This is a genomic window from Janthinobacterium glycogeni (assembly GCF_051380725.1).
Lineage (GTDB): Bacteria > Pseudomonadota > Gammaproteobacteria > Burkholderiales > Burkholderiaceae_D > Janthinobacterium.
Genome location: NZ_JBNYXP010000008.1, coordinates 112455 through 168132 on the forward strand (window position 1 = coordinate 112455; position 55678 = coordinate 168132).

The 55678-nt window shown below is 62.1% G+C and carries 57 protein-coding genes and 1 tRNA gene (2 of these 58 only partly in view); 46 read left to right on the plus strand and 12 right to left on the minus strand.

The genetic code is table 11. The features are described from left to right. The 3 genes in view from mutY to mutM are tightly spaced (at most 33 nt apart) and all read right to left on the minus strand, a layout consistent with a single transcriptional unit that may run on beyond the window. Positions 1-458, minus strand: partial view of an A/G-specific adenine glycosylase gene (gene mutY, locus ACQ4W4_RS19335; RefSeq protein WP_436543326.1) — the 5' portion only. 718 nt of this gene lie to the left of the window's left edge; the window shows 458 of its 1176 coding nt (coding positions 1-458); it begins with the start codon at positions 456-458; the stop codon falls past the left edge of the window. A gap of 33 nt (positions 459-491) precedes the next feature. Beyond that, the gene (locus ACQ4W4_RS19340) at positions 492-2393 is read right to left on the minus strand and encodes a dynamin family protein (RefSeq protein WP_436543327.1); all 1902 of its coding nucleotides are present in this window, start codon (positions 2391-2393) and stop codon (positions 492-494) included. A 22-nt stretch (positions 2394-2415) separates the two neighbouring features. Next, positions 2416-3252, minus strand: a complete 837-nt coding sequence (gene mutM, locus ACQ4W4_RS19345) for a bifunctional DNA-formamidopyrimidine glycosylase/DNA-(apurinic or apyrimidinic site) lyase (RefSeq protein WP_436543328.1) — start codon at positions 3250-3252, stop codon at positions 2416-2418. Positions 3253-3419: 167 nt separating this feature from the next. Between mutM and ACQ4W4_RS19350 the strand changes: the two genes are divergently transcribed. From ACQ4W4_RS19350 to pth, 7 genes are all read left to right on the plus strand, one after another. Next, entirely contained in the window at positions 3420-5210 is a 1791-nt protein-coding gene (locus ACQ4W4_RS19350) for a tetratricopeptide repeat protein (RefSeq protein WP_436543329.1), read from the plus strand. A gap of 61 nt (positions 5211-5271) precedes the next feature. Continuing rightward, on the plus strand, positions 5272-5922 hold the full coding sequence (locus ACQ4W4_RS19355; protein WP_436543330.1) for an outer membrane lipoprotein LolB: 651 nt from the start codon (positions 5272-5274) through the stop codon (positions 5920-5922). Then, positions 5919-6803, plus strand: a complete 885-nt coding sequence (gene ispE, locus ACQ4W4_RS19360; RefSeq protein WP_436543331.1) for a 4-(cytidine 5'-diphospho)-2-C-methyl-D-erythritol kinase — start codon at positions 5919-5921, stop codon at positions 6801-6803. Before ACQ4W4_RS19355 ends, ispE begins: the two co-directional genes overlap by 4 nt. 78 nt (positions 6804-6881) lie before the next feature. Beyond that, a tRNA-Gln gene (locus ACQ4W4_RS19365) sits at positions 6882-6958 on the plus strand. A 150-nt stretch (positions 6959-7108) separates the two neighbouring features. Further along, on the plus strand, positions 7109-8059 hold the full coding sequence (locus tag ACQ4W4_RS19370; RefSeq protein ID WP_034753270.1) for a ribose-phosphate pyrophosphokinase: 951 nt from the start codon (positions 7109-7111) through the stop codon (positions 8057-8059). 166 nt (positions 8060-8225) lie between these two features. Then, positions 8226-8837, plus strand: a complete 612-nt coding sequence (locus tag ACQ4W4_RS19375) for a 50S ribosomal protein L25/general stress protein Ctc (protein WP_131688254.1) — start codon at positions 8226-8228, stop codon at positions 8835-8837. A gap of 115 nt (positions 8838-8952) precedes the next feature. After that, a complete protein-coding gene (gene pth / locus ACQ4W4_RS19380) occupies positions 8953-9537 on the plus strand; it encodes an aminoacyl-tRNA hydrolase (protein WP_166445893.1) in 585 nt (194 codons plus the stop codon). Here pth and ACQ4W4_RS19385 read toward each other — a convergent pair whose 3' ends face one another. After that, a complete protein-coding gene (locus ACQ4W4_RS19385) occupies positions 9538-10635 on the minus strand; it encodes a serine hydrolase domain-containing protein (RefSeq protein ID WP_436543332.1) in 1098 nt (365 codons plus the stop codon). It lies immediately after the preceding gene. A gap of 118 nt (positions 10636-10753) precedes the next feature. Here ACQ4W4_RS19385 and ACQ4W4_RS19390 point away from each other — a divergent pair, with 118 nt between their 5' ends. From ACQ4W4_RS19390 to ACQ4W4_RS19415, 6 genes are all read left to right on the plus strand, one after another. Then, positions 10754-11329 carry a hypothetical protein gene (locus tag ACQ4W4_RS19390; protein WP_436543333.1) on the plus strand — a complete coding sequence of 192 codons (576 nt, stop codon included), beginning with the start codon at positions 10754-10756 and terminating at the stop codon, positions 11327-11329. Beyond that, complete coding sequence (locus tag ACQ4W4_RS19395) at positions 11329-11562, plus strand: helix-turn-helix domain-containing protein (RefSeq protein ID WP_034778346.1); 234 nt, start codon at positions 11329-11331, stop codon at positions 11560-11562. The genes ACQ4W4_RS19390 and ACQ4W4_RS19395 overlap by 1 nt, the downstream gene beginning before the upstream one ends. A 151-nt stretch (positions 11563-11713) precedes the next feature. Further along, complete coding sequence (gene ychF, locus ACQ4W4_RS19400; protein ID WP_251349368.1) at positions 11714-12805, plus strand: redox-regulated ATPase YchF; 1092 nt, start codon at positions 11714-11716, stop codon at positions 12803-12805. A 110-nt stretch (positions 12806-12915) separates the two neighbouring features. Next, a complete protein-coding gene (locus ACQ4W4_RS19405; protein ID WP_436543334.1) occupies positions 12916-13839 on the plus strand; it encodes a glycosyltransferase family 2 protein in 924 nt (307 codons plus the stop codon). 58 nt (positions 13840-13897) lie between these two features. After that, a complete protein-coding gene (locus ACQ4W4_RS19410; protein ID WP_436543335.1) occupies positions 13898-14443 on the plus strand; it encodes a cupin domain-containing protein in 546 nt (181 codons plus the stop codon). Between the two features lie 21 nt (positions 14444-14464). Continuing rightward, positions 14465-15877, plus strand: coding sequence for a lipopolysaccharide biosynthesis protein (locus ACQ4W4_RS19415; RefSeq protein ID WP_436543336.1), 1413 nt, complete (start codon positions 14465-14467; stop codon positions 15875-15877). 37 nt (positions 15878-15914) lie between these two features. Here the strand turns inward: ACQ4W4_RS19415 and ACQ4W4_RS19420 are convergent, their stop codons facing one another. Continuing rightward, on the minus strand, positions 15915-16751 hold the full coding sequence (locus tag ACQ4W4_RS19420; RefSeq protein WP_436543337.1) for a MipA/OmpV family protein: 837 nt from the start codon (positions 16749-16751) through the stop codon (positions 15915-15917). Then, on the minus strand, positions 16748-17140 hold the full coding sequence (locus ACQ4W4_RS19425) for a tetratricopeptide repeat protein (RefSeq protein ID WP_436543338.1): 393 nt from the start codon (positions 17138-17140) through the stop codon (positions 16748-16750). Before ACQ4W4_RS19425 ends, ACQ4W4_RS19420 begins: the two co-directional genes overlap by 4 nt. Before the next feature lie 133 nt (positions 17141-17273). On the opposite strand from ACQ4W4_RS19425, the gene ACQ4W4_RS19430 reads away from it, so the two are divergent. The 3 genes from ACQ4W4_RS19430 (at position 17274) to ACQ4W4_RS19440 (ending at position 20542) form a co-directional block, all read left to right on the plus strand. Continuing rightward, a complete protein-coding gene (locus ACQ4W4_RS19430) occupies positions 17274-18368 on the plus strand; it encodes a type II asparaginase (protein ID WP_436543339.1) in 1095 nt (364 codons plus the stop codon). 130 nt (positions 18369-18498) lie between these two features. Continuing rightward, positions 18499-19350 carry an MOSC domain-containing protein gene (locus tag ACQ4W4_RS19435; RefSeq protein WP_436543340.1) on the plus strand — a complete coding sequence of 284 codons (852 nt, stop codon included), beginning with the start codon at positions 18499-18501 and terminating at the stop codon, positions 19348-19350. A gap of 34 nt (positions 19351-19384) precedes the next feature. After that, a complete protein-coding gene (locus ACQ4W4_RS19440) occupies positions 19385-20542 on the plus strand; it encodes a GGDEF domain-containing protein (protein WP_436543341.1) in 1158 nt (385 codons plus the stop codon). On the opposite strand, the gene ACQ4W4_RS19445 is transcribed toward ACQ4W4_RS19440, so the two are convergent. After that, complete coding sequence (locus ACQ4W4_RS19445) at positions 20543-22522, minus strand: cation:proton antiporter domain-containing protein (RefSeq protein ID WP_436543342.1); 1980 nt, start codon at positions 22520-22522, stop codon at positions 20543-20545. Positions 22523-22606: 84 nt separating this feature from the next. Between ACQ4W4_RS19445 and ACQ4W4_RS19450 the strand changes: the two genes are divergently transcribed. The 8 genes from ACQ4W4_RS19450 (at position 22607) to ACQ4W4_RS19485 (ending at position 29319) form a co-directional block, all read left to right on the plus strand. Beyond that, entirely contained in the window at positions 22607-23641 is a 1035-nt protein-coding gene (locus ACQ4W4_RS19450; protein WP_436543343.1) for a KpsF/GutQ family sugar-phosphate isomerase, read from the plus strand. Then, complete coding sequence (locus ACQ4W4_RS19455; protein ID WP_436524188.1) at positions 23641-24174, plus strand: KdsC family phosphatase; 534 nt, start codon at positions 23641-23643, stop codon at positions 24172-24174. The genes ACQ4W4_RS19450 and ACQ4W4_RS19455 overlap by 1 nt, the downstream gene beginning before the upstream one ends. Before the next feature lie 42 nt (positions 24175-24216). Next, positions 24217-24828, plus strand: coding sequence for an LPS export ABC transporter periplasmic protein LptC (lptC, locus tag ACQ4W4_RS19460; RefSeq protein ID WP_436543344.1), 612 nt, complete (start codon positions 24217-24219; stop codon positions 24826-24828). Positions 24829-24853: 25 nt separating this feature from the next. Continuing rightward, on the plus strand, positions 24854-25435 hold the full coding sequence (gene lptA / locus ACQ4W4_RS19465) for a lipopolysaccharide transport periplasmic protein LptA (RefSeq protein ID WP_436543345.1): 582 nt from the start codon (positions 24854-24856) through the stop codon (positions 25433-25435). Continuing rightward, positions 25435-26190, plus strand: a complete 756-nt coding sequence (lptB, locus tag ACQ4W4_RS19470; RefSeq protein ID WP_034753325.1) for an LPS export ABC transporter ATP-binding protein — start codon at positions 25435-25437, stop codon at positions 26188-26190. Before lptA ends, lptB begins: the two co-directional genes overlap by 1 nt. A gap of 4 nt (positions 26191-26194) precedes the next feature. Beyond that, on the plus strand, positions 26195-27673 hold the full coding sequence (locus tag ACQ4W4_RS19475; protein ID WP_436543346.1) for an RNA polymerase factor sigma-54: 1479 nt from the start codon (positions 26195-26197) through the stop codon (positions 27671-27673). A gap of 69 nt (positions 27674-27742) precedes the next feature. Then, positions 27743-28105 carry a ribosome hibernation-promoting factor, HPF/YfiA family gene (gene hpf / locus ACQ4W4_RS19480; RefSeq protein ID WP_035824124.1) on the plus strand — a complete coding sequence of 121 codons (363 nt, stop codon included), beginning with the start codon at positions 27743-27745 and terminating at the stop codon, positions 28103-28105. A gap of 128 nt (positions 28106-28233) precedes the next feature. Continuing rightward, positions 28234-29319 (plus strand): 3-hydroxyisobutyryl-CoA hydrolase, encoded by a 1086-nt coding sequence (locus tag ACQ4W4_RS19485; RefSeq protein WP_436543347.1) that lies wholly within the window; start codon positions 28234-28236, stop codon positions 29317-29319. Here the strand turns inward: ACQ4W4_RS19485 and rapZ are convergent, their stop codons facing one another. From rapZ to ilvA, 5 genes are all read right to left on the minus strand, one after another. Then, complete coding sequence (rapZ, locus tag ACQ4W4_RS19490; protein ID WP_070221648.1) at positions 29320-30183, minus strand: RNase adapter RapZ; 864 nt, start codon at positions 30181-30183, stop codon at positions 29320-29322. It lies immediately after the preceding gene. A 146-nt stretch (positions 30184-30329) separates the two neighbouring features. Continuing rightward, positions 30330-31265 (minus strand): HPr(Ser) kinase/phosphatase, encoded by a 936-nt coding sequence (gene hprK, locus ACQ4W4_RS19495; protein WP_034753337.1) that lies wholly within the window; start codon positions 31263-31265, stop codon positions 30330-30332. 36 nt (positions 31266-31301) lie between these two features. Beyond that, positions 31302-31784 carry a PTS sugar transporter subunit IIA gene (locus ACQ4W4_RS19500; RefSeq protein ID WP_034753339.1) on the minus strand — a complete coding sequence of 161 codons (483 nt, stop codon included), beginning with the start codon at positions 31782-31784 and terminating at the stop codon, positions 31302-31304. 333 nt (positions 31785-32117) lie between these two features. Then, positions 32118-32960, minus strand: coding sequence for an NADPH-dependent 7-cyano-7-deazaguanine reductase QueF (queF, locus tag ACQ4W4_RS19505; protein WP_436543348.1), 843 nt, complete (start codon positions 32958-32960; stop codon positions 32118-32120). 112 nt (positions 32961-33072) lie between these two features. Continuing rightward, positions 33073-34611: a threonine ammonia-lyase, biosynthetic gene (ilvA, locus tag ACQ4W4_RS19510; RefSeq protein WP_070221646.1), complete on the minus strand. Its 1539-nt coding sequence runs from the start codon at positions 34609-34611 to the stop codon at positions 33073-33075. 201 nt (positions 34612-34812) lie between these two features. On the opposite strand from ilvA, the gene ACQ4W4_RS19515 reads away from it, so the two are divergent. The 22 genes from ACQ4W4_RS19515 to ACQ4W4_RS19620 form a co-directional block, all read left to right on the plus strand. Continuing rightward, entirely contained in the window at positions 34813-35304 is a 492-nt protein-coding gene (locus ACQ4W4_RS19515) for a YqaA family protein (RefSeq protein WP_035824134.1), read from the plus strand. Between the two features lie 258 nt (positions 35305-35562). Beyond that, positions 35563-39603, plus strand: coding sequence for a DUF3683 domain-containing protein (locus ACQ4W4_RS19520; protein ID WP_436543349.1), 4041 nt, complete (start codon positions 35563-35565; stop codon positions 39601-39603). Next, a complete protein-coding gene (locus ACQ4W4_RS19525) occupies positions 39603-40052 on the plus strand; it encodes an HIT family protein (RefSeq protein WP_436543350.1) in 450 nt (149 codons plus the stop codon). The genes ACQ4W4_RS19520 and ACQ4W4_RS19525 overlap by 1 nt, the downstream gene beginning before the upstream one ends. 9 nt (positions 40053-40061) lie before the next feature. Beyond that, positions 40062-40514 (plus strand): gamma-butyrobetaine hydroxylase family protein, encoded by a 453-nt coding sequence (locus ACQ4W4_RS19530; protein ID WP_436543351.1) that lies wholly within the window; start codon positions 40062-40064, stop codon positions 40512-40514. 214 nt (positions 40515-40728) lie between these two features. After that, positions 40729-41073, plus strand: a complete 345-nt coding sequence (locus tag ACQ4W4_RS19535; protein ID WP_436543352.1) for a YciI family protein — start codon at positions 40729-40731, stop codon at positions 41071-41073. Positions 41074-41075: 2 nt separating this feature from the next. Continuing rightward, a complete protein-coding gene (locus ACQ4W4_RS19540) occupies positions 41076-42305 on the plus strand; it encodes an RNA polymerase sigma factor (RefSeq protein ID WP_436543353.1) in 1230 nt (409 codons plus the stop codon). Positions 42306-42334: 29 nt separating this feature from the next. Continuing rightward, positions 42335-43069 (plus strand): bifunctional demethylmenaquinone methyltransferase/2-methoxy-6-polyprenyl-1,4-benzoquinol methylase UbiE, encoded by a 735-nt coding sequence (gene ubiE, locus ACQ4W4_RS19545; protein ID WP_034753359.1) that lies wholly within the window; start codon positions 42335-42337, stop codon positions 43067-43069. A gap of 31 nt (positions 43070-43100) precedes the next feature. Then, complete coding sequence (locus ACQ4W4_RS19550; RefSeq protein WP_436543354.1) at positions 43101-44042, plus strand: Tim44 domain-containing protein; 942 nt, start codon at positions 43101-43103, stop codon at positions 44040-44042. A gap of 152 nt (positions 44043-44194) precedes the next feature. Further along, on the plus strand, positions 44195-44833 hold the full coding sequence (locus ACQ4W4_RS19555) for a ubiquinone biosynthesis accessory factor UbiJ (RefSeq protein WP_436543448.1): 639 nt from the start codon (positions 44195-44197) through the stop codon (positions 44831-44833). Continuing rightward, positions 44830-46401: a ubiquinone biosynthesis regulatory protein kinase UbiB gene (gene ubiB, locus ACQ4W4_RS19560; protein WP_436543355.1), complete on the plus strand. Its 1572-nt coding sequence runs from the start codon at positions 44830-44832 to the stop codon at positions 46399-46401. The genes ACQ4W4_RS19555 and ubiB overlap by 4 nt, the downstream gene beginning before the upstream one ends. 19 nt (positions 46402-46420) lie before the next feature. After that, a complete protein-coding gene (locus ACQ4W4_RS19565) occupies positions 46421-47023 on the plus strand; it encodes a methyltransferase (protein ID WP_436543356.1) in 603 nt (200 codons plus the stop codon). Between the two features lie 80 nt (positions 47024-47103). Continuing rightward, positions 47104-47412, plus strand: a complete 309-nt coding sequence (locus tag ACQ4W4_RS19570; protein ID WP_077398979.1) for an FmdB family zinc ribbon protein — start codon at positions 47104-47106, stop codon at positions 47410-47412. Between the two features lie 40 nt (positions 47413-47452). Next, a complete protein-coding gene (locus ACQ4W4_RS19575) occupies positions 47453-48094 on the plus strand; it encodes a DUF502 domain-containing protein (RefSeq protein WP_070292364.1) in 642 nt (213 codons plus the stop codon). Positions 48095-48163: 69 nt separating this feature from the next. Further along, positions 48164-49960, plus strand: a complete 1797-nt coding sequence (gene aspS, locus ACQ4W4_RS19580) for an aspartate--tRNA ligase (protein WP_070221635.1) — start codon at positions 48164-48166, stop codon at positions 49958-49960. Between the two features lie 84 nt (positions 49961-50044). Then, on the plus strand, positions 50045-50509 hold the full coding sequence (nudB, locus tag ACQ4W4_RS19585; RefSeq protein WP_436543357.1) for a dihydroneopterin triphosphate diphosphatase: 465 nt from the start codon (positions 50045-50047) through the stop codon (positions 50507-50509). Positions 50510-50528: 19 nt separating this feature from the next. After that, entirely contained in the window at positions 50529-50822 is a 294-nt protein-coding gene (locus ACQ4W4_RS19590; RefSeq protein WP_046682130.1) for a hypothetical protein, read from the plus strand. Positions 50823-50895: 73 nt separating this feature from the next. Beyond that, positions 50896-51198, plus strand: coding sequence for a hypothetical protein (locus ACQ4W4_RS19595; protein WP_436543358.1), 303 nt, complete (start codon positions 50896-50898; stop codon positions 51196-51198). A 70-nt stretch (positions 51199-51268) separates the two neighbouring features. Continuing rightward, a complete protein-coding gene (locus ACQ4W4_RS19600; protein WP_070221632.1) occupies positions 51269-52090 on the plus strand; it encodes an endonuclease/exonuclease/phosphatase family protein in 822 nt (273 codons plus the stop codon). Positions 52091-52099: 9 nt separating this feature from the next. After that, entirely contained in the window at positions 52100-53263 is a 1164-nt protein-coding gene (clsB, locus tag ACQ4W4_RS19605) for a cardiolipin synthase ClsB (RefSeq protein WP_436543359.1), read from the plus strand. Then, the gene (locus ACQ4W4_RS19610; RefSeq protein WP_096233566.1) at positions 53260-53649 is read left to right on the plus strand and encodes an RNA-binding S4 domain-containing protein; all 390 of its coding nucleotides are present in this window, start codon (positions 53260-53262) and stop codon (positions 53647-53649) included. Before clsB ends, ACQ4W4_RS19610 begins: the two co-directional genes overlap by 4 nt. Before the next feature lie 256 nt (positions 53650-53905). Next, positions 53906-54508, plus strand: coding sequence for a TetR/AcrR family transcriptional regulator (locus ACQ4W4_RS19615; RefSeq protein ID WP_086140281.1), 603 nt, complete (start codon positions 53906-53908; stop codon positions 54506-54508). Between the two features lie 78 nt (positions 54509-54586). Further along, positions 54587-55678, plus strand: partial view of an acyl-CoA dehydrogenase C-terminal domain-containing protein gene (locus ACQ4W4_RS19620; RefSeq protein WP_152252243.1) — the 5' portion only. Its footprint extends 699 nt past the window's final position; 1092 of the gene's 1791 nt are visible here — the first part of the coding sequence; it begins with the start codon at positions 54587-54589; its stop codon lies beyond the right edge, outside the window.

A 55678-nucleotide genomic window follows, 5' to 3' on the forward strand; every position in this document is an offset into this window, starting at 1 on the left:
GCGCGCGTGCCGCTGGAAAACGCGGAGATGGCGGCGGCTGTCGAGCGGCCGATGCCGGGCAGGTCGGCCAGTAGCAGCGGGTCGCTGGGGAAGACGCCGTCGTATTCGGCCACCACGCGCTGCGCGCACTTGTGCAGGTTGCGCGCCCGCGTGTAGTAGCCGAGGCCGCTCCACTGCGCCATCACGTCTTCCACCGGGGCTGCGGCCAAATCGCGCAGGGTGGGGAAGCGTTCGAGGAAGCGCGCGTAATAGGCCAGCACGGCGGTGACCTGAGTTTGCTGCAGCATGATTTCGGACAGCCAGATCAGGTAGGCGTCGCGCGTGTTTTGCCACGGCAGCGCATGGCGGCCATGCTGCTTTTGCCAGGCGATGACGGTGGCGGAAAAAGTGGGGTCGATATAGTCTTCTAAAGGTGCCGCGCCCGTGGCGGGCGAGAGCGGATGCAGCAGACGTTTCATGCAGGGTTCCAGTGTTCTGTGGTGTGATGTGGCTCAGCTTGCGCTGGCGGCGCGCAAGGCGGCCAGCAATTGCGCCAGCTGCGCCTTGTCGCGTTCGAGCGCCGCCAGGCTCGCTTCGAAGCCGGCGATCTTCTGTTCCAGGCTGCCCGTGGCGTCGTGGATGCGCTGGATCGAGGCAAAGCGCAGTTTCAGCTGTTCCTTGTACTCGACGATCTGCGCTTCGAGCGGCGCCATGATGACTTTCAGCCAGGCGCTGGCGTCGTCATTGGCGTTGGTGAAACTGCGGCGCACGCGCGAGGCGATGGTGTCGAAAAATTTTTCCATCAGCACGACGCGGCTGGTGGTCAGCAGGGTCGCCGTGCCGAACTGTTTATGGTAGACGGCTTCGATGTCGGCGATCTCCTGGCGGTAGCGGGCCAGCGAAAACGGCATCGGCAAGGCCAGCGCCAGGCCGTGTTCGGAGGCGAATTTGCGGTACATCACGTTCATCATTTCCGTGATCTCGGCCGTCTTGCCTTCCGAGCGGTCCAGGTTCTGGCCGATGCGCTCGAAGTACTGGCGCACGGCTTCGCGCAGGCCCGTGAAAAAGCGGCTGCGCTGCATGGCGGCGCGCACGCCATCGATATCGTCGCGCACGATGTCCATGCCCAGGCTCGTGTACAGCTCCGTCGACAGGCGGGTAAACACGGCGCGCGTGGCCTGCAGCTTGAACAGGCTGCTGTCGAATTCCTTTTTCTCGATGTCGATGCGCCGCATCATGTGGGCGATCACGCTCTGGTTCTTGCCGCGCAGGCTGTGCAATTCGTGCAGCTGCTCGGCGATGCCGCGCGCGCGGGCCGCCGCCTGCACCTGCTGCGCCGCTTCGATGGCGTCCAGGTCGAACGCCAGCTGGCGCCGGATGATGTCCTTGCGCGCGGGGATCAGCTCCTCGAACAGGGCCGTCTCCAGCGCCTGCAGGCGGCTCTTTTCCAGCAGCGCCGCATCGTGGTTGATCTTGCCTACCAGGGCCTTTTGCGCCGAGACGGGGAACACCTGGCCCGCGTCCAGCGTCAGCAAGTGGGCCACGCTGGCCTGCTGGCGTTCGATGGCCTGCGCCACCTCGGCGTCGCCGCGCAATTCGTCCCACATGCTGTCGATCTTGTTGAGCACCACCAGGCGCCCGGCGCCGGCGCCGATATGGTTGCGCCACACTTCGATGTCGCTGCGCGTGACGCCCGTGTCGGCCGCCAGGATGAACAGCACCGCGTGCGCATTCGGGATCAGGTTAAGGGTCAGTTCCGGTTCCGTGCCGATGGCGTTCAGGCCGGGCGTGTCGAGGATGACGAGGCCCTGTTTCAGCAGCGGATGGGGGAAGTTGATGATGGCGTGGCGCCACATGGAAATTTCCACCTGGCCGTCCTCGTCGAGCATGGCGGGAGCGTCCGCATCGCCGGCGTCGTACAGGCCGTAGCGCGCCGCCTCTTCGACGCTGACTTTTTTCGTCAGGCTGACCTGGCGGATGGCTTCCTGCATGTCGTCGCCTGCTTCGATATTCAGGGGCAGGACGGTCCAGGCGGCGGGCAGCTCGCGGTAGTCGCTGGTCGACAGGTTCTGCGCGCGCGTCTCGATGGGCAGCAGCCGGATCGATGGCGGCCAGGCCGCGTCGTACAGCAGCTCGGTGGGGCACATGGTGGTACGGCCCGCGCCCGAGGGCAGGATGCGCTGGCCATAGCCGGCAAAGAAGATGGCGTTGATCAGCTCGGATTTTCCGCGCGAGAATTCCGCCACGAAGGCGACAGATAAACGGTCATCGAGCAGGCGGGAGCCACAGCGCGCCAGGCGCAGCGCGGAAGCGCCGTCGACCAGGCCCGCCGCGCTGGCGGCTTGCCGGTATGCCTGCAAGGCGGCCTGTACGTCCTGCCGCCATGCGCTGTATTGTTCCAGGTCTCTGACCATCTGGCTCCCTCTGTGAGTGTGCTTACTTTTGACAATTCACGCAGTAAAACGTGGAACGCTGTCCCTGCACGATTTGCCGGATCGGCGCGCCGCAGACGCGGCATGGCTTGCCCGCGCGGTTGTACGTGAAATACGTCTGCTGGAAGTAGCCGGACTGGCCGTTCACGCCGATGAAGTCGCGCAGGGTGCTGCCGCCCTGCACGATGGCTTCGGCCAGCACGTCGCGGATCGCCTGCGCCAGTTTCTCGTAGCGGGCCAGGCCGATGCGCCGGGCCGGCGTCTTCGGGTTGATCCCCGCGCGGAACAGGCTTTCGGAACAATAGATATTGCCCACGCCGACGACAATGTCGCCCGCCATCAGCACCTGCTTGATATTGCTGCCCTTGTTGCGCGTTTTCTCGAACAGCAGCTGGCCCGTGAAGCCGCCTTCCAGCGGTTCCGTGCCCAGCCCGCGCAGCAGCGCGTGGCCGTCCAGCGGGCCGTCGGCCTCGTCGTGCCACAGCACGGCGCCGAAGCGGCGCGGGTCCGTCATGCGCAGCACCTGGCTGCCGCCATCCGCGTCCTCCACGACGAGGTCGAAATGATCGTGCTTCTGCGCCTGCGTCCCCGTCGGCAGCACGCGCAAATGGCCCGACATGCCCAGGTGGATGATCAGGGTGCCGTGGCGGAAGTGGATCAGCAGGTATTTGCCGCGCCGCCCCGTCAAGCCGATGGTTTGCCCCGACAATTGTTCGCCCAGGGCAGGAGGGAAGGGCCAGCGCAGGCCGTCGCGGCGCAGCACGACGGAGCGCACGGCGCGCCCTTCGAGGTGGGGCGCGACACCGCGCCGTGTGACTTCGACTTCTGGCAATTCTGGCATAGGGCTCGAATGGTGGAAAACCGGGTAAAAAACAGGCGGGTTGCCGGCGAATGGCTGGCCAGGGCATGCTACGCCGCCACGACGCATATATTTCGTTACATACGTGAAGTACGCGATAGCCGCGTTGGGCGTAGAATCAAACTTTGCCGTTTAGCCAGGATCAGCCTTTGAAAAACGCTTTCGCCATTGTAACCTTGTCCGCCCTGATGGCCACGCATGCCATGGCGCAGACGTCTGTCGCCCCCGCCGATGCCGGGGCCAGCCCCCCTGCGGCCGCGCCCGCCGTGCCGCAGGAGCCGGACGCCACCTCCAAGGAGGGGGCCGGCGGCGACGAGCTGCCCAAGGTCGAATTGAGCAGCGACTTGCTGTACAAGCTGACCAAGGCCGAAATGGAATTCAAGAGCGGCCAGTGGCAAGGGCCGTACGTGACGATGATGGTGGCGGCGCAGCAGACGCGCGATCCGCGCCTGGCGCGCCGCGCATCCGAAATGGCGCTGGCCGCCAAGCAGGGCAGCGAGGCGCTGGCGGCCATCCGCCTGTGGCGCGAGCTGGCGCCCGACTCGGACGAGGCGACGCAATTCTTCCTCGGCTTCGTCGTCCTGACGGACAAGATCGAAGAAGCGGAACCGATTTTCGCCGAACGTCTGGCCAATGCGCCGCAAGGCGCACGGGGCGTGGCCCTGTTCCAGATGCAGCAGATATTGTCGCGTTCGAATGACAAGCTGTATGCCTATTCGATGGTGACGCGCCTGGTGCAGCCTTACCTGGACATGTTTGAAGCGCACCTGGTGCTGGCGCAGGGCGCCCTGTCGATCGGCGAGCGTGAACGCGCCATCGGCGAAGCGAACAAGGCGCTGGCCATCAAGCCGAACTCCGAGCTGGCCGTGCTGACCCTGGCGCAGGTGACGGGCGAACCGGAGGCGGCGGGCCAGGTGCTGGCCGCTTTCCTGCAAAAGAATCCGGACGCCGTCGAAGTGCGCGGCGCATACGCGCGCCTGCTGGTCGAACAGAAGCGGCTGGAACCGGCGCGCGACCAGTTCCTGCTGCTGCTGAAAAGCCAGCCCGATAACGTGGGCGCCCTGTATGCGCTGGGCATCGTGGCGCTGCAGCTGGAAGACACCAAGGGCGCGGAGCAGTACTTCAAGCGCTTCCTGGCCGTGCTCGAAAAATCTCCCGGCGACACGCGCGATCCGTTCAAGGCCCTGATGATACTGTCGCAGATCGCCGAGACGCGCGGCGACACGGCGGGCGCCATCGCCTGGCTGGACAAGGTCGACAACAGCGCATCGGCCGGCTATGTCGAGGCGCGCCTGCGCCGCGCGCAGCTGATCGCCCGCGGCGGCAATCTCGATGCGGCGCGCAAGGCGCTGACGGAAATCGAAACGGTCGATCCGGCAAGCCAGGCGCAGGTGCTGCTGGTCGACGCGCAATTCCTGCGCGACGCCGGCTATGTGCAAAGCGCCTACACGGTGCTGGAAAACGCCTTGCTGCGCTTCCCCGACAATCCGGAACTGCTGTACGACTACGCCCTGCTGGCCGAGCGCCTGGACAAATTCGAGCGGATGGAGGCCAGCCTGCGCCGCGTGATGGCGCTGGCGCCCGACAACCAGCACGCGTATAACGCGCTCGGCTATTCGCTGGCCGAACGGGGCTTGCGCCTCGAGGAAGCCCATGCGCTGATTGAAAAAGCCTTGCAGATGGCGCCGGGCGACCCGTTCATCATGGATAGCATGGGCTGGGTGCAGTTCCGCATGGGTAACCTGGCCGCGGCGGAAAACGCGCTGCGCCGCGCCTATGCCGTGCGCAGCGACCCGGAAATCGCCGTCCACCTGGGCGAAGTGCTGTGGCAGAAGGGCGACAAGGCCGAAGCGCAAAAACTGTGGCGCGAGGCGCAAGGCAAGGACCCGAAAAACGAGGCGCTGAAAAGCACCTTGGCGCGCCTGAATGTCAGTTTGTGATTGAACCGATTAACTCCACTATAAAGAACCAGCGCCATGGCGCTGGTTTTTCCTTGTACCCATGTTAAAAAAACTCCTTCCCTTCACACTCGTCTGCCTGTCCCTCTCGGCCTGCTCGACCCTGAGCTCCCCATTCTCGTCCGGCGCCGCACCATCCGCTAACACCGTCGCCCCCTACCGCGAACAGGTGGAGCTGACGGGCCGCCTGAACGTCGTGTACCAGAAGGATGACAAGCCCGAATCGGCCACCGTCAATTTCAACTGGCAGCAGACGGCGCAGCGCACGGACGTGACCCTGTATTCTCCCGTCGGCAGCACCCTGGCGACGATCGCCGTCACGCCGCAGCAGGCCGTGCTGACGCAAAGCGGCAAGGCGCCGCGCAGCGCGCCCGACGTCGACACCCTGAGCGCGCAGATGCTGGGCTGGTCCTTGCCCGTATCGGGCTTGCGCGACTGGCTGCAAGGGTATGCCGTGGGCGCCGACGGCAAGCGCTTCGTCGCTTCGCCGGCCAACGACAGCGTGACGACGAAAGATGGCTGGCGCTTGCGCTATGTGTCGTGGCAGGAAGTAGGGCAAAATGCGGCCGACAAGACACCGGGCGCCTTGCCCCAACCGCGGCGTATCGATGCCGAACGCAATGCCAGCGCGCAGGCCGATGCCGTGGCGCTGCGCATCGTCCTCGATCCCGCCCCATCCGCACCAGCACCATGACATTGACGACCCTGAACAACTGCCCGGCTCCCGCCAAGCTGAACCTCTTTTTGCACGTCAACGGCCGCCGCGCCGATGGCTACCATCTGTTGCAGACGGTGTTCCAGTTGCTCGACCATGGCGACACCCTGCACTTCGCGCTGCGCGACGACGCGGCGATTGTCCGCGTGACGGAACTGGCCGGCGTGCCGCAGGAGCAGGACTTGATCATCCGCGCCGCCAGGCTGCTGCAGGCCGAAGTGCTGCGCCGCACGGGCGCCTTGCCGCGCGGCGTCGATATCGCCATCGACAAGGTACTGCCCATGGGCGGCGGCTTGGGTGGCGGCTCGTCCGACGCGGCCACGGCCCTGATGGCCTTGAACCGCCTGTGGCAGGCTGGGTTGAGCCGCGAGGAATTGATGGTGCTGGGCTTGCCTCTGGGCGCCGATATTCCGTTTTTCATCTTTGGCGAAAACGCCTTTGCCGAAGGCGTGGGCGAAGCCTTGCAGCCCGTCGCCACGCCCGCATGCTGGTACGTGGTGATCGAGCCGGGCGTGCAAGTGCCGACCGCCGCAATTTTTTGCGCGGAAGGCTTGACGAGAAATACCGAACCCGTCACAATAGCGGACTTTTCCAGGCACCTCGCAGAAGGACGCGATGCGGGCGGGTTTGGAAAGAATGATTTACAGCAAGTAGCATGCAGTCTTTTCAAGCCGGTAGCAGATGCGGTAGAATGGCTGGGTACTTACGGTGAAGCCAGGATGACTGGTTCCGGTGCTTGTGTGTTTAGTGCGTTTGGCAGTCAGGAAGAAGCGGATGCGGTGCTCAGCAATGTGCCACCAGTCTGGGTCGCCTGGAAAGCAAAAGCGCTGAATCGCCACCCGATGCTCACCATGTTGTAGAGAGCAAAAAAAGATTTTGCTTAACGTCAAAAAGTCGGTATAATGCTGGCCAACATGACGGCAAGCAGTCAGTAACGTAGGGGAATCGCCAAGCTGGTTAAGGCACTGGATTTTGATTCCAGCATGCGAAGGTTCGAATCCTTCTTCCCCTGCCACCATTTCACCGTAGTCTGTCGATGCGAAGTTGGCGTCCAGTACGGGAAAAAGCAGATGTGCCGCCACGCGGCATGTTCTAAACAATGACTGACCGGGCCTATGCCCGGTTAGTGCTTTTCAAGACTTCTTTATCACCTCTTGGGACTCCCATGGCTTACGAAAACCTGATGGTTTTTACCGGCAACGCGAATCCAGCGTTGGCAGAGGGGGTCGCAAAAAACCTCGGCATTCCTCTCGGTAAAGCAAACGTTTCGAAATTCTCCGACGGCGAAGTAATGGTCGAGATTAACGAAAACGTGCGCGGCAAGGATGTTTTTGTTTTGCAATCCACCTGTGCTCCAACCAACGACAGCTTGATGGAAATCATGCTGATGGTTGATGCCTTGAAACGTGCTTCCGCTGGCCGCATCACCGCCGCGATTCCTTACTTCGGCTACGCCCGCCAAGACCGTCGTCCACGCTCCGCGCGTGTGGCGATTTCGGCCAAGGTGGTGGCGAACATGCTGGAAGAAGCCGGTGTCGAGCGCGTCCTGATCATGGACTTGCACGCTGACCAGATTCAAGGTTTCTTCGATATCCCAGTCGACAATATCTACGCTTCGCCAATTTTGCTGGGCGACCTGCAAAAGAAAAACTACCAGGATCTGCTGGTGGTGTCGCCGGACGTCGGCGGTGTGGTACGTGCGCGCGCCCTGGCAAAACGCCTGGGCTGCGACCTGGCCATCATCGACAAGCGTCGTCCAAAAGCGAACGTGTCCGAAGTGATGAACATCATCGGTGAAGTCGAAGGCCGCAACTGCGTGATCATGGATGACATGGTTGACACGGCAGGCACGCTGACCAAGGCTGCCGAAGTGCTCAAAGAGCGCGGCGCGAAAAAAGTCGTGGCGTATTGCACGCACGCGGTGCTGTCGGGCCCGGCGATCGACCGTATTTCGGCCTCGCCGCTCGATGAGCTGGTCGTGACCGACACGATCCCCCTGTCCGAAGCGGCCCTGGCCTGCGGCAAGATCCGTCAATTGACGTGCGCGCCGCTGCTGGCCGAGACGTTCAAACGCATCATCAAGGGTGACTCCGTCATCTCGCTGTTCATCGACTGATTCGATCAGCAGTAACAGACGTAATGCCTGCGGCGCGACCGGCTTTTTGCCTGTTGCGCCGCAGTGTTTTAATTTTCGGGGTGTTTTGCATCCCATTTTCGAGGATTCCTGGTCGCGGGAATCCTCATAACACAAGGCGCAAGCCTTGTTCTTCTTGGAGTTTCACATGAAAGTTATCGCATTTAAACGCGAATTGCAAGGTTCCGGAGCGAGCCGCCGCCTGCGCATTTCCGGCCAAACCCCTGGTATCGTCTACGGTGGCGCTGAAGCCCCTGTGCTGATCTCGCTGGATCACAACGCCCTGTACCACGCGTTGAAAAAAGAAGTGTTCCACTCGTCGATCCTGGACCTGGAAATCGACGGCGTTTCCCAGCAAGTTCTGTTGCGCGACTTCCAAGTCCACGCATACAAACAACTGGTTCTGCACGCTGACTTCCAACGCGTTGACTCGAAGCAAGCTATCCACGTGAAAGTGGCGCTGCACTTCGTCAATGCTGACGTTTCCCCGGCAGTCAAACTGCACGGCGCGACCATCAGCCACGTAGCCAACGAAATCGAAGTTTCGTGCCTGCCAGGCCAACTGCCAGAATTCATCAACGTTGACCTGTCGAACATCGACGTCGGTCACTCGCTGCACGTTGGCGACCTGGTCCTGCCAGCTGGCGTGACCGCTGTCACCCACGGCGCCAACCTGACCATCGCTACCGCTTCGGTACCGGCTGGCCACGTTGCCGCTGAAGCCGAAGCAGCTGCCGCTGTTGAAGCCGACAAGAAGTAATTCTGCCGCCGCAGCAATGCGGTAGTCGCAAGGAAAAACCCGCCTGGTTCGCCGCGCGGGTTTTTTTCCGCCTGTTTTCACCGATAATGCTTTCTTTTACATTGCAGACACAGCCATGCCCATACGCCTGATCGTCGGCCTCGGCAACCCGGGACCCGAATACGAACAAACCCGCCACAATGCCGGCTTCTGGCTGGTGGACAATCTTGCCAACAGCTTGCCCGGCACGCGCCTGCAGCGCGATTCGCGCTATAACGCCATGCTGGCCAAGACTTCCATCGGCGGCAATGAAGTCTGGCTGCTCGAACCGCTGACCTTCATGAACCGCTCGGGCCAGTCCGTGGGTGCGCTGGCGCGTTTCTTCAAGATCGCCGCCGATGAGGTGCTCGTCGTGCACGACGAGCTCGATCTGATGCCCGGCATCGCGCGCCTGAAAAAGGGCGGCTCGGCCGGCGGCCACAATGGCTTGAAAGACATCACGGCCGCGCTGGGCACGCAGGATTACTGGCGCTTGCGTCTGGGCATCGGTCACCCGCGCACCCTGAGCCTGCAGCAGCAGGTGGCCGACTTCGTGCTGCACCGCCCGCGCCGCGAAGACCAGGAACTGATCGAGCAGGCGATCGACAAATCCTTGCAGGTCATGCCGCAGATCGTCGAGGGCAAGTTCGAGGCGGCCACCATGAAGCTGCACACCGTCTGATTATTTCCCCGCCTTGCCGAAGCCGGCCATGATGGTTTTCGCCATCTGCTGCTGGCTGGCCTGGGCGCTGCTGCCTTCGCCCGCGTTGGCGGCGATCAGCAAGCCGTCGCCGCTGCCGGGCGCCAGCGCGATCAGCGCGTGCCAGTAGCCATTCGAGCCCAGGTGGGTGAGCACGCGCTGCGGCGCCTGGGGCGGGAAGTGCATCACGCCCCAGCCCAATGCCGCATTCGTGTCGCCCTGCGCCGTATGCAGCAAGACATACGTTTCCTGTTTCAGCAGCTTGCCCTGGCCTTGCTCGCCGTGCAGCTGATCGAGCGCAAACCTGGCCCAGTCGGCCATGCTCAGCTGAATTTCCCCATCGGGCGCCATCATCAGCGGATTGCTGGCCATCAAGCCAGCGATGGGTTTGCCTTCCTTGTGACCCAGATTCTGCCCGCGCACGGTGGGGCCGAACGCGGCCCGCATGCCCAGCGGGCCGAACACTTCCGCCTGCATCAGTTCTTCGTATGTCTGGCCCGTGATCCGCTCGGCGATGGCGGCGGCGATCATGGCGCCGCTGTTCGAGTAATGCGATTCGCCGCGCGGCGCGGCCACGGGCGCATCGGCCAGCGCGCGCTGCGCGTATTCCTGGCGCAGCAGCGGCAAGGGGCGCGTATCCGTGTAGGTGGTATTGATCCATGCCTCATCGGGATTGGGCGGCAGGCCGGCGCGGTGCGACAGCAGATCCATCAGGTTGACGTCGCGGTACTCGGCGCGCATGCCGCCGGCCAGCGCGGGCAGCATGCTCGACAGCGGCGCATCCCACGACAGCACGCCCCGTTCCACCAGCCGCGCGATCAGGGTCACCGTCATGGCCTTGCCGTTGGAGCCGATATTCCACACGTCATCGGCGCGCACGGCGTCGTGGCCGTCATTGGCGCGCACGCCTGCCTGCGCCTGGGCATCGATCTTGCCGTCGCGGATCACGAGTATGGCCATGGCCGGCACGCTCTTGTCGGCCAGCGCCTGCTGCAACATGGCATGCAAGTCATGGGCGCGGGCGGCGCCGCTGAGCAAAAAGGCGGTGCTGCAAACGAGCGAGGCAAGCAGGGTTTTCATGGTGTCTCCAGTCGATAGGGTAGGGTGAATATGTTAAAATGGTCGCAAAACATGATTTAATTATTGTTTTACGATAATTTATTCTAACTACACTTGACGTTTTCGTATACTTTTAAATATGCAAAAAAATCAGACGGGGCCGGCGGCGCTGAGCCGGCGCGTGCGCTACGGCGTTTCGGGATTCTTTCTGCTGTACCTGCTGCTGACGGTGCTGGGCTGGCTCGCGCCCGCGCCTGCCGTGCAGGGAGCGGTCGGCGGCGCCGGCATGTATGAATTGTTGCTGCAATTGCAGAACCAGCCATTCGAGCGCCTGGCCGCCATGACCCTGTGGCAGCGTGGATTGGGCCTGGCGCTGGCCTTGCCAGCCTTGTGCGTGCTGGGTGACGCCGTGCGCCAGCTGGCCCTGGTCTTGCGCCAGTTCGAACAGGGCGTGTATTTCACGCCGCAGGTGGCGCGGCACTTTCGCCGTTTCGCGGGCGGCTTGCTGCTGGGAACGGTGTTGACCTTGCTGGAACCCACCGTGCGCGGCATGCTGTTCGGCTTGCTGGAAGACGGAGCGAGTCAGTTGCGCCTGGTCATCGACATCACGGGCGGCGACCTGTGGACCCTGCTGTTGTGCTCAGTTTTCTTTGCGCTGGCGCAAATCCTCCATGAAGGCCAGCGCCTGGCCGATGAAAACAGCGGGTTCATCTGATGGGCATCGTCGTGCGCCTCGACCTGGTACTGGCCAGGAAAAAAGTGAAATCGAAGGAACTGGCCGCCTTTATCGGCATCACGGAACAGAACCTGTCCCTCTTAAAGTCGGGCAAGGTGCGCGGCGTGCGTTTCGATACCTTGTCGAAGATTTGCGAAATGCTCGAATGCCAGCCCGGCGACATCCTGGAATTCGATGCGTCGCAGCCGGATGACGGGGATGGCGACAGTTAAGGTCGCCGGGGCGGTTTTTTTGAAGAGTAGGGTGCATAGAGGTACAATTGACCCTTAGAGCATGAATACAGCAAGATTATCCAGAAAACGCCCGCAACGGCCGTTTTGCACCAGCCGCTTGCCGGCAATATTGATTATTTAAAGGTTTTCCATGAGTCTCCAATGCGGTATCGTCGGCTTGCCGAACGTCGGCAAGTCCACCCTGTTCAATGCACTGACGAAAGCCGGCATCCCGGCTGAAAACTATCCGTTCTGCACCATCGAGCCGAACGTCGGCGTCGTCGAAGTACCGGATCCGCGCATGGATGCGCTGGCCGCCATCGTCAAGCCGGAACGCATGGTCAACGCCATCGTGGAATTCGTCGACATCGCCGGCCTGGTGGCCGGTGCATCGAAGGGCGAGGGCCTGGGCAACCAGTTCCTGTCGCACATCCGCGAAACGGACGCCATCGTCAACGTCGTGCGCTGCTTCGAAGATGACAACGTCATCCACGTGGCCGGCAAGATCAATCCGCTCGACGATATCGAAGTCATCCAGACCGAACTGGCGCTGGCCGACATGGGCACCGTGGAAAAAGCGATTCACCGCGAAAACAAGAAAGCCCGCTCGGGCGACAAGGACGCGGCCAAGCTGCTGGCCATCATGGAACGCATGATGCCGTACCTGAACGACGCCAAACCCGTGCGCGCCATGGGCCTGGACGCCGACGAAATGGAACTGATCAAGCCGCTGTGCCTGATCACGGCCAAGCCGGCCATGTTCGTGGCCAACGTGTCCGATTCGGGCTTCACGAATAACCCGCTGCTGGACCAGCTGACGGCCTACGCGCAATCGCAAAACGCCCCCATCGTCGCCATCTGCGCGGCGCTGGAAGCGGAAATCGCCGACCTGGACGACGCCGACAAGGGCGCTTTCCTGGCCGACATGGGCATGGAAGAGCCCGGCCTGGACCGTCTGATCCGCGGCGCTTACAAGCTGCTGGGTCTGCAAACCTACTTCACGGCGGGCGTGAAGGAAGTGCGCGCCTGGACCATCCATGTGGGCGACACGGCGCCGCAAGCGGCCGGCGTGATCCACACCGACTTCGAACGCGGCTTCATCCGCGCGCAAACCATCGCCTATGACGACTTCATTGCCTACAAGGGCGAAGCGGGCGCCAAGGAAGCGGGCAAGATGCGCGCCGAAGGCAAGGAATACGTGGTCAAGGATGGCGACGTGCTGAACTTCCTGTTCAACGTCTAAGGTCAGATGCTTGCTGGCCAGCGCCGGCAATATATTGCATTTGTCCATTGCGAAATGCCGCTCCAGGTACCTGGGCGGCATTTTTTTATCTGTGATGTGAAAGGCTTGCCATGCAGTCCGAGAAACAACCGCTCGTTTCCGTTGTCATGGCCACGTATAACCGGAGCAATATCCTCGGTTATGCGATTCAATCGGCACTCGCCAGCACCTTGCAGGATTGGGAGCTGATTGTCGTCGGCGATTGCTGCACCGACGATACCGCTGAGGTGGTCGCCGCGTTTGCCGATGCGCGTGTCCGCTTTGTGAATCTGCCGGCCAATTACGGCGAGCAGACGGGGCCCAACAATCTCGGCGTCAGCCTGGCACGCGGCACCTATCTGGCATTCTTGAACCACGACGACCTGTGGTTGCCCGATCATTTGCAAAGCAGTATTGAGGTCCTCGAGCGCACCGGGGCTGACCTGGTCTTTGGCCAGGGGCTGGTGGTTTTACCGGTCGGGTATCACATGGTAGGGGCGCTGGTGGACGGTATGCAACCGTACCGTCCGTGGATGGACGTGCCTGCTACCCTGTGGGTCATGCGGCGGGAACTGACCCGGCAGATCGGACCATGGCAGCCATCATGGGAAGTGCGCTCCTCGCCATCGCAAGTCTGGTTGCACCGCGTGTATCGCGCGGGGCGGCCGATGCAGGCCCATCCCCGTATCGGCGCCATCCTGATTCAGTCTGGCACCCGCAGAAATGCCTACCTGGAGCGGCAGCACAGCGAGCATGCATTCTGGTGGGAACATATGCAAGATCCGCTGAATATTTTGCAGGCTGTCACCACGCTCTATGGCAAGGTGGGCCATGAGCGCCTGATTGCACCGCTCCAGTCCGCGGCCACGACTACGAAAGCATTGTCGCGCCGCCTTTGTTATCTGTTGGGGCTGTGGCCGCCCTATCCTGGCTTTTGGATCAAATATTGGCGCAAAGGCACATTTTTACGTGAATTGCGCCGCCGCCGGGGATTGAAGGACCTGCCGCGGCGGTAGATAATGCGATTGCAATACATAAGAGCATTTTTATAAAATTTCGGGGGTAAATCTGGTGGTGGAAAAAGATAACTGGCTGTTGGCTGGCGCGAAACAGGATGGCGAAAGCATTACCAAGGAATGGAAGCCGGCGACGCCTGCCTTGATCGACGGCGTAATCTTCCAGGAAATCCGCCCTGTGTTGACGGCGTACGGCAGCCTGACTGAAATTTTCCGCACCGAATGGGTGCCAGGTGCCACGCAGATAGGCCAGATATTCGCCTCGACCCTGGAGCCTGGTGGACTGAGCGCCTGGCATGCGCATGCCATCACGACGGATCGTCTATTCGTGGCTGCGGGCCAGATGCGCGTGGTGCTGTACGACGCGCGCGAGGATTCGCCCACCTTTGGCATGCTCAACGAGTTCAAGATGGGCACCAGGCGTCCCGGCCTGCTCGTCGTGCCGCCGCGCGTCTGGCATGGCGTGCAGAATTACTGCGGCACGCCGGCTATCCTCGTCAATGCGGTGGACCATGCGTATCGCTATGATGCGCCGGACCACTGGCGCGTGCCGGCCGATTCGGACACGGTACCCTATCGCTTCTCCAACGACAGGCATGGCTGAGATGCCTGGCCTGGCTGAACGATGCGCCTGAACCGTCTCGCGGGTTTTTCAGCCGGCCCCATCTTGTCGCTGCTATGCAGCCTTGCTACCGTGCCTGCCGTGGCCTGGCTGTTTCCGCCTGCCGACATCGGCAAGCTGGATTTTTTCATGACCGCGTGTACGGTGGCCGGTTTGCTGCTGTCGCTGGGGCTCGACAAGGCCTTCCTGCACGAATACCATTACAGCACCGCACGTAGCGGCTTGCTGAAAGCGTGTTTGCTGCCGGCCGTGCTGCTCGCGCCTGTCGCGCTCGCGCTGGTACTGCTGTTTGCCGCACCATTATCGCGACTGTTATTCGATGTGACGCAACCGGCCCTGGCCTTCCTGTTCGCTGCCGGCATGCTGAGCGCCCTGGCCAATCGCCTGGTCGCGCAGCTCTTTCGCATGCAGGAGCGCGCCTGGGTTTTCAGCCTGGCGCAGGTATTGCCGAAAATGTCGCTGCTGGTGCTGCTGCCTGTTTTGTGGTGGGACCCGCAGCGCAATTTCGTGCACCTGGCCAGCCTGGTCGTGGCCACCACCTGGATGGTCACCTTATGGCTGCTGTGGCATGCGCGCGCGTCGCTGGCGCAAGCCTGGAGCACCGCCCTGGACCGGGTGCTGCTGCGTCGCCTGCTTGCCGAGGCGGGGCCATTGCTGGTGAGCGCCATTGGCTACCTGTCCATGCTGTCGGCCGGCATGGGCCTGCTGCGTTTTTTTGCCGGCTTTGACGAGCTCGGTATTTATGCGTTGGCCACGCGCGTGGCCGCCGGTGCCTGGCTGGTGCAATCGATTTTTACGATAGTCTGGGTGCCGCAAGTGCACAAATGGGCCGCCGCCGGTGGTGACCTGTCGAATATTGCGGCCATTTGCCGTCATGCGCAGGCCATCGTGATGGTGGGTTTTTGCCTTGCGGGCGCCCTGGCCTGGCTGATCGGATGGGTCTTGCCTCCCAACTATCATGGCGTCGCGTACCTGGCGGTGGCCACCGTGGGCCAGCCGCTGCTGTATGCCTTGGCGGAAGTGACTGGCGTCGGCATCAATCTGGCCCGCCGTCCTTCGCTCTCCATCGCCGCCTTCGCGGCCGGCTTGCTGGGCACGCTGCTGGCGGGCGCCGTGCTCGTGCCGCGCTGCGGCGCTACGGGCGCCGCCGTGGCGCAGTTGCTGGGCTTCCTTGTGTATTTTGTCGTCAAGACGGAACTGGGCATGCGCGTCTGGCGTCCGCTGCCGCGCCGTCCCATCTATTCCGGCGTCGCCCTGCTGTCGCTCCTGGCGGCGGGGCATGCGTTTTTTGCGCAACGTCTGGGGCCGCTGGCGCCGCTCGCGTGGTGCGTGCTGCTCGCTGCTGTATTGCACGTCTACAGGCGTTCGCTATGGGCTGCCTTCAGGCTGCTCAGGCCGGCCCGGCACCAGGCCTGACAGCGAAGCTTTGGTGGAGTGTTAAGCCGTCTTGCCGCTAATCGTCGGGACCCCGTGCCAGGCTGTCCGAGCGTTGCCACGTCCACATCAGCCCGATGCCGGCCGAGGTGCCGCTGTTCTGGCGCAGCAGGGGGCTGGCGCGGTTGGCGGCGCCTGTGTAAGTATCGTAGCGCACAAAGGCAAAGGCGCGCCAGTCCCGCTGCAGCCGGTAGGAGCCGCCCAGGCCCAGACGGGTGAGCATCAGTCCGCTTTTTGCCGCATACGCCGGGCGCTGGCCGGTGGCAAACGCGGGACCGACGCCATACAAGTAATCGTTGATGGCGGCATTGCCCAGCACGGCGCCGACGCTGGCATCGACATGCCAGGCCTGTTGCTCGCCGTGCAGCGCGTACACGAGGCGCGGTTCGAACGTGGCGCCCTGGCGGTGCAGGCCGCCGCGCGCTTCGATGACGGCGCGCAAGGGCAGTTCCAGCTCCAGGCGGCTGTGCTGCGTCGGCTCGGCCAGCTTGATTTTCAGGCGCGGGCCAAATTCCACCAGGGTGCCCAGGTCCGGCATGCCGCGCCGGGCCGGCACGTCGCTGGAGCGCGCCGGCAAGGACAGGGCGAAACCGATATCGAAGCCGAGACGATCCGTATCGAGCAGGCGCGCGCCCACGCCGGAGCGGTCGGCGCGCAAGACTTTGCCGCGATAAATCAGATAGGGCAGGGCCAGGCTGCGCGTCGAGCGTTCGCTGGCGCCCGGATAGGCGGGCGTGACGGCCGTGCCGCCGAACACGCCCGCTTCCCATAAGGGCAAGGCTGGCTCGGCGGGATGCGCCGGCGCCATGCTGGCGAAGAGGGGGGCTGCGGCCAGCAAGGCGCGCGCGACGTTCATGGGGGAACCGCGCAAGGTTTGCCGGCCTGCAGCGATTCCAGCGCCTTGTCGCTGAGGGCGCTCGATGTGCGGGCCTGCTGCGCCAGCGCGATGGCCTGGCGGAAATGAAATGCGGCCGCATCGTAGCGGCAGGCGGCGCTGGCGGCGCGTCCCGCTTCGTGGTGCAGCCGCGCCTGCCAAGCGCGATCGCCATGGCCCAGCTCGGCATTGTCGGCCGCGGCTGCGTAGTTGCGCAGGGCTTGCGCCCAATCACCCTGGCTGGCCGCTTCCCGCGCGAACTGCTCCTGCTGCGCCGCCGTGCGCAGTTCGATTTGCATGGAGCAGGCGCCCAGCGCCATCAGGACGAACGGCAGGACGAGGCAAGAGCGGAAGGACAGGAGTGTGGACATGGCGCCACTGTAGCGCATGGGAAGGCGCACACGTTTGCGCAGAACGCTTCAATCGCGGCTTTTTTGCAGCACTGATGACATATAATTTGCATACGACTTTGTTATCTTTGACACATCACCGAACAGGAGCACCATGTTTTCACGCAAATTCCATTCTTGTGCACAGCTGATGCTGGCTACCTTGCTGATGGGCTTTGTTGCCGCGTCCCCCGCACGCGCGCAGCAGGCGGCCGTCAAATTGCCGAATGTGGTGATCCTGGCCACGGGCGGCACCATCGCCGGCAGCGGCGCCGACAGCACCACCACCGTCGGCTATACCTCGGCCACCGTGGGCGTCGAGCGCCTGATCGCGGCCGTGCCGGAATTGAAGAAGGTGGCGAATGTGAAAGGCGAGCAAGTGTTCCAGATCGCCAGCGAAAGCATGGGCAACAGCCATTGGCTGACCCTGGCCAAGCGCATCAACGTGCTGCTGGCCTCGAACGATGTCGATGGCGTGGTCGTCACGCACGGCACCGACACCATCGAGGAAACGGCGTATTTCCTGAACCTGACCGTGAAAAGTCACAAGCCGGTCGTGGTGGTGGGCGCCATGCGTCCGTCGACGGCCATCTCGGCTGACGGCCCCATCAACCTGTACAACGCCGTGTTGCTGGCTGGCAGCAAGGACGCCGTGGGCAAGGGCGTGCTGGTGGCCTTGAACGACCAGATCAACGCCGCGCGCGAAGTCACCAAGACGAATACGTCCACCACCGACACCTTCAAGTCGCCGGAACTGGGCATGCTCGGCTACATCCAGGGCAGCAAGCCTTTCTTCTATCGCCAGTCGACGCGCAAGCACACGCTGGAATCGGAATTTGACATCAGCAAGCTCGACGCTCTGCCGCAAGTGGACATCGTCTACGGCTACGCCAACATGAACCGTGTCGGCATGGACGCCTTCATCGCCGCCGGCGCCAAGGGCATCATCCACGCGGGCGTGGGCGACGGCAGCGTGGCCGCGCAAATGAAGCCGGCCCTGGTGGAAGCGCGCCAGAAGGGCGTGCTGATCGTGCGTTCGAGCCGCGTCGGCCAGGGCATCGTGGCGCGCAATGGCGAAGCCAACGACGATGAACTCGATAGTGTCGTGTCCGACACCCTGAACCCGCAAAAAGCCCGCATCCTGCTGATGCTGGCCTTGACCAAAACCAACAGCACGCAAGAAATCCAGCGTATTTTCTACACATATTGATTCTTGTCGCGCCAGGCTCAGCCTCATCGGCTGAGCCTGGCTGATTTACGCTTGCCCGCTTTGCTGCCATACTTCGCTTCTGAATAATTTCCTGGCAGAAGCAGCAACACTGTTCCTTCTCCCCCCGTCCATGGCTATCCTGTCCGACATCATCCTGTATCCGATCAAATCGTGCGCCGGCATCCATTTGCGCGAGGCGGTCCTGACGCGCTCAGGGCTGATGAGCGAGCACGTGTTCGACCGCGAATGGATGGTGGTGGACGAGCAGGGCCGCTTCCTGACCCAGCGCGAACATCCGCGCATGGCGCTGATCGTGCCGTCCATCAAGGCCAGCACGCTGGAATTGCGTGCGCCGGGCATGCTGCGCCTGGAAATCGAACTGGGCTTGCCGCATCCGCAACTGGCCCCGGTGCTGGAGGTGCAGGTGTGGGACGATACCGTGCGCGCCTACGATTGCGACGAGGTGACGGCGACGTGGTTTTCCAAGGCCATCGGCGTGCCCTGCCGCCTCGTGCGCTTTCACCCGGACGTGGTGCGCGCCACCAGTACCACATGGACGGATGGCGTGGCCGCCTCGACCATGTTTGCCGACGGCTACCCGGTGCTGATCGCGGGCGCCGCCTCGCTGGCCGATGTCAACGACAAGCTGCGCGCCGCCGGCCGTGAAGCGCTGCCGATGAACCGCTTCCGGCCCAACCTCGTCATCGGCGACATCGGCGCCTTCGAGGAAGATTACGCCGACTTCCTGCAATTGGGCGCGACAACCTTGAAACCTGTCAAGCCGTGCTCGCGCTGCCCGATCCCGTCGGTGGACCAGGCCACGGGCGTGCCCGGCCCGGATCCGCTCGACGTCATGCATGGCTATCGCGCCAAGCCCGAGCTCGACGGCGCCATCTGCTTTGGCATGAACGCCATCGTCACCGAAGGCGGCGATGAGCGTATCGTGGTGGGGCAGGACATCGGTTTCGAACTGGCATTTTAAGCATGGTGCCCGTACACAAGGGTTTAAGGTTTCTATGAATCAAGCAATACCGCCGGACCCGCGCATTGCCAGCCTCGAAGCCGAAAACCAGGCCTTGCGCGCGCGCATGGCTTTTCTGCTGGAACAGGTCGAACGCAACCACGACATCATGTGCCGCCACCAGGCGTTCGACCTGGAAATCGTCAGCGCGTCCACGTTTCCCGAACTGATCGGCACCATCTTCCGCACCCTGCCCGTGATTTCCGACCTCGACGGCGTCACCTTGAGCCTGCTCGACGAGGATGACGATATCGTGCTGGTGATGGAAAAGCTGGGCGTCGATTTCACGGCCTTCCCGCAGTTGCTGTTCGTGCATGCCGTGGCGGAGCTGGGGTTTACCTCGCCGGCGCCGGCGGCCGAGGGCGAAGCGGCCTTGCCGCCATCGCCGTCGCTCGGTGCCTTCGATGCGGCCGTGCATGGCCCGCGTTTTCCGCAGATCGAATCTCTGCGCAGCGTGGCGCTGGTGCCCTTGTTGCGCAACAAGCGCCTGATCGGCAGCCTGAACCTGGCCAGCAGCGACGTGACGCGCTTTACGCCCGCGCTGGGCACGGATTTCATCAAGCACATGGCGTCCATCATCGCCATTTGCCTGGAAAACGTGATCAGCAATGAAATGCTCAAATACATCGGCTTGACCGATTCCCTGACGGGCGTCTACAACCGGCGTTATATCGACCGCCGCCTGCTGGAAGAAATCGCCCGCGCGCGGCGCCAGAATTATTGCATCTCATGCATGTATATCGATATCGACCATTTCAAGCTGTTCAATGACAAGCATGGGCACCAGGGCGGCGATGAAGTGCTGCGCGAAGTGGCTACGCGCATCCGCACGGAATTGCGCCGCTCCGATGCGCTGGGCCGCTTCGGCGGCGAAGAATTCGTCGTGCTGCTGATCGACGCCGACCTCGACAGCGCGACCTTCGTGGCCGAGCGTATACGCGCCAGCATCGCCGGCACCATGTTCGACTTGCCGGGCAGCGCGCAGGCGTGGGTCAGCGTGTCGATCGGCGTGGCCAGTCTGGAAGCGGACGCGGCGCTGCTCCCGATCGAAACGGTGGCGCAGCAACTGGTGGCGCACGCCGATCAGGCCCTGTACCAGGCCAAGGCCGAAGGCCGCAACAAGGTCGTCAGCTGGCAGGCGCAGCCCGGCTAATCATTTCAATAGCAAGGTTTCGGCCTTGGCCACGGCGTCGGCCGTGCCGCGCAGCACCACCACGTCGCCGCTGGCCAGCTGCGTTTCCGGGCTGACATCGAGGCTGCCGCGGCCGCGGCGGATGGCCGTCACAAACGCGCCGCAGCCGGCTACATCGATCGCACTCAGGGGCAAGTCCACGCAATGCGCGCCTTCGCTGACGGTGACCGTATGCAGGCGTTCCAGCTCCGCATCGTCGCCAGCGTCGCTGGAGCCGTGGAAATAGCCGCGCAGGGACGCATAGCGTTCCTCGCGCGCCGCCTGCACGCGGTGCACCACGCGGCGCAGGGGCACGCCCATCATGATCAAGGCGTGCGAAGCGAGCATCAAACTGCCTTCCATTAATTCCGGCACTACTTCGGCCGCACCTGCCTTCTTCAGCTGGTCGAGGTCGGTATCGTCGTGGCTGCGCACGATGACGGGCAAGGTCGGCGCCATTTCTTTGAGTAAATGCAATAACTTCAGTGCCGAGGGCGTGTTGGCATACGTGATCACCACGGCGCTGGCCCGGTAGATGCCGGCCGCCACCAGGCTTTCGCGCCGGCCCGCGTCGCCATACGAGACGTGGGCGCCGGCCAGCTGCGCTTCCTGCACCCGTTCCGGGTCCAGGTCCAGCGCGTGGTATTCGATCTTTTCTTCCGCCAGCAGGGTGGCCAGGCTTTGCCCGCTGCGCCCGAAGCCGGCGATCAGCACGTGTTTCTGCGACGCCATCGTGCGCGTGGCGATCTTCGTCAGCGCCAGCGATTGCATCATCCAGTCGTTGGCGGCCAGTTTCATGACGATGGCGTCGGACTTGGCGATGAGGAAGGGCGCCACCAGCATCGACAGCACCATCGAGGCCAGCACCACCTGCACGACGAACGGGTCCATCAGCTTGATGCCGCCGGCCAGATTCAGCAGCACGAAGCCGAACTCGCCCGCCTGCGCCAGTCCCAGCCCCGTGCGCAGGGCCACGCCGTTGCTGGAGCCGAACAGCCGGGCCAGGCCCGCGATCAGGGCGAATTTCAGCAGCACGGGGCCGCACAGCAGCAGCAGGACGAGCCACCAGTTCTCAAACACCACGCGGATATTGAGCAGCATGCCGACGGTGATGAAGAACAGGCCCAGCAGCACGTCGCGGAAGGGCTTGATATCCTCTTCCACCTGGTGCTTGAATTCCGTTTCGGAAATGAGCATGCCGGCAACAAACGCGCCCAGGGCCAGCGACAGTCCCGCCCGCTCCGTGATCCAGGCCGCGCCCAGCGTGATCAGCAGCAGATTGAGCATGAACAATTCCTGCGAGCGTCGCTTGGCGACGATGGTCAGCCAGCCGCGCACCATCTTCTGGCCGAGGAACAGCAGCAGGATCAGCACGACCAGGGCCTTGCCGCCGGCCCAGGCCAGGGTTTCGGCCAGGTTGTCCGAATCGCGGGTGAGGGCGGGAATCAGGATCAGCAGGGGCACGACGGCCAGGTCCTGGAACAGCAGGATGCCGATAATCTTGCGGCCGTGTTCGCTTTCAAGTTCCAGCCGCTCCGTGAGCATTTTCGAGACGATGGCCGTCGAGGACATGGCCAGCGCCCCGCCCAGGGCGAACGCGGCTTGCCAGCTCAGGTGGATGTAGGCGGACAGGTAGCGCCCGACGAACCAGCCGAAGACGACGGTGGCGATGATGGTGGTGACCACCTGCGCCATGCCAAGGCCGAAAACGATGCGCCGCATGGCGAGGAACTTGGGCAGAGAAAACTCGAGCCCGATGGAAAACATCAGGAAGACGACGCCGAACTCGGCCAGGGTGTGGCTGGCTTCATTTTCCGCCGCCAGGCCCAGCGCATGGGGGCCGATGACGATGCCGACGGCCAGGTAGCCGAGCATGGGCGGCAAATGCAACATTCTGAAAGCGACCACGCCCAGCACGGCGCTGCCGAGTAACATCAGGGTCAGTTCAAGCGAGGAAAACATGGGTTGCCCGGTGCGGTCAATGGAAATCGTTGTTTGTTGTGACTGGCAAGTTTTTTGCTTTCCTAATTCGTTTATACTTTGGGCATGAGTGTAACCCATGAAAAAACAATGCTGAAAGCTTTTGATCGAATTGACATGCAAGCGACCACCGAGCGCGCCGTCGCGCTGGCCCGCACCACCTTGCAGATCGAGTCCGACGCCATCAATGCGCTGCACGCGCGCCTGGCCACGGACGACAGCGTGGGCCGCGCCGTGGCGATGTTGCTGCAATGCAAAGGGCGCGTCGTCGTCTCGGGCATCGGCAAGTCCGGCCATATCGCGCGCAAGATTGCCGCCACCCTCGCTTCCACCGGCACGCCGGCCCTGTTCGTGCATCCGGCCGAAGCGGCCCATGGCGACCTGGGCATGGTCACCTCGGACGATGCTTTTATTGCCATCTCTTACTCGGGCGAGTCGTCCGAACTGATGGCCATCATGCCCGTCGTCAAGCGCATGGGCGGCGTACTGATTTCCATGACGGGTAAACCGAACTCGAGCCTGGCCCAGTTGGCCGATGTGCACCTGGATATTTCTGTTGAGAAAGAAGCCTGTCCGCTGAACCTGGCGCCGACGGCCAGCACCACCGTCACCCTGGCCTTGGGCGACGCGATCGCCGTGGCCTTGCTCGACTTGCGCGGCTTCAAGGAAGAAGATTTCGCCCGTTCGCATCCGGGCGGCGCCCTGGGCCGTCGCCTGCTGACGCACGTGCATGACGTCATGCGCAGCGGCGAACGGGTGCCGAAGGTGCCCGTGGGGGCGTCCTTGCTGCAGGCGCTGGAAGAAATGACGAAGAAGGGCATGGGCATGACGGCCGTCGTCGATGCGGACGACCGCCCCGTGGGCGTGTTTACGGATGGCGACTTGCGCCGCATGTTCGAGCGCGTGCAGGATTTCACGCAAGTGGCGATCCGCGACGTCATGCATGCGCAGCCGCGCAGCATCGCGCCCGAACGCCTGGCTGTCGATGCCGTGGCCGTGATGGAACAGTTCCGCATTAACCAGATGCTGGTCGTCGATGCCGACGGCAAGCTGGTGGGCGCCCTGCATATCCATGATCTGACGCAAGCGAAGGTGATCTGATGGATAGCGTAGCGGACAATCTGGCACGCGCAGCCAAGGTCAAACTGATGATCTTTGACGTCGATGGCGTGCTCACCGACGGCAGCCTGCATTTCGGCCCCGATGGCGAAATGATGAAAACGTTTAATGTGTATGATGGCCTGGGCATCAAGCTGCTGCAGGAATCGGGTGTGCAGACGGCCATCATCAGCGCGCGCCGCTCGGCCATCACGGCGCGCCGCGCGCAAGACCTGGGCATTACCCATGTGCACCAGGGCGGTCACGACAAGCTGACGCCGTTTCGCGAACTGCTGGCGCTGACGGGCTTGACGGAAGAGCAATGCGGCTACATCGGCGACGACGTCATCGATGCGCCCATCCTGCGCCGCGTGGGCTTTGCCGTCAGCGTGCCGGGCGGGCGTCCGGAAGCGCAGGGCCTGGCGCACCATGTGACGCAGGCCGGCGGCGGCCGCGGCGCGGTGCGCGAAATCTGCGAATTCCTGCTGCGCGCCCAGGACAACTATGCGCGCGTCATGGCGCCGTTCCTGGAGTGAGGTGCGCCTTGCCGCCAGTGACCTATGAAAGAGTGAAACCCTATGCGTAAGCCAGGAGGCGCCCATCGCTGGCGCATGATTTTTACCCTGCTGGGCGCGGTCGTCGTCGCGCTGGCCAGCTTTTGGCTGCTTGAAGTGATGAACAAGAATGGCCAGGACATCAGGGCCAGCAAGCATCTGGATGAGCCCGACTATTTCATTACCAATTTCAGCTTGGTGCGCATGGACTTGACGGGTAAGCCCAGCTATATCGTATCGGGCAACAAGCTCACGCATTATCCGGCCGACGATTCGTCCGATATCGACCAGCCCTTCGTGCGCAAGCTTACGCCCGGCATGCCGCCGTTGAACATGAATGCGGAACTGGCGCATATCGACCAGGACAATACCCGGCTGCAACTGCACCGCAAGGTCGTGATCGACCGCGTGGCCAGTCCGAAGGCACAGAACCTGACGGTCAGGACGGAAGCGCTGACGGTGTTTCCGGACGAAGAACGAATGGAAACGGACGTGCCTGTCAATATCCTGACGGGCGCCTCGCGCATCAATGGTATCGGCATGAAGGCCAATAACGCCACTGGCGTGGTGGAAGTGCAGAATGCGCTGCGCATGGTCCTCCCGCCGAAACCGCGCCCGGCCGCGGCGGCAAAATGACAGAATGAAACAAGGAAACCATACTATGAAGAACATCTTGCTGTTGAGCGTATTTTCTCTGGCCCTCATGGGCGTGGCGCATGCCGAGAAGGCCGATTCCGAGAAGGAAGCCGTCATCACGGCGCGTAGCGGTCACGTCGATGACGTCAAGCAGATTCGTACCCTGACGGGCGACGTCGTGCTGGTCAAGGGCACGCTGACCATGAAGGCGGGCCGGGCCCTGATCACGGAAGACCCGCAAGGCTACCAGTTCATCACCTTCTGGGCCGATCCCGGCAAGCTGGCCACCTTCCGCCAGAAGCGCGATGGCGCCGGCGACCTGTGGGTCGAAGGCGAAGCGGAGCGTGTTGAATACGACAACAAGACGGAAGTGGTGAAACTGTTTTCCAAAGCCAAGCTGACGCGCCTGGAAGGCACGAAAGTGACCGACGTGGCCAATGGCGCCTTCATCTCGTATGACAGCCGCAAGGAAGTATTCAAGATGGAAAATTCCGACAGCGGCACCAGCACCTCCGATGGCGGCAGCGTGCGCATGGTGATCCAGCCGAAGACCAAGGCGCCCGCGGCGGAGAAAGCCCCGGCCACGCCTGCGCCAGGAACGAAATAATGGACAATACCCGTTGCGGCAGCACCCTGATCGTTCGCGGACTGCAAAAAACCTATGGCAAGCGGCAAGTCGTGCATGATGTCTCGCTGCAAGTCGAATGCGGCGAAGTGGTGGGGCTGCTGGGCCCGAACGGCGCCGGCAAGACCACCTCGTTCTACATGATCGTCGGGCTGGTGCCGTCGGACGGCGGCAGCATCGACATCAGCGGCGTGGACATTTCCAGCCTGCCGATCCACCGCCGCGCGCAGATGGGCCTGTCGTATCTGCCGCAGGAGGCGTCCGTGTTCCGCAAGCTGACGGTGGAAGACAATATCCGCGCCGTACTGGAAATCCAGACCGTCGAAGGCCGTCCTTTGAAGAAGGCCGAGATCGAGGAACGCCTGGATAAACTGCTGGCCGACTTGCAGATTGAAAAGTTGCGCGAGAATCAGGCGCTGTCCCTGTCGGGCGGCGAGCGCCGCCGCGTGGAAATCGCCCGTGCCCTGGCCACCGATCCCCGTTTCGTGCTGCTCGACGAACCGTTTGCCGGCGTCGATCCGATCGCCGTGATCGAGATCCAGCGCATCGTGCGCTTCTTGAAGGAGCGCAATATCGGCGTGCTGATCACCGATCATAATGTGCGCGAGACGCTGGGTATTTGCGATCGTGCCTACATCATCAACCAGGGCTCGGTACTGGCGTCGGGACGCCCCGACGACATCATCGCGAACGAGTCGGTACGCCGGGTCTATCTGGGCGAACACTTCCGCATGTAAGCCAATGAAACAATCATTGCAGCTGCGCACTTCGCAGCACCTGGCACTGACGCCGCAGTTGCAGCAATCGATACGCCTGTTGCAATTGTCTACGCTGGAATTGCACCAGGAACTCGAGCAACTGCTGACGGACAATCCCTTGCTCGAGCGCCTAGACGATCCGCTCGACCGTTCGCTGCGCCTGCTGTCCGACGGGGCTTTGAGCTCCACGGCGGCGCCGGCCGAAGCGCCGCCCCAGCCGCCTGGCCAGGAGGCGCCCGCGGCGCCGGCCGAAGTGGAAACCTTTGACGGCGAGGCGGGCGAGGGCCCGGCCGCCGCCGATGGCGGCGACAGCGACTGGAGCGAAGCGAGCCGGGGCAAGGCGCCCGACGACGAAGATTCCCGCCCGCAACTGGAGGCCCATCACTGCACCCTGCGCGAACACCTGATGGAGCAGATGCGCGTGACGGTGCTTGAATTGCGCGACCGCGCGCTGGTCGAGCTGATCATCGACGCGCTCGATGATAATGGCTATCTGGAAGAGTCGCTCGACGACATTCTGGCGCGCCTGCCGGAAGAGCTGGAAATCGATGCCGACGAGATGCGCACGGCCTTGTCGCTGCTGCAAAGTTTCGATCCGCCCGGCGTGGGCGCGCGCAATGCATCCGAATGCCTGGCCCTGCAAATCAAGCGCTTGCCGCACATCGCCATGGTGACGCGGCGCATGGCCCTCGTCATCGTGGAAAAGCACCTGGCCTGGTTTGCCCAGCGCGATTTCAACAAGCTGAAAAAAGCCCTCGACTGCGACGATGAAGACTTGCGCGAAGCGCAGACGGTGATTCGCCAGTGCAATCCGCATCCGGGCGCCGTGTTCGCCTCGGACGTGTCCGATTACGTGGTGCCCGACGTCGTCGTCAAGCGCGCGCGCAATGGCTGGCAAGTGACCCTGAACAACGACGTCATGCCGCGCCTGCGCGTGAACGCCATGTACGCCAACCTGCTCAAGCAGGGCAAGGGCGAAGGCGCCATGGGCGCACAGTTGCAGGAAGCCAAGTGGCTGATCAAGAATATGCGCCAGCGCTTCGACACGATCCTGCGTGTGGCGCAGGCGATAGTAGAAAGACAAAAGAACTTTTTCTCGCATGGGGCCGTTGCCATGCGCCCCCTTGTGCTCCGTGAAATAGCTGATACACTGGGTTTACACGAGAGTACTATCTCGCGGGTAACAACTCAAAAGTACATGCTGACCCCGCACGGCATGTTCGAGTTGAAATATTTCTTTGGTAGCCACGTCGCCACCGAAGCGGGGGGCGAAGCGTCATCGACGGCGATACGGGCATTGATCGTGCAACTGACAGGAGCAGAAGACCCTAAAAATCCTTTATCCGACAGTAAGATTGCGGACATGCTGGGGGAACAAGGCATGGTGATTGCGCGACGTACTGTTGCCAAATACCGGGAAGCGTTAAAAATTCCGCCAGTGAGCCTGCGTAAGTGTTTGTAAGTTTTTTTCGGTTCCTCTGCGGGCCGGAGTCGATGGACCGCACGAACCCGATCATCTTTAGGAGTGTGTATGAATCTCACCATCAGCGGACATCATCTCGAAGTGACACCAGCCATCCGTGAATACGTACAAACGAAGCTGGAGCGCGTGAAACGTCATTTCGATCAAGTCATCGATATCGCCGTGATTCTGACCGTGGATAACCTCAAAGAGAAAGAAAAACGTCAAAAGGCCGAAGTCAACCTGCGTTTGAGCGGCAAGACCGTCTATGTGGAAAGCCTGGCGCACGACCTGTACGCCGCGATCGATACCCTGATCGACAAGCTCGATAGGCAAGTGATGAAATACAAAACCAAAGTGCAAGGGCACGGTAAAGAGGCGATCAAGCATCTGCCAGACAACTCCGAGGAAGACGCCGTCGTCGCCGTCTAAGGCCACCCGCTTCCAGCAGTTGTGATCAACTAAGGGCGCACATTGCGCCCTTTTTTGCGTCCAGCGAAACGCAATGTGCCCCGCGCAGGCGCTAGAATGTTTGCACTTTCACTTCTTTCCTGCCTGCCATGAGCGACCTCGTCCAGATTTCCATCCGCCACCGCACGGGCCACATCGTGCTCGACCGTCCAAAAGCCTTGAATTCCCTGTCGCTGGAGATGGTGCGCGCCCTGAGCGCGGCCTTGCTGGCCTGGCGCGATGATCCGCAGGTGGACGCCGTCATCATTCGCTCCAGCAGCGAGAAAGGCCTGTGCGCCGGCGGCGACATCCGTTTCTTTTACGATGCGGGCCTGGCCACGCCGCAAGGGGGCAGCGCGCTGCTGGAAGATTTCTTTACGGAAGAATACGCTTTAAATCATTTGATCCATTTTTATCCGAAACCGTATATCGCTGTGATGGATGGCGTGGTGATGGGCGGCGGCATGGGCGTGGCGCAAGCGGGGCCCGGCAACCGCCTGCGCATCGTCACGGGCCGCACGCGCATGGCCATGCCGGAAGTCAATATCGGCCTGTTCCCCGACGTGGGCGGCAGTTATTTTTTATCCCGCCTGGCAGGCCAGCTGGGCCTTTACCTGGGCTTGACGGGCTTGACGATCAACGCGGCCGACGCCCTGTACACGGGCCTGGCCGATGTCTACCTGCCCGAGGCGCAGATGGGGGCGCTGCTGGCCCTGTTCGAGTCGACGCCGGGCGAGGCCTTGCCGGTCGCCATCAAGGCGCTGGCGGCCCCGTTTCAGGCCGAGGCGGGCGCTTCTGCCCTGGCCACGGCGCGCGCGGCGCTGGACCGCCATTTCAGCGCGGGTTCGGTGGCGGCCATCATGGCCTCGCTGGCGCAGGACGATGGCGCATTCGCCGCCAGGGCGCTGGCGGCCATGCGCCTGCGCTCTCCCTTGATGATGTCGGTGACTTTGGAATTGCTGCAGCGGGGCGCCCACCTGGGCGTGGCCGATTGCCTGCGCATGGAGCGCACGGTGGTGCGCCGCAATTTCGAGCATGGCGAAGTGCTCGAGGGCGTGCGCGCGCTGGTGGTCGACAAGGACAATGCGCCGCGCTGGAATCCCGCCAGCCTGGACGAAGTCGACGCGGCCATGGTGGCGCGCTTCTTTGTGCCCGTCTGGCCTGCGCAGGCGCATCCGCTGCGCCACCTCGATTAACTAGGAGCGCTCGCGATGGCGCAGTACGACTCTTTCCTTGGGGCCGAAATACTGCGCCAGCCGCTCCGCCATGTACACGGAGCGGTGCTGGCCGCCCGTGCAGCCGAGGGCCACCGTCAGGTAGCTGCGGTTGTCGGACTTGAACGACGGCAGCCATTTCTCGATGAAGGCGCGGATGTCGGCCAGCAGCTCCAGCGCGCTCGGCTGCGCGTCGAGGAAGGCGATCACGGGCGCGTCGCGGCCATCGAGCGGGCGCAGGGCCAGGTCGTAATAGGGATTGGGCAAGGCCCGCACGTCGAAGACGAAATCGGCATCGAGCGGCACGCCCAGCTTGAAGGCGAACGATTCGAAGAACAGGGTCAGCGGCGCGCGTTCGGAGGCGACGATATCCTTGATCCACGCGCGCAGTTTGTTGGCGCTCAGTTCCGAGGTATCGATCACATGGCCCAGCTGCTCGATGGCCGACAGACGTTCGCGTTCTTCCGAGATGCACTCGATCAGGGTGCGACGGCTGGCCGGATTCTGGTTCGGGCGCAATTCGTGGGACAGCGGATGGCTGCGCCGTGTTTCCGAGAAGCGCGCTACCAGCGAATGCGTGGTGGCTGTCAGGAACATGACCTTGACGTCGTGCCCCTGGTCGCGCAGCAGCGCGACATTGTGCGGCAAGCTGACGAGCGACTCGGCGCTGCGCGCATCGACGGCCACGGCCAGCTGCGGCGTGCCTTCGTCGAGCAAGGTTTGCACCAGGCTGGGCAGCAAGGCCGGCGGCAGGTTGTCGACACAATAGTAGCCGGTATCTTCCAGCACATTGAGCGCGACGGATTTACCGGAGCCGGATATTCCGGTGATAAGGACGATATGCATACACCGATCATACAATAAAGATCGGCGCTCTGCTCCCAAGGCAATTATCTTTACAAATTATTGCAATTATTGTTCGAGCATTGCTTGTTTAATTGTTGCCATGGGCGTCAATGTGGGGTCAGACCCGTCGGGTCGGACCCCGGTAATTAGTCACCACTCATTGCCAAACGTTGCCGCTCCATGAACTCCTGCAAGGTATCGATGCCGCGCAGCTGCAGTATCGTGTTGCGCACGGCCGCTTCCAGCAGCACGGCGATGTTGCGGCCGGCGGCGACGGGGATGACGACCTTGCGCACGGGCAGACCGAGTACGTCTTCCGTAGGGAACAGGAAGGGCAGGCGCTCGACTTCTTCTTCCAGCGCGTTGCGGCGCACCAGGTGCACGATCAGTTTCAAACGCATCTTGCGGCGCACGGCCGTTTCGCCAAAGATGGCCTTGATGTCGAGCAAGCCCAGGCCCCGCACTTCCAGCAGGTTTTGCAGCAGGGGAGGGCAGCGGCCTTCGATCATGTTGGGCGCGATGCGCGAGAATTCGACGGCGTCGTCGGCCACCAGGCCGTGGCTGCGCGAAATCAGCTCCAGGCCCAGCTCGCTCTTGCCCAGACCCGAATCGCCCGTGATCAGCACGCCCACGCCCAGCACGTCCATGAACACGCCGTGCATGATGATGCGCTGCGCCAGTTTTTTCGACAGGTAGACGCGCAGGAAGTCGATCACTTGCGCGGCCGGCAGCGGGGTGGAGAACAGGGGAATGTTTTGCTCGTCGCAGATGGCGAGGATGTCGGGCGGCGTTTCCAGCCCTTGCGCGATGATCAGCGCGGGCGGACCGCCGGCGATCAGCTCGCCGATCACGTGGGTGCGCGTGTTGACCTTCAGGCGCTGATAGTAATTGATTTCCTGGTGGCCGAAGACCTGGATGCGGCCCGGATGGATCAGGTTCAAGTGGCCTACCTGGTCGGCGGCCGACGAGACGTCGCCCGAGATCAGGCGTTCGCCGCCGGGGAAGCCGGCGAACCAGCCCAGTTGCAGACTTTCACGATTATCGTCGTACAGGCGTTGTATCGTCAGCGGCGTTTGCAACATGGCAGTCTTCTTCAGGAGTGGAGGAATACCTGAAGTTTAACCCGCCGCTTGCAGACTGGGTTGCCAATTGACGATGCGCGAATGCACGGATTTCGGTTCCGGATCCGTGGCCAGGGCCGTGCGGAAAGCGTCGTCGGAAAACATTTCGGCGATTTCCGACAGGATTTCCAGATGTTGCTGGGTGACATGGTCGGGAATCAGCAGGAAAAACAGCAGATTGACGGGTTTGCCATCGGGCGACTCGAATGGAATCGGCTCGGCCAGGCGCACAAAGGCGCCCAGCGGCGATTTCAAGGTCTTGCTGCCCTTGACCCTGCCGTGCGGCACGGCCACGCCATGACCCAGCCCAGTCGAGCCCAGGCGTTCGCGGGCAAACAGATTGTCCGAGACGGTAGAGCGGGCGATGCCGTAATTGTTTTCGAAGATCAGGCCGGCTTGCTCGAAGGCGCGCTTTTTACTGGAAACTTCCAGGTCCAGCAGGACGTTTTCGAGGGATAATATTTTGCTAAGATTAGTCATGACACTCAATGAAATGGTGCAATGCGCAGAGGGCTTGCGAGCCGAATTATAGGCCTGTTTTCGCGGCCTGTAACGCCAATTCTCAACAGTATACGCCCGCTGCGGGCGCAGTGGGCGCTACAGCCAATGTGGTCATCATTTTAGCAAAAAAATAACATCGGCGTGTATCGGCTATTTCTTGATTAAAAACACGCGGCGCGCCGGTTTTTCCGCCGCCGAATGCCGATTTTCCGATTTTTCAGCGTCTTTGACATGCTCTGCGGCACTACTGCAACGTTGTTTTAAAACACAGCCAACATTCCTGATGGCATGGTTTTGGGTTGTCGCTTGGGATTACTGGCGCGCGTTGCGCAGATTGCCCGGCATCGCTCCCGTGCTGAAGTTGCTGCGCCAGGGGTTGATGTCGAGCCCGCCGCGGCGCGTATAGCGCGCATACACGGACAGTTTTTGCGGTTTGCACTGACGCAAGATATCAACAAAGATGCGCTCCACGCATTGCTCGTGGAACTCATTGTGTTCGCGAAAACCGATCAGGTAGCGCAACAGGCTTTCCTGGTCGATCTGCGGCCCCGCATACTCGATCTGCACGCTGCCCCAGTCGGGCTGGCCCGTCACCAGGCAATTCGATTTGAGCAGGTGCGAGACGAGCTTTTCTTCCACGGGCGCCTCATCGAGCGCCGCCTTCAACAGCAGCGGCGAGGGCGTGTATTGCGTGATTTCCAGGTCCAGGCGGTCGAGCAGCACGCCGTCGAACTCGCCCATTTTCAGCTTGCCGAAATCTTCCTGCAAGGTCAGTTCCACTTGCACGGGCGCGCCAAAACCGTTCGACAAATCCTGCTTGAGCAGGGCCAGCAGCGCTTGCGGGCTGTCCAGCCTGGTCTGGTTGAACGAATTTAAATAGAGCTTGAACGACTTCGATTCGATGATGTTGGGCGAATCGGCCGGCGCGCTGATCTTGGCGATGGCCACCTGCGGCTTGCCGCGCTGGTTCAGCCACGACAGTTCATACGCATTCCAGATATCGAGGCCGAAGAACGGTAATGTGCCGCGCAATTCCAGCTCGTCGCGCTTGCCCTGGCGCGGAATGGGAAACAGCAGTTCCGGCGCGTAATCGGTGCGGTAGGCGGAGCTTTTGCCCAGCGGGGATTGTTCGGCGAGGTCGTTGGTGGTGGTCATGGTCGTGTGGCGTGAATTCAGTCAAGCACGCATGGTAGCCTATTTCGGGGTCAGACCCGTCGGGGGAATGCGCCCCGGTGGGACGCATTCCGATCGCGAAGCGACTGACCTGTTATTGCCCGAGGAACAGCTTATACACAGGATTGCTGCTCTCATCCCAGTAACGGTACCCCAGAGTATCGAGGAAGCGGGCGAATTCTCCCATCTCGTCGGGCGGCACTTGCAGGCCGATCAGGATGCGGCCCACGTCGCCGCCTTGGCTGCGGTAATGGCACAAGGAAATATTCCAGTTCGGCGCCATGCTGTCGAGGAAGCGCATCAGCGCACCCGGGCGTTCGGGGAATTCGAAGCGGTACAGCAACTCGTCCTGCGCCAGCCGGCTCTTGCCCCCCACCAGGTGGCGGATGTGCGACTTGGCCAGTTCGTCGTGGGTCAGGTCCAGGGTCTTGAATTCATGTTCCTCGAACGTCTTCGCCAGCACGCTGGACTCATGCCGGTCGGCAATCTGGATGCCGACGAACACGTGCGCGGCTTTTTCATCGCTGATGCGGTAATTAAATTCCGTCACGTTGCGCGCGCCGATGAGCGAGCAGAAACGCTTGAAGCTGCCCCGCTGTTCGCGCATGGTGACGGCGAACACGGCTTCGCGGAATTCGCCCAGCTCGGCCCGTTCCGCCACAAAACGCAAACGGTCGAAATTCATGTTGGCGCCGCTGGCGATGGTGACCAGGGTTTCATTGTTGACGGGGTGCTTGGTCAGGCTGGCCCGTTCCACATAGGCCTTGGCGCCGGCGATGGCCAGCGCGCCGGACGGCTCCAGAATACTGCGCGTATCCGTAAACACATCCTTGATGGCGGCGCAGATAGCGTCCGTGTCGACCGTGATGATTTCATCGACATACGCCTGCACCAGGCGGAAGGTTTCCTCGCCGGCCAGGCGCACGGCCGTGCCGTCGGCAAACAGGCCCACGTCGTTCAGGGTCACGCGCTCGCCCGCCTTCAGCGAGCGGGCCATGGCGTTCGAATCGACGCTTTGCACGCCGATGATCTTGATATCGGGACGAATCTGTTTCACGTAGGCGGCAATGCCGGCGATCAGGCCGCCGCCGCCAATGGGGGCGAAGATGGCGTGGATGGGGCCGGCGTGCTGGCGCAGGATTTCCATGCCGATCGTGCCCTGGCCGGCGATCACGTCCGGGTCGTCGAACGGGTGCACGAAGGTCAGCTTCTGTTCCTTTTCCAGGGTCAGCGCATGGTTGTAGGCATCCGTGTACGACTCGCCGTGCAGCACCACCTCCACGTTCACGCCGCCGCGTCCCTTGACCGCCTCGACTTTCACCAGCGGCGTGGTGGTCGGCATGACGATGACGGCGCGGCAGCCCATGCGCGCGGCAGACAGGGCCACGCCCTGGGCATGGTTGCCGGCCGAGGCGCAAATCACGCCGCGCTTGCGTTCCGCTTCGCTGAGCTTGGACATCTTGTTGTAGGCGCCGCGAATCTTGAAGCTGAACACGCTTTGCATGTCTTCGCGCTTGAAGTAAATCTGGTTGTTCAGGCGCTGCGACAGGGCAGGGGCCAGTTCCAGAGGCGTTTCGGTGGCGACGTCATAGACGCGGGCGGTCAGGATTTTCTTGAGGTAGTCGATGTTCATAGTCTGCAAGCAAGTGATTCTGGGCCAGAAAGGGTCTGGAGCGTGTCTGTCGATAGCGGCGGCGCCGCGGCGGATAGCCTGGCGACAATAATGCTCTGTGGAACTGCGGGCGGGTCTGCCTTTGCCGGCCGGCGCGTTGTGTGCGGCGCCCAGGCTGCTCTTCATTATAATGGAGAGCCTTACCGCATCGCGAAGTGTTCCATGATCGAATCCGCAATCGCCTGGCTGCTGCAGCTGATCGCAGCACCGGAAGTCGGGCTGACATCGGTCTTTCTGATCAGCTTTATTTCCGCCACCTTGTTGCCGCTCGGCTCTGAGCCGGCCGTGTTTGCCGTCATCAAGGCCAATCCCGCGCTGTTCTGGGCCGCCATCGGCGTCGCCACCCTGGGCAATACCCTGGGCGGCATCGTCGACTACTGGCTCGGCTACCGGGCCAAGCAGGCGTTCGCGAAGGAACGCGACACGCGCTGGTTCCGCTGGCTGGCCCGCTATGGCGCCAAGACCATGCTGCTGGCCTGGCTGCCCATCGTGGGCGACCCCCTGTGCACCCTGGCCGGCTGGCTCAAGCTGCCGTTCTGGCCCAGCGTGGCTTACATGGCCGTCGGCAAGTGCGCGCGCTACCTGACCATGACGGGCTTGCTGCTCTACGTGCCCGATGGCGTATGGCACCGGATTGGCCAGATGCTGGCTTGAATGGGACTGCCTGCAACGCTCGTTTGCCCCATTTTTGGGCAGTTCGATAGTTCGCAGCAGAGTCCGATTCTTGGCATTTTTGCGTCAAAAAATCATGGGAGCTGGTTTTTTATTCATGTAAAAGTGGGATTTTCCATATTTGCTATGGTGGCGGGTGTGGTGCTTAAACCTTGGGCGGCATAAGGCTGTTCCCGCATGGTGCGGCGCAATAAGATAAAATGCACCTTTAGGGTCCAGTCCACACCGTCACCACACTCCATGAACGCTCCCGCACAAATCCAAGCTTTACTGGCAGAAACGCCGAATGGTCCCGCAGCAAGCCGCCTGCGCGAAATCCCGTATAACTACACGTCGTTTTCCGATCGCGAGATCGTCATACGCCTGTTGGGGGAGGACTCCTGGCGCCTGCTCGACGAGCTGCGCGGCGCCCGCCAGACGGGCCGTTCGGCCCGCATGCTGTACGAGGTGCTGGGCGATATCTGGGTGGTGCGCCGCAACCCCTATCTGCAGGATGACTTGCTCGACAATCCGAAGCGCCGCCAGGGCTTGATCGATGCCTTGCATCACCGTCTGGCCGAAGTCGACAAGCGCCGCCTGTCCATCGATGCGGCCGGCGGCGACGTGGCCGCCAGCGGCGAGACGCCGGAAGTGGCGCAGGCGCGCAGCCGCAACGTCGAGCTGCTGCTGAAAGCGGCCAGCAAGGCAGTGGCCGACTTTGGCGACGAATTCCGCCAGACCTACGATTTGCGCAAGCGCACGGTCAAGGTGCTGGGCCGCTACACGGAAAAACACAATGTGCGCTTCGACGGCATGACGCGCGTGTCGCACGTGACGGACGCCACCGACTGGCGCGTGGAATACCCGTTCGTCGTGCTCACGCCCGACACGGAAGAGGAAATGGCGGGCCTGGTCAAGGGCTGTATCGAGCTGGGGCTGACCATCATCCCGCGCGGCGGCGGCACCGGTTACACGGGCGGCGCGATTCCATTGACGCCCATGTCGGCCGTCATCAACACGGAAAAACTGATCACCCTGGGCGCCGTGGAAATGACGGTCTTGCCGGGATTGAGCCACGAATACGCGACGATCAATTCGGGCGCGGGCGTGATCACGAACAAGGTCTCGGAAGCGGCGGAAAAGGCCGGTTTCGTGTTTGCCGTCGACCCGACGTCGGCGCATGCTTCTTGCATCGGCGGCAACGTCGCCATGAATGCGGGCGGCAAGAAGGCCGTACTGTGGGGCACGGCGCTCGATAACCTGGCGTCGTGGCGCATGGTCGACCCGAACGGCGACTGGCTCGACGTGACTCGCCTCGACCATAACCTGGGCAAGATCCACGATATCGCGCTGGCACGTTTCCAGCTGGAATGGCGTCACCCGAGCACGCGCGACGCCACAAAACCGAACGCGCCGTTCAAGACGGAAATCCTGGAAATTCCTGGCCGTAAATTCCGCAAGGAAGGCCTGGGCAAGGACGTGACGGACAAATTCCTCGCCGGCTTGCCGGGCATCCAGAAGGAAGGCTGCGACGGTCTCATTACGTCGGCGCGCTGGATTTTGCACAAGATGCCGAAATTCGCCCGCACCGTCTGCCTGGAATTCTTTGGCCAGGCGCGCGACGCGATCCCGTCGATCGTGGAAATCAAGGATTACCTCGACGGTTTGCCGGCCAAGGGCGAGCAATACACGAGCATCCGCCTGGCGGGCCTCGAACATCTGGACGAGCGCTACCTGCGCGCCGTCGGCTACGCCACCAAGTCGAAGCGCGGCGTGCTGCCGAAGATGGCCCTGTTCGGCGACATCGTCGGCGACGATGAAAACGCCGTCGCGCAAGCGGCGTCGGAAGTGGTGCGCATCGCCAACACCCGCGTGGGCGAAGGTTTTGTCGCCGTCAGCCCGGAAGCGCGCAAGAAATTCTGGCTCGACCGCGCCCGCACGGCGGCGATCGCCAAGCACACGAACGCTTTTAAAATCAATGAAGACGTCGTCATTCCCCTGAACCGCATGGGCGAATACACGGATGGCATCGAACGCATCAATATCGAGTTGTCGATCAAGAACAAGCTGCAACTGGCCGACGCCTTGAGCGCATTCTTTGGCAAGGGTAACTTGCCAGTAGGCAAGAGCGACGATGCATCCGATGACCGCGTCGACGATGCGGAAATGCTGGGCGACCGCGCCGAGCAGGCGCAGCAGCTGTTGGCGCAAGTGACGGCACGCTGGACCTATCTGCTGGCCCAGCTGGACCGTCCGCTGGCGGACGTGCAGGGTGAACTGGCGGAACTGGGCATGGAGCGCTTGTTGCCCGTCTTCGAGGCGCGCCTGGAAACGCAGCCGAACGCCACCCTGTTCGACGTGGTGCAGGACCGCACCGTGCGTATTACCTGGAAGCAGGAAATCCGCGCCCAGCTGCGCCAGATCTTCAACGGCGCCGCCTTCAAGCTGATCCTCGACGAGGCCACGGCGATTCATGCGCGCATCTTGCGTAGCCGCGTGTTCGTCGCGCTGCACATGCACGCGGGCGATGGCAACGTGCACACGAACTTGCCCGTCAACTCGGACAATTACGAAATGCTGCAGGACGCCCACGAAGCGGTGGGCCGCATCATGATCCTGGCCCGCTCGCTCAATGGCGTCATTTCCGGCGAGCACGGTATCGGCATCACCAAGCTGGAATTCCTGACGGAAGAAGAGATCGGCGAGTTCCGCAGCTACAAGCAGCGCATCGATCCGGAAGGCCGTTTCAACAAGGGAAAACTGCTGAACCTGCCGGGCATGGGCGCCGACTTGCGCAATGCCTATACGCCATCGTTCGGCCTGATGGGCCACGAATCCTTGATCATGCAGCAAAGCGATATCGGCGCCATCGCCGACAGCGTCAAGGATTGCTTGCGTTGCGGCAAATGCAAACCCGTATGCTCGACGCATGTGCCGCGCGCGAACTTGCTGTACTCGCCGCGCGACAAGATCTTGGCGACCTCGTCCCTGATCGAAGCCTTCCTCTACGAAGAACAGACGCGCCGCGGTATTTCCATCAAGCATTGGGAAGAGTTCGAGGACGTGGCCGACCACTGCACGGTCTGCCATAAATGCGTCACGCCTTGCCCCGTCAACATCGACTTCGGCGACGTGTCGATGAACATGCGCAACTTGCTGCGCAAGATGGACAAGAAGAGTTTTAATCCGGGCACCAAGGCGACGATGATGTTCCTCAACGCCACCGATCCCGTGACCATCAACGCCACGCGCAAGGTCATGATCGGCTGGGGTTACAAGGCGCAGCGCCTGGGCCACGACTTGCTGAAGAAGTTTGCCAAGAAGCAAACCAAGGCGCCGCCGCCATCGACCGGCAAGCCGCCCGTCAAGGCGCAGGTGATCCATTTCATCAACAAGAAGATGCCGGGCAACCTGCCGAAGAAATCGGCGCGCGCGCTGCTCGACATCGAAGACGACAAGGTCATCCCGATCATCCGCAATCCGAAGACGACGACGGCCGATACGGAAGCCGTGTTCTACTTCCCTGGTTGCGGTTCGGAACGTTTGTTCTCGCAAGTGGGCCTGGCCACGCAGGCGATGCTGTGGGAAGTGGGCGTGCAGACGGTCTTGCCGCCGGGCTACCTGTGCTGCGGTTATCCGCAGCGGGGCGCGGGCGAGTTCGACAAGGCCGAGAAGATGATGACGGACAACCGCGTCCTGTTCCACCGCATGGCCAACACGCTCAATTACCTGGACATCAAGACGGTGCTCGTCTCGTGCGGTACCTGCTATGATCAGCTGGCAACGTATCAGTTTGAAAAGATTTTCCCTGGCTGCCGCATCATGGATATCCATGAGTATTTGCTGGAGAAAAACGTCAAGCTGGAAGGCGTGAACGGCACCCGTTATATGTATCACGAGCCATGCCACAATCCGATGAAGCTGCAGGAATCGGGCAAGACCATCAACTCCCTGATCAGCACGGTAGACAACGTGAAGATCGAGAAGAATGACCGTTGCTGCGGCGAATCGGGTTCCCTGGCCGTCACGCGCCCCGACATTTCCACGCAAGTGCGTTTCCGCAAGGAAGAAGAGATGGTCAAGGGCGCCGACAAGCTGCGCGGCGACGGCTTTACGGGCGACGTCAAAATCCTCACCAGCTGCCCGTCGTGCCTGCAAGGCTTGTCGCGCTACAATGACGATTCGGGCACGACGGCCGACTACATCGTCGTCGAGATCGCCAAACACTTGCTGGGAGAGAACTGGATGCCGGATTACGTGAAACGCGCCAATGACGGCGGCATCGAACGGGTGCTCGTGTAATGTCCGCGCCTTGCGATCTGTGTCAGTTGCTCGATGGTTTTGCCAAGAAGCAGGGTTGTGAAACCTTGCTGTGGCGCAGCGAGCGATTGTCCGTGGTGGCCGTCGACGACCCTGCCTACCCCGGCTTTTGCCGCGTGATCTGGAACAAGCACGTGAAGGAAATGACGGACTTGACTCCCGGCGAGCGCAATTACGTGATGGAAGTCGTGTGGCAAGTCGAGCTGGCCGTGCGCGAAGTGATGGCGCCGGAAAAGGTCAACGTGGCCAGTTTCGGCAACATGACGCCGCATGTGCACTGGCACGTGATTCCCCGCTACCGCGACGACGCGCATTTCCCGAACCCCAGTTGGGCGGTGGTCCAGCGCGAGACGGCGCCCGAGGTGCTGGCCGCGCGCCGCGCCCTGTTGCCGGCCTTGCGCGCCGCCATCCTTCAACGTTTATCCGCATAAATTATCGACATGACTGAAAAAGCAGCAACACCCCAACCGACCGGCTTGACCGTGCACAACCAGTCGCGCGTGCTCGACGTGGCGTTCGACGATGGCAGCACATTTGCGCTGCCGTTCGAATACCTGCGCGTGTACTCGCCATCGGCCGAAGTGCAGGGCCATGGCAAGGGCCAGGAAACCTTGCAATTAGGCAAGCGCCTGGTCGGCATCACGGGTCTTGAGCCTGTCGGCAACTATGCCGTGCAGCCGACCTTCAGCGATGGCCACAATTCCGGCCTGTACACCTGGGCTTATCTGTACAAGCTGGGCGCGGAACAAGCGACCCTGTGGCAGGATTACCTGGATCGCCTGGCAGCCGCCGGCTACCCGGGCGACAGCGGCCGCGACGCCACGGCCGACATGACGGTCAAGCAATCTTCCGGCGGTCATGTGCACGGTCCCAGTTGCGGGCACAAACATTAAAACACCTGAAAAACCTACTGCGCGTCGCCATTTGCGGCCGCCGATGCTCACTGTGCTCAAGCACAGTTCCGCTTCTCGGCCACAACTTGCTTCCGCTCGCTACGGTTTTTTAGGCGTTTAGAAAAAATAGTGCGGTAAGCTTGTCGGATTGCCGCCGCCCCATTCGTCGTATGGATGCCCGCGCTTGCGGGCATTTTTCTTTGGAGAAGAGACCATGGAATACCTGATCCTGATCTACGCCGATGAGTCCCGCTATGAAACGATGCCCGAAGGACAGATGGCCAGCCTGATGGCCGACTTTGCCAGCTATACGCAGGCGCTGGAGGCCGCTGGCGTACTGCGCGGCGGCGCCGAGCTGGCGCCCGTGGGCAGCGCCACCTGCGTGCGTGTGCAAAATGGCAAGCCGATCATCACGGATGGGCCGTTCGCGGAAACCAAGGAGCAACTGGGCGGCTACTATCTGCTGGACTGCGCCAACCTGGACGAGGCGCTGGCCTGGGCCGGGCGTTGCCCGGCGGCATCCCTGGGCACGATCGAAGTGCGGCCTGTCACGGCATAACCATGGCCGGCGACGCCGTTACGGCCGTCGAGCACATCTTTCGCGAGGAGCGGGGCAGGGTGCTGGCCGGCCTGATGCGGCGTTTCGGCGACCTGGGCCTGGCGGAAGATATGCTGCAGGAAGCGTGCCGCAAGGCGCTGGAACTATGGCCGCGCACGGGCATCCCCGATCAGCCCGCCGCCTGGCTCAGTGCCGTGGCGCGCAACGCCGGCCTCGATCACGTGCGCCGCGCGGGCAAGAGCGTCACCGATGCCGAAGCCGTGCTGTCGCGCTTGCCTGCATCCGAGATGGAAGAGCCGCACGTCATTGGGGACGACCGTTTGCGGCTGCTGTTCATTTGCTGCCATCCCGCGCTGGCGCCCGAGGCGCAGGTGGCGCTGGCCCTGCGCACCCTGTGCGGCTTGTCCACGGCCGAGATCGCGCGCGCCTTCGGCGTGGCGGAAGCGGCCCTGTCGCAGCGCCTATTGCGCGCCAAACGCAAGATCGCCGAAGCCCGTATCCCTTTCGAGTTACCGCCGGAGCAAGAATTGCAGCCGCGGCTGGCGCAAGTGCTGCACGTGATTTACCTGGTGTTCAGCGAAGGCTATTGCGCCAGTGGCGGTGATGCTTTGCTGCGCGCGGACCTGTGCGCGGAAGCGCTGCGCCTGGGGCGGCTGCTCCCCGGCCAGCCGGAAGTGCAGGGCTTGTTGGCCTTGATGTTGCTGCAGGCGTCGCGCGGTCCGGCCCGCCTCTCGTCAGAAGGCTATCTGCTGACCCTGGAAGAGCAGGACCGCCGCCTGTGGCAGGCGGACTTGATTGCCGAGGGGCTGGCCGTGTTGGAACTGGCCTTGCCGGCGGGCGTGCCAGGGCCCTACCAGTTGCAGGCGGCGATTGCCGCCTTGCACGCGCAAGCGCCCACGGCCAGCCGGACGGACTGGCGCCAGATCAGCGTCCTGTATGGCGCCTTGCTGCGGCACAAGCCGGAACCCATGATCCTGCTCAATGCCGTGATCGCCTGCGCGATGGCGCATGGCACCGAGCACGGCCTGGCGTGGCTGGAACGCCTGGAAACCGTGCCCAGCCTTGCCAACTCGCATTATCTGCACGCGGCCCGGGCCGACTTGCTGCGCCGCCAGGGCGACCGGCCGGGGGCGCTGGCGGCGTATGCCCGGGCGGCCATGCTGGCTGCGAATGCAGTGGAAAGGCAATACCTTCTCCGGCGTCACGGGGAAATGCGCCTGCCGCTTGTATAATGCTCCCAAGTTCAAACAGACTGCCTACCATGACCAATACGACCCATTTCGGATACAAAACAGTTGCAGAAGACGACAAAGTGCGCGAAGTCGCCAAGGTGTTCCATTCCGTCGCTGCCAAATACGACGTGATGAACGACTTGATGTCGGGCGGGCTGCACCGTCTGTGGAAGACGTTCACCATCGCCAATGCGGGCGTGCGCCCCGGTTTCAAGGTGCTCGATATCGCCGGCGGCACGGGCGACCTGTCGAAGGCGTTCGCCAAACAGGCGGGGCCTACCGGCGAAGTCTGGCTGACCGATATCAATGAGTCGATGTTGCGCGTGGGCCGCGACCGCCTCTTGAATCGCGGCCTGCTCACCCCCACCTTGTTGTGTGACGCGGAAAAACTGCCATTCCCCGATAATTATTTTGACCGTGTCAGCGTGGCCTTTGGCCTGCGCAACATGACGCACAAGGATGTGGCGCTGGCGGAAATGCGCCGCGTGCTGAAACCGGGCGGCAAGCTGCTGGTGCTGGAGTTTTCCAAGGTGGCCGCGCCCCTGCAAAAACCGTACGACCTGTATTCGTTCTCGGTCTTGCCGTGGTTCGGACAGAAGATCGCCGGCGACGCGGAAAGCTATCGCTACCTGGCAGAATCGATTCGCATGCACCCGGACCAGGAAACCTTGAAGACCATGATGGAAACGGCGGGCCTGGAGCGCGTGCAGTACTACAATCTGACGGCAGGCATAGCCGCTTTGCATACCGGTATCAAGATGTAATGCATCAACGTTGGTGATTTTAGGAGATGGAATGAAATTGAAGAAATTTATGGTCGGCATGATGCTGGCCGCGACCACGGTATCCATGCTGGGCGAGGCGCTGGCCCGTCCCATGGGCGGTGGCCGTTCGTTTGGCCGCCAGTCGCAAAACGTGGGCCGCCAGGCGCCTGCGCCGGCACCAACCCCGGCGCCGGCCGCCGCACCACGCCAGGCGCAGCCTGCGCCAGCCCCCGCACCGGCGCCTGCCGCCAAGGCGCCTAGCCGCTGGAAGGGCTTGCTGGGCGGCGCCTTGCTGGGCCTGGGCCTGGGCGCGCTGCTGTCGCATTTCGGCCTGGGCGGCGCCCTGGCCAGCATGATCAGCACCCTGCTGATGGTGGCCTTGCTGGCCGGCGTGGCCTTCTTCATCTACCGCATGGTACGTGGCAAGCGCGACAATAACGCCAACGGCAATGCGCCGTTCGCCGGCTTCGGCAACCAGCCGGCGCCGGCCGGCAACGTGCCCGAGATCGGTTCGCGCATCCCGCCGCTGCCGCCGCTGCAACCCGTTTCGTCCGGCGTCGGCCTGGACAAGCCGGCCCCGGCTGCCGCGCCATGGGGCGTGCCAGGCGACTTCGACAAGGATGCTTTCCTGCGCCATGCGAAAAGCAATTTCATTCGCCTGCAAGCGGCCTGGGACAAGGCCGACGTCAACGATATCCGCGAATTCACGTCGCCGGAAGTGTATGCGGAACTGCGCATGCAAATCCAGGAGCGGGGCGCGCAGCCGGACTTTACGGATGTCGTCACCATCGACGCCGAACTGCTGGGGATCGAGACGAGCGTCAACGATTACCTTGCCAGCGTGAAGTTTACGGGCCTGATTCGTTCGGCGCCGGGCGCGGCGGCCGAACCGTTCGCGGAAGTGTGGAATATGTCGAAACCCGTCAGCGGCAACAGCGGCTGGGTTCTGGCAGGCATCCAGCAATTGAATTAATTGTCAAAACTTGCTGAATAATGGCTTAAGTCCATGCGGAATGCATGATGCTTAACAGATATTTCCTGCTGAACTGGTAAGATCGAAACCGCCCGCGTTGTTTTACGGGCGGTTTTTCATTTTTAGGGGCGCGTTTGGCGCGCAGGCACATGATGGCACCACTTTCCGATCTCTCCCTGATGACGCCCGTCATCGCGACTATCAACCATTTGCTGGCGCAGGAGCCGTGGGCGCGCCAGCAGCTGGCCGTGCACGCCGGCAAGCTGGCCTGCATCGACACGGGCGCCGTGGCCTTGCGCCTGCGCGTCGACAGCGCAGGCATGCTGGAAACGGCGCCGGCCGACATGCCGGCCAATGTCACCATCCGCGTCAAATTGTCCGATGTGCCGCTGATCCTGCAAAACCGCGAGCGGGCGTTTTCCTACGTCAAGATCGAAGGCGATGCCGAGTTTGCCAATGCGATTTCGCAATTGAGCAAGGGCTTGCGCTGGGAAGCCGAACACGACCTGGAAAAGGTCGTCGGCCCCTTGCTGGCTGCGCGCCTCGTTTCCGGTGCGAAAGATGCCGCCGCCTTTGTGCGCACGGGCCAGCAAAAGCTGGCGGAAAACGTGGCCGAATATTTTCTCGACGAACAGCCCATGCTGATCCGTCCTTCTACCCTGCAAGAGTATTCCGCTGGCGTGACGCGCGTGCGCGATGACGTCGAACGCCTGGCCAAGCGCCTTGCCCGGCTGGAAAAGGCGGTCGCCGCCGTCCAGCCGCAGCCCTCCTCACCGGATTTGTCTACATGATATTGAAATTCCTGCGCCTGTTTAAAATCATCCGTGTTTCCATCAAGTACGGCCTGGATGAGATAGCGATTTCTGGTCTGCAAGTTCCCCGCACCGCCAAATTGATCGACACCCTGATTTTCTGGCGCGACCTGTCGTCGCCGCGGGGCCTGCGCCTGCGCCTGGCGCTGGAAGAGCTGGGCCCGATTTTCGTCAAGTTCGGCCAAGTGCTGTCGACCCGGCGCGACCTGATGCCGCCTGACATCGCCGAAGAACTGGCGCGCCTGCAAGACCGGGTGCCGCCCTTCGATTCCGACCTGGCCATCGCGCAGATCACCAAGTCGCTCGGCGCGCACCCGGACCAGCTGTTTGCCCGCTTCGAGCGCGAGCCGGTGGCGTCCGCCTCGATTGCTCAGGTGCACTTCGCCACCCTGAAAGACGGCCGCGAAGTGGCCGTGAAGGTCTTGCGTCCAGGCATGAAAAAGCTGATCGACGAAGACGTGGCCCTGATGCACATCGCCGCCGACTGGACCAGCCGCCTGTGGGCCGACAGCAAGCGTTTGAAACCCAAGGAGGTGGTGGGCGAGTTCGACAAATACCTGCACGACGAGCTGGACCTGATGCGCGAGGCGGCCAACGCCAGCCAGCTGCGCCGCAACTTCGCCAACTCGGACTTGCTGCTGGTGCCGGAAATGCACTGGGATTATTGCTCCAGCAGCGTCATCGTGATGGAACGCATGTATGGCATTCCCGTGTCGCAGACCGAGCGCCTGGTGGCGGCCGGCGTGGACTTGCGCAAGCTCTCCAGCGATGGCGTCGAGATTTTCTTCACGCAAGTGTTCCGCGACGGTTTTTTCCATGCGGACATGCATCCGGGCAATATTCTCGTGTCGATCGCCCCCGACTCGTTTGGCCGCTACATCGCGCTCGACTTCGGCATCGTGGGAACGTTGAACGACTACGACAAGGATTATCTGTCGCAAAACTTCCTCGCCTTCTTCCGCCGCGACTACAAGCGCGTGGCTGAGGCGCACATCGAATCGGGCTGGGCGCCCAAGGATACGCGCGTCGATGAGCTGGAAGCGGCCGTGCGCGCCTGCTGCGAACCGATCTTCGATCGTCCGCTGAAGGATATCTCGTTCGGCCAGGTGCTGCTGCGGCTGTTCCAGACCTCGCGCCGCTTCAACGTGGAAGTGCAGCCGCAACTGGTGCTGCTGCAAAAGACCCTGCTCAATATCGAAGGCCTGGGCCGCCAGCTGGACCCGGAACTGGACCTGTGGCAAACGGCCAAGCCCTACCTGGAAAAATGGATGAGCAACCAGGTGGGACCGCAAGGCTTCATGGAGCGCCTGCGCGCCGAGGCGCCCCGTTACGCGCACATCTTCCCGCAACTGCCGCGCTTGCTGCACCAGGCCTTGACCGTGCATGGCGAACCGCGCGAAAACGATATGGAATTGATGAAAACCTTGCTGGCGGAGCAACGCCAGACGAACCGCTTGCTGAGCTTTATCGTGTACTTCGTGGGCGCCTTCGCGCTGGGCGCGCTGGGCTTGCAAGTGTTCATGCGCTGGCATCAACTGCCGTTTTAACTCGCTGAGGGCGTAAGTGATGGCTGACTTCCATAACCGCGATCCGCTGTCTCCCGCCTTCTGGGACGAGCGTTTCGAGAAGCAATTCACGCCCTGGGACCATGGCGGCGTGCCGTCGCGCCTGCGCCGCTTCGTGGCCGGCAGTCCGGCGCCGCTGCGTTGCCTGATTCCCGGCTGCGGCTCCGCATATGAACTGGTCTTCATGCTCGATCACGGCTGGGATGCCACGGCCATCGACTTTTCGCCGGCCGCCGTGGCCGCCGCGCGCGGGCAGCTGGGCGAGCGGGCAGGGCAGGTGGTGGAAGCGGATTTCTTTGCCTGGGAACCCGTTGCGCCGCTGGACCTGATCTATGAGCGGGCCTTCCTGTGCGCCATGCCGCGCGCCATGTGGCCGCAGGTAGCGGCCCGCTGGGCGCAGCTGCTGGCGCCGGGCGCCATGCTGGCCGGTTACTTTTTCTTTGACGACAATGCCAAGGGGCCGCCATTTGGTATTTCACGTGAGAAACTACAGGAATTGCTGGCGCCGCATTTCGACTGCCTGGCCGATGAAGCCGTCGATGATTCCATTACTGTCTTCGCCGGCAAGGAGCGCTGGATGAGCTGGCGCCGCCGGGCGGACTGAAGCGGGCGGGGCATTTTCCGCTGGCGACAAAGGAAAAGCTTTATAATTCAGGGTTTTTGAAGTTTTTTCTCGGAGTAGAGATGCCGATTTACGCTTACCGTTGTGACGAGTGTGGTTTTGCCAAGGATGTCTTGCAAAAGATCTCCGATCCAGTACTGACGGTGTGCCTGTCGTGCGGCAAGCCCAGTTTCAAGAAACAATTGACGGCCGCCGGTTTCCAATTGAAGGGCACTGGCTGGTACGCGACCGATTTCCGCGGCGGCACGGCGCCCACCACTGCCATTCCGACGGGCCCGGCCGATAACGCCAAACCCGCCCCGGCCGCCGAGAGCGCGCCTGCTGCGGCCCCTGCGCCCGCCCCGGCTGCCGCTGCGCCGAAAGCGGACTGAAAAGCGCGCCGCGCCGATACGATCCATTACCGAGAAACCGATGCGTAAATACTTTATTACCGGATTACTGATTCTAGTCCCGCTGGCCATTACGGCCTGGGTCCTGAATCTGGTGATCAGCACGATGGACCAGTCGCTGTTGCTGGTGCCCGGCAGTACGCAGCCCAGCGTCTGGTTCGGCCACAAGATTCCCGCGCTGAGCACCATTCCCGGCCTGGGTACGGTATTGACGGTGCTGATCGTGTTCTTCACGGGCTTGCTGACGAATAACCTGGTCGGCAACTACGTGGTGAAACTGTGGGAAAAATTGCTGCAACGCATACCCATCGTCAATTCCCTGTATTCGAGCGTCAAGCAAGTGTCCGATACCCTGTTTTCCCCGTCGGGCAATGCCTTCCGCAAGGCCGTGCTGGTGCCATATCCGCACCAGAACTCCTGGACCATCGCTTTCCTGACGGGCGTGCCGGGCGGCGATGCGGCGAACCACCTGGTGGGCGACTATGTCAGCGTGTACGTGCCGACGACGCCGAATCCAACGTCAGGCTTTTTCCTGATGATGAAGCGCAGCGATGTCGTCGAGCTCGACATGAGCGTCGATGCGGCGCTCAAATATATCGTCTCGATGGGCGTGGTGGCGCCTGCGGAAGTTGTTGCTGTACCGGCCCCGGCAGCCAAAGAATAAAGGCAGGCGTCCCATGCGGGACGTGGCCGGATTGAACACTCACTAACCTGAACTGAGAATTTTATGTCTATGCGTACTGAATACTGCGGCCTCGTTACCGAAGCCATGCTGGGACAAACCGTCAGCCTGTGCGGCTGGGTACATCGCCGCCGCGACCACGGCAGTCTGATTTTCATCGACTTGCGCGACCGTGAAGGCCTGGTGCAAATCGTCTGCAACCCGGAACAAGCGGAGATGTTCAAGGTCGCCGAAGCCGTGCGCAATGAATTCTGCCTGCGCGTGACGGGCGTCGTGACCAACCGTATCGAAGGCACGATCAACAACAACCTGAAGTCGGGCAAGATCGAAGTGGTCTGCTCGGAGCTGGAAGTGCTGAACCCTTCCGTTCCCGTGCCGTTCCAGCTGGACGACGACAACCTGTCGGAAACGACGCGTCTGACGCACCGCGTGCTGGACCTGCGCCGCCCGCAAATGCAAAACAACCTGCGCCTGCGCTACAAGGTGACGATGGAAGTGCGCAAGTACCTCGACGCGCTGGGCTTCATCGACATCGAAACGCCGATGCTGACCAAGTCGACGCCGGAAGGCGCGCGCGACTACCTGGTGCCGTCGCGCGTGAACGCGGGCAGCTTCTTCGCCTTGCCGCAATCGCCACAGTTGTTCAAGCAACTGTTGATGGTCGCCAACTTCGACCGTTATTACCAGATCACCAAGTGCTTCCGCGACGAAGACTTGCGCGCCGACCGCCAGCCTGAATTCACGCAGATCGACTGCGAAACTTCGTTCCTGACGGAACAGGAAATCCGCGACCTGTTCGAAGACATGATCCGCGTCGTTTTCAAGAACACCCTGAACATCGACTTGCCGAACCCGTTCCCGGTGATGGATTTCGCCGAAGCGATGGGCCTGTACGGTTCCGACAAGCCGGACATGCGCGTCAAGCTGGCCTTCACGGACTTGACCGAAGTCATGAAGTCGGTCGAATTCAAGGTCTTCAACGGCGCCGCCAACATGAAAGGCGGCCGCGTGGTGGCCCTTCGCGTACCGCAAGGCGGCAGCATGCCCCGTTCGGAAATCGACGCCTACACCCAGTTCGTCGCCATCTACGGCGCCAAGGGCCTCGCCTACATCAAGGTCAACGAGAAAGCCAAGGGTCCTGAAGGCTTGCAGTCGCCGATCGTCAAGTTCCTGCCTGCCGACGTGCTGGCCACGATCCTCGAGCAGACGGGCGCGCAAGACGGCGACCTGATCTTCTTCGGCGCGGACAAGGCCAAGGTCGTCAACGACGCCATCGGCGCGCTGCGCGTGAAAATCGGTCACAGCGAGTTCGGCAAGAAAGCCGGCCTGTTCGAAGACGTGTGGAAGCCATTGTGGGTGGTCGACTTCCCGATGTTCGAGCACGACGAAGAAGCGGACCGCTGGACGGCGACCCACCATCCCTTCACGGCGCCAAAAGACGGCCATGAAGACATGCTGGAAAGCGATCCGGGCGCCTGCATCGCCAAGGCCTACGACATGGTCTTGAACGGCTGGGAACTGGGCGGCGGTTCTATCCGTATCCACCGCGAAGAAGTGCAAAGCAAGGTCTTCCGTGCACTGAAGATCGACGCCGAAGAAGCGCAGCTGAAGTTCGGCTTCCTGCTCGACGCCCTGCAATACGGCGCGCCACCGCATGGCGGCCTGGCATTCGGCCTGGACCGTATCGTGACCATGATGACGGGTTCCGAATCGATCCGCGACGTGATCGCCTTCCCGAAAACCCAGCGCGCGCAAGACTTGCTGACCCATGCGCCGTCGGAAGTGGACGAGAAGCAATTGCGTGAACTGCACATCCGTTTGCGCAGCGCCGAGCCTAAAGTAGTGTAATGAAGCATGCGGCTGCCCCGGCGGCCGCTGTTTGATCCACTATGCAAAAAAAGGCGCTGTCGTGGCGCCTTTTTCATTGTTGATATGACCCATAAAATTCCCGTTTCCGTGCTGGTCGTCATTCATACGGCTGACCTTGACGTCTTGCTGATCGAGCGCGCGGGCCAGCCTGGCTTCTGGCAATCAGTGACGGGTTCCGTCGATGCCGTCGACGAACCGCTGCTGCAGACGGCCGCGCGCGAACTGTTCGAGGAGACCGGCATCGTTGCCGATGGATGCGATATCGCGCTGCGCGACTGGCACCTGTCGAATGTATACGAGATTTATCCGATCTGGCGCCACCGCTATGCGCCCGGCGTGACGCGCAACACGGAACACGTGTTCAGCGTGCAAGTGCCGCGCGACATCGGCATCACCTTGAGTCCCCGCGAACACTTGCAGCACGCGTGGTTGCCCTACCTGGCGGCGGCAGACCGCTGTTTCTCGTCGTCCAATGCGGAAGCGATTCTGCAATTGCCGGCCATGACGGGCCTGGCGCGCCCCACCTGATTTTTCTAGAAAGCATTCCATGTTGAACTGGTTACATTTGACTGCGCAGCAAAAACTGCTCGGTACCCTGGGCATCGTTTTCTGCCTGTGCTTTATCTTCCTGTTGTTCAGCTCCACCGTGCCTGGCCGCACGCCGCCCATCGGCATGCCGCTGATGGCGATCGGCTGGCTGCTGCATCCGGGCGCGTTTGCCAAGGGCAAGCGCACCGTGGCCTGGCGCGGCGCACCGTTGCTGGTCAAGATCGTCTGGGCGGCCGGCATTACCGCGCTGATCGTCAGCGTGACGGCGGGCGTGGGACGCATGCTGGCCTGAGCGCCCGTTAGTGAACGATTGCCCAGCAACATTTCGGGATAAATAACAAAGTCAGCGATGACGAGAGGATGGCATGCTGAATTGGTCTCAACTTTCTTTACGGCAGCGCATGATCAGCGTGCTGTTCCTGTCCTGGGTCTGTGGCAGCCTGTATGCCGTCTGTTTTCCTGAGCAGCCGCATGTCAGCTTGCCGCAGGTGGGCTTGCCCTTGCTGATGCTGGGATTTTTACTGCATCCGCGTTTCTTCGCTGGCGGACGCGGACCGTTCAGCTGGAGCAGCGCGCCCAGCCTGGTGAAGGGCTTGTGGGTGACAGGCGCCGTCGTCGGCAGCATCAGTGCCGCAAGTAGTCTGCTGCTGTCGGTTGCAGGCAGATAAAGCTGCCATAGGTGCGCACGCGCACCTATGCAGGCGCCGCGCGGGGCCCGTCTGGGAGTAGAATCAATGCATGAAAATCCGCGTAGCAACTTATAATATCCACAAGGGCGTCTCTTCCGTGCGGGGCCTGCCCAGAGTCCACGCATTGAAGCAGGCGATCGCCCTGTTTCATGCCGATGTCGTCTTCCTGCAAGAGGTGCAAGGCAAGCACGACCGCAATGCGGCCCGCTTTGGCGCCGAGAAAAACGGCCACAAGCATTGGCCGGAAGCGTCGCAGCATGAGTTCTTTGCCGGCGCCGAACACCATTCCGCCTACGGCATGAACGCCGTGTACGACCATGGCCACCATGGCAACGCCTTGCTGAGCAAGTTTCCCATCGCCTCGCAAACCAACCACGACGTCTCCGACCATGCCTACGAGCAGCGCGGCATCCTGCATTGCGTGCTCAAGACGCCGCAGGCCGACGTGCACTGCTACGTGGTGCACCTGGGCCTGTTCGAATCGGGACGCGGGCGCCAGACGCAGGCGCTGATCGACGCCGTCATGGAGTCGGCGCCGAACGGCGAGCCCGTCATCATCGCGGGCGACTTCAACGACTGGCGCAACACGCTCAGCGACAAGCTGCGCAATGCGCTCGGCGTGGTGGAAGTGTTCGACCAGCGCGCGTCGAACTCGGCCTTGGGCGACCTGGTGCGCACCCTGGCGCGGCGCCAGACGAAAACCCCCGTGCCCGTGCCGGCGCGCACCTTTCCCGCCGCCTTGCCGTGGTTCCGCCTAGACCGCATCTATGTGCGCGGTTTCCACGTGGAAGGTGCGCAAGTGATGCATGGCACCCTGTGGGCAAAACTGTCGGACCACGCGCCGATAGTTGCCGCTTTGAAACTCGCGTAGACTGCCGGCATGCGCACAGTCAATTTTATCGCCCACAACGACATCGAGCTGCTGTATTGCGGCACCGAGTACTTTCCTGCCCTGATCGCCGCCATCGATGGCGCACGTTCGGAAGTCTATTTCGAAACGTATATCTTCGCCGATGACGCTACGGGCATGCTGGTGCTCGACGCCTTGAAGCGCGCGGCCGCGCGCGGCGTGCTGGTGTGCATGATCACGGACTGGTTCGGCACGGGCAACCGCCGGGTCAAGGCCATGCATGCGCAGCTGGAAGCGGCGGGCGTGCACCACCGCATCTTCAACCCCTGGTTCCGGCGCGGCATCACGCGCACGCACCGCAAGATCTGCGTGGCCGATGGCGAGATCGCCCTGGTGGGCGGCATCAATATCAACGACGACATGTTTTGCGACTACGACCACAGCATCAGCCTGGAAGCGCCGCGCTGGGATTTCGCCGTGCAGGTGAAGGGGCCGCTGGTGGACGCCATCCATGAAGAGGTGCAGGCGCAGTGGGCGCGGTTGGGCAAGATGAACCTGGTGCGGCGTATCAAGCTGTACCGCAAGATGCGCGTGGTCAGCAAGGAGCTGGCGAAAAACCCCGTCGTGGCCGGTTTTGTCGTGCGCGACAACCTGCGCAACCGCCGCACCATCCAGCGCGCCTACCTGCAGGCGCTGGGCCAGGCGAGGAAAAGCGTGATGCTGGCCAACCCGTATTTCGCGCCCGGGCACAAGCTGCGCCACGCGCTGGCCCAGGCGGCCCAGCGGGGCGTCGACGTGGTGCTGTTGATCGGCGTGGGCGAGTTCCGCATGCAGGATGCTGTGGCGCACTCGTTTTATCCGAAGCTGCTGGCCGCGGGCGTGAAAATCGTCGAATACCGCAAGACGCAGCTGCACGCCAAGGTGGCCGTCGTCGACGATGACTGGGCGACGGTGGGCTCGAGCAATATTGACGCGCTGAGCCTGTTTTTGAACCAGGAAGCGAACGTGGTGATCAAAGACGTGGCCTTCGCGCAAAGCTTGCGCCAGCATATCGAGCAGGGCGTGGCCGACGGCATTGTCATTCACCAGGATGATTTCAAGCACATCGGCCGTTTCCGGCGCATCGGCTATGAAGCCGCGTTCCTTGTGTACCGGCTGGTGATGCGCATTTTTTCAGTGGGCAAGTACGCATGAACGAGATGACAACGGTCAGGCTGGACAAATGGCTGTGGGCGGCGCGCTTCTTCAAGACGCGCTCGCTGGCCAGCGAAGCCGTCGACACGGGTAAAGTAAAAGTGGGCGGCGAGCGAGTGAAACCGGCGCGCAGTCTGCGCGTGGGCGACGAGCTGGCCATCGACAATGGCGCGGAAACGTGGGAAGTAGCCGTGCTGGGCCTGTCCGACAAGCGCGGCGCGGCGCCCGTGGCGCGCCTGCTGTATGGAGAAACGCCGGCCAGCATTGCCCGCCGCGAGCAGCTGGCCGAGGAACGCAAGCTGTTCCGCGAGCCGGGCACCACCATCAAGGGGCGGCCGACCAAGCGCGACCGCCGTCAATTGAGCAAGGCAGGCGGCCTCGACTGAGGCTCGTTTGTTGTTGTAAGGCAAGGGCGCGCGGCGCTTTTGCCGCCTGAAATCGATAGAAACACGCAGCCTAAAAATGCTGCGCTGCACCAATAGAACACCGGCTCTAAAGTTCCCGTTTGACTTTTACGTGGTAGTGGATAATAGTACGAGCGTTCGGATTTTTTCGAAGCGTGCTTTTTTTACCCTCGCTTCAGTCCGCCAAATCGGTAACATCACTTTTAGAACGGACATCTTGAATACTTCAGTCAAATTCATGCGCAAGGGCGAACTGACCCGTGCAGCCATCCTCGACGTGGCGCTGGACTTGTCCAGCCGCGACGGCCTGGAAGGCCTGACCATTGGGCTGCTTGCGGACAAAATGAACATGAGCAAGTCGGGCGTGTTTGCCCACTTTGGCTCGCGCGAAGACTTGCAGATGGAAGTGCTGAAGCTCTATCACTATCGTTTCGAGCAAGAAGTCTTTTTCCCCAGCATGAAAGAACCACGCGGCATCCAGCGCCTGCAATCGATGTTTGCGCGCTGGGTCAAGCGGGTCAGCGTGGAAATCGCTTCCGGCTGCATCTATATCAGCGGCGCCGTCGAGTATGACGACCGTCCCGGTCCCATCCGCGAGGCCCTGGTGGCCATGGTGCGGGCCTGGCAGGGCGCGCTGCTGCGCTGTGTCGAGCAATCGATCGCCACGGGCGACCTGAAAGCGGACACGGACGCCCAGCAGTTGGTGTACGAGATGTATGGCCTGATCCTGGCCCTGCATCACGACGCGCGCTTCCTGCGCGTGCCGGGCAGCATCGAACGGGCGCAAGCGGGCTTTATCCGCCTGCTGGCGTCGTACCAGAATTGCGTCACCAGCAAATAAGCTGTCAGGCAGTATCCGCAACAACGCACACGCACTTACAAGTACAACACTTTAGCTAATCGCCTTCAGGAGAAAATTATGGGTCAATACGTCGCGCCAATCCGGGATATGCAATTCGTCCTGCATGAGTTCCTGCAAGTGGAAGAAGAACTGAAGCAAATGCCGTCGTACGCCGACGTCGACGCCGACATCATCAACCAGGTGCTGGAAGAGGGCGGCAAATTCACCTCCGAAGTCCTGTTCCCGCTGAACCACTCCGGCGACCGCGAAGGCTGCCACCACGACCCCGTCACGAAAAGCGTGACCACGCCGAAAGGCTTCAAGGAAGCCTACAAGCAGTACGTCGAAGGCGGCTGGGCGGCCTTGGCGTGCGATCCGGAATACGGCGGCCAGGGCTTGCCCGTCGTGCTGAACAATTCGTTCTATGAAATGCTGAACTCGTCGAACCAGGCCTGGTCCATGTACCCCGGCCTGTCGCACGGCGCCTACGAGTGCCTGAAGGAACACGGCACCGACCACCAGAAGGAAGTCTACCTGCCGAAGCTGGTGTCGGGCGAGTGGACGGGCACCATGTGCCTGACCGAACCGCACTGCGGCACCGACCTGGGCCTGCTGCGCTCGAAAGCGCTGCCTGAGGCGGACGGTTCCTGGACCATCACCGGCAACAAGATCTTCATCTCGGCCGGCGAGCACGACATGGCGGAAAACATCCTGCACCTGGTGCTGGCCCGCGTGCCGGATGCGCCGGAAGGCTCGAAAGGCATCTCGCTGTTCCTGGTGCCGAAATTCCTGCCGAATGCGGATGGCACGGTCGGCGAGCGTAACCCGATCACCTGCGGCGCCATCGAAGAAAAAATGGGCATTCACGGCAATTCGACCTGCCAGATGAACCTGGACGGCGCGAAAGGCTGGATCATCGGCCAGCCGAACAAGGGCCTCAACGCCATGTTCGTCTTCATGAACGCGGCCCGCCTGGGCGTGGGCATGCAGTCGCTGGGCCTGACGGAAATCGCGTACCAGAACGCGCTGATCTACGCCAAGGACCGCACGCAAATGCGTTCGCTGTCCGGCATCAAGAACCCGGAACTGCCGGCCGACCGCATCATCGTGCACCCTGACGTGCGCCGCATGCTGTTGACGGGCAAAGCCTACGCCGAAGGCGCGCGCGCC

Bases quoted from the DNA above. Each gene is read 5' to 3' on its own strand.
- ACQ4W4_RS19555 (WP_436543448.1), top strand. From the start codon at position 44,195: ATGGCACCACTTTCCGATCTCTCCCTGATGACGCCCGTCATCGCGACT.
- ACQ4W4_RS19435 (WP_436543340.1), top strand. From the start codon at position 18,499: ATGGCTATCCTGTCCGACATCATCCTGTATCCGATCAAATCGTGCGCC.
- ACQ4W4_RS19535 (WP_436543352.1), top strand. From the start codon at position 40,729: ATGGAATACCTGATCCTGATCTACGCCGATGAGTCCCGCTATGAAACG.
- ilvA (WP_070221646.1), bottom strand. From the start codon at position 34,611: ATGAACATCGACTACCTCAAGAAAATCCTGACCGCCCGCGTCTATGAC.
- ubiB (WP_436543355.1), top strand. From the start codon at position 44,830: ATGATATTGAAATTCCTGCGCCTGTTTAAAATCATCCGTGTTTCCATC.
- ACQ4W4_RS19440 (WP_436543341.1), top strand. From the start codon at position 19,385: ATGAATCAAGCAATACCGCCGGACCCGCGCATTGCCAGCCTCGAAGCC.
- ACQ4W4_RS19600 (WP_070221632.1), top strand. From the start codon at position 51,269: ATGAAAATCCGCGTAGCAACTTATAATATCCACAAGGGCGTCTCTTCC.
- ACQ4W4_RS19405 (WP_436543334.1), top strand. From the start codon at position 12,916: ATGCAGTCCGAGAAACAACCGCTCGTTTCCGTTGTCATGGCCACGTAT.
- ACQ4W4_RS19500 (WP_034753339.1), bottom strand. From the start codon at position 31,784: ATGACTAATCTTAGCAAAATATTATCCCTCGAAAACGTCCTGCTGGAC.
- ACQ4W4_RS19340 (WP_436543327.1), bottom strand. From the start codon at position 2,393: ATGGTCAGAGACCTGGAACAATACAGCGCATGGCGGCAGGACGTACAG.
- hpf (WP_035824124.1), top strand. From the start codon at position 27,743: ATGAATCTCACCATCAGCGGACATCATCTCGAAGTGACACCAGCCATC.
- ACQ4W4_RS19475 (WP_436543346.1), top strand. From the start codon at position 26,195: ATGAAACAATCATTGCAGCTGCGCACTTCGCAGCACCTGGCACTGACG.
- ubiE (WP_034753359.1), top strand. From the start codon at position 42,335: ATGACCAATACGACCCATTTCGGATACAAAACAGTTGCAGAAGACGAC.
- ACQ4W4_RS19525 (WP_436543350.1), top strand. From the start codon at position 39,603: ATGTCCGCGCCTTGCGATCTGTGTCAGTTGCTCGATGGTTTTGCCAAG.
- ACQ4W4_RS19455 (WP_436524188.1), top strand. From the start codon at position 23,641: ATGGATAGCGTAGCGGACAATCTGGCACGCGCAGCCAAGGTCAAACTG.
- ACQ4W4_RS19615 (WP_086140281.1), top strand. From the start codon at position 53,906: ATGCGCAAGGGCGAACTGACCCGTGCAGCCATCCTCGACGTGGCGCTG.
- ACQ4W4_RS19375 (WP_131688254.1), top strand. From the start codon at position 8,226: ATGAAAGTTATCGCATTTAAACGCGAATTGCAAGGTTCCGGAGCGAGC.
- ACQ4W4_RS19570 (WP_077398979.1), top strand. From the start codon at position 47,104: ATGCCGATTTACGCTTACCGTTGTGACGAGTGTGGTTTTGCCAAGGAT.
- lptB (WP_034753325.1), top strand. From the start codon at position 25,435: ATGGACAATACCCGTTGCGGCAGCACCCTGATCGTTCGCGGACTGCAA.
- ACQ4W4_RS19425 (WP_436543338.1), bottom strand. From the start codon at position 17,140: ATGTCCACACTCCTGTCCTTCCGCTCTTGCCTCGTCCTGCCGTTCGTC.
- ACQ4W4_RS19445 (WP_436543342.1), bottom strand. From the start codon at position 22,522: ATGTTTTCCTCGCTTGAACTGACCCTGATGTTACTCGGCAGCGCCGTG.
- queF (WP_436543348.1), bottom strand. From the start codon at position 32,960: ATGACCACCACCAACGACCTCGCCGAACAATCCCCGCTGGGCAAAAGC.
- ACQ4W4_RS19565 (WP_436543356.1), top strand. From the start codon at position 46,421: ATGGCTGACTTCCATAACCGCGATCCGCTGTCTCCCGCCTTCTGGGAC.
- hprK (WP_034753337.1), bottom strand. From the start codon at position 31,265: ATGTTGCAAACGCCGCTGACGATACAACGCCTGTACGACGATAATCGT.
- ACQ4W4_RS19540 (WP_436543353.1), top strand. From the start codon at position 41,076: ATGGCCGGCGACGCCGTTACGGCCGTCGAGCACATCTTTCGCGAGGAG.
- ACQ4W4_RS19395 (WP_034778346.1), top strand. From the start codon at position 11,329: ATGGGCATCGTCGTGCGCCTCGACCTGGTACTGGCCAGGAAAAAAGTG.
- ACQ4W4_RS19430 (WP_436543339.1), top strand. From the start codon at position 17,274: ATGTTTTCACGCAAATTCCATTCTTGTGCACAGCTGATGCTGGCTACC.
- ACQ4W4_RS19420 (WP_436543337.1), bottom strand. From the start codon at position 16,751: ATGAACGTCGCGCGCGCCTTGCTGGCCGCAGCCCCCCTCTTCGCCAGC.
- clsB (WP_436543359.1), top strand. From the start codon at position 52,100: ATGCGCACAGTCAATTTTATCGCCCACAACGACATCGAGCTGCTGTAT.
- ACQ4W4_RS19515 (WP_035824134.1), top strand. From the start codon at position 34,813: ATGATCGAATCCGCAATCGCCTGGCTGCTGCAGCTGATCGCAGCACCG.
- pth (WP_166445893.1), top strand. From the start codon at position 8,953: ATGCCCATACGCCTGATCGTCGGCCTCGGCAACCCGGGACCCGAATAC.
- ACQ4W4_RS19520 (WP_436543349.1), top strand. From the start codon at position 35,563: ATGAACGCTCCCGCACAAATCCAAGCTTTACTGGCAGAAACGCCGAAT.
- ACQ4W4_RS19390 (WP_436543333.1), top strand. From the start codon at position 10,754: ATGCAAAAAAATCAGACGGGGCCGGCGGCGCTGAGCCGGCGCGTGCGC.
- ACQ4W4_RS19610 (WP_096233566.1), top strand. From the start codon at position 53,260: ATGAACGAGATGACAACGGTCAGGCTGGACAAATGGCTGTGGGCGGCG.
- ACQ4W4_RS19370 (WP_034753270.1), top strand. From the start codon at position 7,109: ATGGCTTACGAAAACCTGATGGTTTTTACCGGCAACGCGAATCCAGCG.
- ispE (WP_436543331.1), top strand. From the start codon at position 5,919: ATGACATTGACGACCCTGAACAACTGCCCGGCTCCCGCCAAGCTGAAC.
- ACQ4W4_RS19530 (WP_436543351.1), top strand. From the start codon at position 40,062: ATGACTGAAAAAGCAGCAACACCCCAACCGACCGGCTTGACCGTGCAC.
- mutM (WP_436543328.1), bottom strand. From the start codon at position 3,252: ATGCCAGAATTGCCAGAAGTCGAAGTCACACGGCGCGGTGTCGCGCCC.
- ACQ4W4_RS19355 (WP_436543330.1), top strand. From the start codon at position 5,272: ATGTTAAAAAAACTCCTTCCCTTCACACTCGTCTGCCTGTCCCTCTCG.
- lptC (WP_436543344.1), top strand. From the start codon at position 24,217: ATGCGTAAGCCAGGAGGCGCCCATCGCTGGCGCATGATTTTTACCCTG.
- lptA (WP_436543345.1), top strand. From the start codon at position 24,854: ATGAAGAACATCTTGCTGTTGAGCGTATTTTCTCTGGCCCTCATGGGC.
- nudB (WP_436543357.1), top strand. From the start codon at position 50,045: ATGACCCATAAAATTCCCGTTTCCGTGCTGGTCGTCATTCATACGGCT.
- ACQ4W4_RS19575 (WP_070292364.1), top strand. From the start codon at position 47,453: ATGCGTAAATACTTTATTACCGGATTACTGATTCTAGTCCCGCTGGCC.
- ACQ4W4_RS19590 (WP_046682130.1), top strand. From the start codon at position 50,529: ATGTTGAACTGGTTACATTTGACTGCGCAGCAAAAACTGCTCGGTACC.
- aspS (WP_070221635.1), top strand. From the start codon at position 48,164: ATGCGTACTGAATACTGCGGCCTCGTTACCGAAGCCATGCTGGGACAA.
- ACQ4W4_RS19415 (WP_436543336.1), top strand. From the start codon at position 14,465: ATGCGCCTGAACCGTCTCGCGGGTTTTTCAGCCGGCCCCATCTTGTCG.
- rapZ (WP_070221648.1), bottom strand. From the start codon at position 30,183: ATGCATATCGTCCTTATCACCGGAATATCCGGCTCCGGTAAATCCGTC.
- ACQ4W4_RS19595 (WP_436543358.1), top strand. From the start codon at position 50,896: ATGCTGAATTGGTCTCAACTTTCTTTACGGCAGCGCATGATCAGCGTG.
- ACQ4W4_RS19485 (WP_436543347.1), top strand. From the start codon at position 28,234: ATGAGCGACCTCGTCCAGATTTCCATCCGCCACCGCACGGGCCACATC.
- ACQ4W4_RS19550 (WP_436543354.1), top strand. From the start codon at position 43,101: ATGAAATTGAAGAAATTTATGGTCGGCATGATGCTGGCCGCGACCACG.
- ACQ4W4_RS19385 (WP_436543332.1), bottom strand. From the start codon at position 10,635: ATGAAAACCCTGCTTGCCTCGCTCGTTTGCAGCACCGCCTTTTTGCTC.
- ACQ4W4_RS19450 (WP_436543343.1), top strand. From the start codon at position 22,607: ATGAGTGTAACCCATGAAAAAACAATGCTGAAAGCTTTTGATCGAATT.
- ychF (WP_251349368.1), top strand. From the start codon at position 11,714: ATGAGTCTCCAATGCGGTATCGTCGGCTTGCCGAACGTCGGCAAGTCC.